The organism is Sphingomonas sp. SRS2, from assembly GCF_000971055.1.
Taxonomy (GTDB): Bacteria; Pseudomonadota; Alphaproteobacteria; order Sphingomonadales; family Sphingomonadaceae; genus Rhizorhabdus.
In genome coordinates this window covers 1-47839 of sequence record NZ_LARW01000053.1, presented here as the reverse complement: position 1 = coordinate 47839, position 47839 = coordinate 1, and the positions used below count along the sequence as shown (strand labels likewise).

Genomic DNA, 47839 nt, shown 5'->3' with positions numbered 1-47839 from the left:
GGGCTGGGTGGGGCCATGGCTTTGGAGCGCGGTGCGGCGCGACTTGGCCGTGGCGCTGCCCGCTCCGCTCCTGAAATCGCGCAGACGACGCCGCGCGAGGTGTTGATCGATACAGCGGGTGAACTGACCGAGGAAGGCCAGGAACTTGCGCTGCGCAATAAGATCGAGCCGCAGGAACTTCGGCAAGCCTATGACGCCCCGCCGAATGTCCGCCCGGCGAATGATGCCGCTGCGCCGGACGCTGCGGCGCGGGCAGTCAATGATGACTTGCCGACGCAGGCCGCGCCAGAAGCGCCCCCGCCACGAATCGAAGACGTTCCCCCGCCGCAGCCGGACGTTCCTCCACCGGCTGCGGCACCCGTTTCGCGTGCTGTCGATGACCTGACCGATATCCCCGCTGATGCTGCCGGGCGTGTTGCTCAGGCCTCCAGCGAAGACATCAGCTTGAGCCGTGGGCAGGCAACGCAGGATTTCGCAACGCAGGACGCCGAGCAGACACTCCGCGCGCAGGCGAGCGGTGAAGGCGAGCAGGCCCGCATATTCGCACAGCAACAGGCTGAGCAGGTCAAGGACGCTGCGACCCGCTTCCGTGCCACCTTCGATGATCCTGAGACAACGCCGCAGCAGCGCGGGGCGGTCGTCAAAGGGGCGCTGCGCGAACTTCGCGACCTCGGCAAGCAGGGCATCAGCACGCTTTATCGCGAAGCACGCGAACTTGGCTCTGATGCGGTCAAGATCGAGACAGCCGATATCGCCGACGCAGCCAAGCGGGCCTTGGTCGAGGCTGATATTCCCGACAGCGTGAAAGGCGTCATCCGGCAGGAAATGGCGCGCTATGGGCTGCTCGGCAAGGAGGCCGTTACGGCAGAGGATGGCCTCACCACCGTCAAGCTTAGTGATGGCCGCAAGGTGCAGTTCTATGGCCCGGTCGAGCAGCTGGGCCTCGATAATGCTGAAAACTTCCGGCAGGCGATTTCCGCGCAATACATGGCGGACGGCCCCCGCAAACTGTCGCAGCCGATCAAGTCGGCGATCGATGACGCGGTCGAGGCGGCTGTCGAGCGTGCTGCAACCACCGAAAAGGGCGATGTCGGCGCGAAGCTGAAAGAGGCTCGCGGGGCCGTCGTCGAGCAGAAGAAGAACTTCAACGCCAAAGATGTGGTTCAGAACCTCATCGATTGGAAGAAAGGCACTCGAACCGACGTCGTGATGGATGAAAACGCCATCAAGGCGATCTTCGCGGGCGACACAACCAACCTCTCCAAGGTCAAGGCAATCCTCCTGGCCAAGCCCACCACCGCGAGCAAAGCCGCATGGCGCGCGATCCAGGCACAGGGCGTTGCGCAGATCTTCGAAAAGGCGGTCCAGCGCAATGCTAATCTAGGCGGCGGCGCGATCGAAGCAATTTCAGGCGCTAAGTTGCGGACCGCGATCGAGCAGTTCGGCGGCTCTAAGAAGCTCCGCGTTCTGCTCGACGAGCCCGATTTCAATCGCCTGATGAAGCTCCAGCGCATCATTGGGGATGTCACGATCCCGATCAGCGGCACGACCAATCCCTCTGGCTCCGCGTTCAAGATGATGCGGTTCCTTGGTCCGGTCATGGCCAAGGTAGTGCCGTTCGGCGGCCAAGCCGCTGAGGCTGTTGCGGGCCTCGTTAAGCAGGGGCGCGAACTCGCACAATCGAAGGAAACACTGAAGGGTGTGACCGAATATAGCGCCGCAGAGGCCGCTCAGGACACCGCCAAGCAATTGCCCGGGCCGCCCGCAGCCAAGGCGGACGAGGCCGCGCGCCAGTTCATCGAAGACTTCATCAACATCGCCGGAAGTGAGCGACTGATCGCACCAATCATCGCCGCTGGAAACAGTGGGGACGATCAATGACCTTTTACTATTCCATGAGCAACCCGTACCCCCAGATCCTCAATCTGAATGGGACCGGTCTGAATGATGGCGATGTCTATATCGGTATGCCCGGTCAGGACCCGCAGGATTTTCCAAAAGATGTGTATTGGGATTATGCCCATACCGACCTTTCTGCTCAACCTCTAGAGACGAGCGGTGGTTATATCGTGCGCGAAGGCACGCCGGCCACCGTTTATCTGGACGGGCGCTATTCGATTCGCGTTCTCGACCGGAGCGGATCGGAGGTCTACTATCAGGCGGTAGTAAACGATCCAGTTTTCGAGATCGGCGAGCTTGTTGCCGAACTGGCAACCGACGCCGGAGCCGGCCTCATCGGCGCATCCCACGCCGAGCTCTACTCAACCTCCACCCTTGGCAACCGTTTCAAGCAGATGGTGTTCGTCACCGATCGCGTTGATCCTAACATAACCCCAGCCTCGACCACCCGCACTGCGGCGCAGAACACGGTCTCCATTCAGGCCGCGCTGGAATATGCCGAGAGCATTGGCGCGGATCTTGTTTTCTCGCCCGGCACATGGAAGCTGAAGCAGCTTTTCCGCACTGGCACGCTTCCAATAGCGATCAAGGGCTGGCAGGCCACGATCGAGCAATATCACGACGACGTGAACTCCATCACGGTCGGCGGCGCTGGCATGTACAAGGTATCTGCCGCATTCTTCATGAAGCGCGATTGCGGTCCGACCGAGATAACGGGCTTTACGTTCGCCACCAACGACGCATCTTTCCCTGCGCTTGATCCGAGTTTCAGCAGTTACTTCCCGTCGATCGGCGGCCAGTTCTGCGACGACCTCTATATCCACCACAACCGCTTTGAGGGCGGTAAGGACCGGGCACTGTTTGTCCAGGGCACGTCGAAGGGGTTGCGGTTTCACAGTAATGAGCTGGCTAACAACGGCTTCACGCTGCACGTCGGCTTCACGGGCAATGTCTATTTTTATGATGCGTCCAGCAACACGACGGACGTATATTCGCCACAAGCGCCGTCGATCTTCGATAATATTTTCGACGGCTATAGTTCGGCTCAAAGCCAGATATGCGCGCACCTGACCGGCTGCATCGATTTCTCGGTCGTCGGCAACCGCTTCTATAATATGTCGATAGGTGCGGCAGGCGCGTTGACCGTGCTTCAGTTCTACGCGAACGACTTCGGACCTCACGACGAAAATGGCACACCTCTCAGTGAGATTGTGGGGACCTGCTTCGACAACATCATTCGCGGCACGTTTACGATAGGGCTGAAGCTCGACGGCTATGGCCCCGGCTTGCAACCCGCCGCATGGACCGCGAACTACCGCTGGACCGTCCTTATCGATAAGGTGGATATCAGGGGCACCGGGCGCGGCTTCCACATTGAGCGCGCGCGCGGGTGGACGATGCGGAATGCTACCGTGATCACCTCCGATCACCCGTTTATCTACCAGCGCGAGCAGCATGATTATTTGGTTGATGGCTTCTACTTGGAGAATACCGGGGCTCCGACCTCATCGATCGCGATAAGCTTCAATCATTTTGCCGGATCGACGAATGGCGCGTGGGAAAACGGCAAGTTCGTCTCGTCGGCAAGCGCGCAGTACACGATCCGGGGCGACAATACATTCGCCGGACTGAAGATGAAAAACGTGACCATAGTCCATGGTGCCTCGGTTGCTGGTGCGCGCATGGTGCTACTCACCCTCAACGGTCCTGACAACGTGTTCGAGGATATCCGCTATGATATCCGAACCACCGTCGCCAGCGCGTTTCTTTGGGTACTCAACGGCAGTGCCCAGACGGCAGATCTGCTGTTTCGCGGTCATCAGATGGTCGGCAGCAGCGGGAGCGGGGCGACCACATTCCGCTACTGTAGCCTGGAGGGTTTTCGGACTGTGGCGATCGAATCGCCCAATCGTCTCGACGGAGCGGTCCTTGTGGAGGACGTGCTTGAAACCCGGATCTCTGGCCGGTTCGCGGCGGCTTCGGCTTCTGCGTCGAGCGCGATCAAGTGCGACAATACAGGGCTTGCCCAGCCAGCGGTTGTTTACCTGTCGGACGTGAACGCCTCGCAGGGTGCGCTCAATCTCCCCTGCGTCGATGTGGTCTCCAACAACGACGCGGCCAATAACACGCGGACGATCGCCAAGGGGATCATCGCCTCTGGTAACTCTACTGGTGTTCTGGTGCGCCAGCAGACGCAGGGCACGTTCAATTATCTCGGAGTTTTCATCACGAACGCAGGGGCGGGGGGCACGACGATCGGCGTGACCGGCTCGGTGGTAGCTACAAATATGGGGGTTTGACGCGATGTTGACCGAAATCGGCCTGGGTTTAGGGGTTCACCTTGGTTCACCCCCTCCTCCGCCACCGCCGCCACCGCCGGAGGAGTAGAGATGGCCGACTTGGGGGGTATCGATCTAACCGGCGCTGAAGGCGGCAAGCTGGCGGCGGCATTCGCGACAGGCTGCACCGCGACCTGGGTGTTTGTGCGCAATCTGGTGATGAGGCCGGCGATCAAGTCGTGCCATCAACGGATTGCCGATCTGGAGGCCGATCGAGAGCATGACAAGAAGCGGATTTCGGATCTCGAACTCGCCCTGTTCATGCATGGCAACGGTGCGATGCGCGCCGCGATGCAAGCGGCTGTGTCCGAGAACCATGTCGAGATTAATGCGCTGAAGCAGAAGGTGGGGGGCATATGATGCCTATTCGGTATTTGACTATCCACTGCGCCGCGACTCCCGAAGGCCGCGACGTAAAGCCCGACACGATTGCCCAATGGGACAGGGCGAAGTTCGGCCAAGAATCTTACCACCACATCGTCACGCTCGACGGGCACGACCATGTCCGCCTGCCCGACACAAAGCGCGGTGCACATACGGGCGGCGCTAACACCGGAAATATAGGTGTGTGCTACGTGGGAGGCATGTCGAAAGACATGAAAGCTCCCAAGGACACGCGCACCGAAGCGCAGAAGATCACGCTTCAGGCAATCGTTGCCGCCTATCGGGCTCGATACCCCGGCATCGTCATTCGCGGACACAATGAATGGCCGAAGGTCGCGAAGGCGTGCCCTTCCTTTTCCGTCAAGGCCGAGATCGCGAAGGGGCTGCTATGAACGGCTTGGTAAACATGCTGAAGGGCATCGGCGACGAGTTCGAGCTGGGCCGCATCTTGTGGGCAGTCGGCGTGCTGGCGATGATCATCTACCAGGGCGTCGCGATCTATCTCAACAAGCAGGCATTCAACGCCATCGAGTTCGGCGCGGGGTTCGGGTCGATCCTGATCGCTGGCGGGTTTGGCGTGGCAGCTAAGGATAAGGGCGTCGCCAAGGCGAAGGCCGAAACCCCATGATCCCGTTCGCCGCCCTCCCGCCGCTTCTAAGCCGCTATTGGCACTTCGCGGTCATTGGGGGCCTGTCCCTCGCGCTTGGCGTCCAGACGGCTCGCATAGCCTCTTTGAAGGCTGACATAGCCCAAGAGCGGGAAGCGGTCGCAAAGGAATATACCAAGGCGGCTGTCGGCGTCATCCTGAAGGAGCGCGCCGCCGCTCGCATCTCCGAAGAAAAGGCCCTGTCATATGAAAAGAGCATCGCTGATTTGCGGGCTGCTGCTGCTAAGCGCCTGCAAGCATACACCGGCAAGCCCACCGCTTTGCCCAGCGTTCCCGACGCCGCCTTCCGAGTTAATGAAAAAGCCTGCGGTGACGGATTTTCTATCACGTCTGCCAACGCCGTCGCCCTGATGCTGGCCGCCGACGAGAACACCCGTCAGCTCATGGATCTTCAGGATTGGCTTCGGGAGCAGGCGGCTGCGTCGAGGCTCTAACCCGCATCGCCTCCACGATCTTCTCCACGCCGGGCCTATGCTTCTCGCGCTTGTGGGCCTTACGATTGGCGTGGAAGATGCCGGCAATCAGCTCCTCCGGTCCTCTGGGGTCGTTGTCGTCTATCATGGGGCCTTTGGAGCGTAGGAAAGCCTACAGCGCAACCATCCATGATAAGCATCCATGGTAGCGCCGCTATCATGGATGGCAGCCCACAAACCTTGCGTGAATCCGGGGGAGGGGGTATAAGCGGGGTGTGATGCGGCGGCGTGGATGGACACGCACGGTTTAACGCCATGACCAAGCCGATAGATGTGATCAGTCGACAAGCACCGTAGTGAGAAGGTGTTTTGGCAGCCGGTATCAAGCCCGGCCCGCATCACTTTTATTTGCTGTCGCAGCTACGATGCTGCCACCCGTAATTGTGTCGAACCGGCTAGCGATCTTTACGGCTGTCTCAGCATCAGCGCCAGCAGCCATCGCCCCCATGGCGAACGATGCACCGGAGCCGATCGCAAAGGGAGCTTCAACGGCTGAAAAATAGCCGTCTCCCTCAACGACGAATACGGCACCATTCTCTAGAATGATCGCAGCGAAGTTGGCGCTGGTACGAAAAGCCTCGTCGCGATTGCCATTCATCCAAGCGCGAAAACGCTCACATGCGCTTGGATCTCCGGCGAACCCGAAGACACTTTCCCCTGCGCGGTGAACCTTGGTGTAGTTGAGCGATATCCTGACCTTCCCCTCGCCCATGCAGAGCAAGCCGTCACCCGCGAGAGTCGCGCCGTCAGTCGCTATGGTGGTCATAGAGCCCCTCTATCTCCCCTGCTCGGCGATGGCGTCGATCGCTGCACGCCATTCGTGTTCGAAATCCCGCCGTTCACGACCCCCATTGTCGCTGTAGTTCCATCTCTCCCCAGCAGCCTCGACCATCGCCTCACTCGGCTCACGCAGAGCCTTCACGACGGCCAGCACCTCGGGCACATAATCGCGCCACAGAGGCTTGCCGTCCATGGTCGCGTTGGGCGGGTTGCCGTCCAGTTCACATAGCGCCTTTGCCGCGCGCTCGATCGGTTCCTCAATCACCTACCATCTCCTTCGTCTCGGGGTGGGCTAGGGCTCTTAGGGCGGCGGCGGTTATTGCGTTCGGCCATGTTTTCGCGGCCACCGAGACTAGCCCGCTTTCCAGATACTCAGGGTTGTCCCGCAAGCTCAGCATGGCAAGAGCGTCACCGTTATCGGCGTCGCTCACCATTAGCATCCAGCCATCCAGCACAAGGGTCTTCGCCGCATCTATGCTGGCGGTGTAATCTGGGCAAAGGTCGTGATACAACTCCTTGGCGACATCTGCCGAGTAAAGGCCGTCGAGAGCGCTTTCTATAGCGGCGTCCAACTCCCGATCCGGCCCCGTCGCCTGCTCACACCTCTCAGCCAACGCCACCAGCTTCTCTCTATCCATGAGGGGTCTCCGGGGTTATGGCCGCTCGCACATCAGGCATGAGCCGGTCCGCAGCCGCAATAGCTTCAAGGCCACCGTAGCCCCTGCTGCGCAGATCTTGGATCAAGGTGTGCCGCGCCGAAGCCCATGCGCCGCATTCCGCCAGCGGCAACCTGCAATGATCGCAGATTTCGCGAGTGCCACTGTCTCTATCCATGTGGGGTCTCCTTGGGGGTGGGGGCAAGCTTCGCAGATCGGCGCTGCCTTCGTCTCTCAGCCTCAATGATGGCGGTCATATCGCCAGCCAGTGAGCCAGTCTTGCGCTTAGATCGCAGTTTGCCCCACGCCGTATAGACCTCTTCCATCGTGAGCGGCTTGCCAGCATCCGCGAATATGCCGAACAGGGTGTCGTCCAGATCGACCGGTCGTTTGCCGATACGGGGCGCGCGCCGCTTATCTGCCGCGCTCATTTCGAACAGATTCTTTCCCCAGGTGAAGTCCGAAGTTTTCAGGTTGCTGTCGCCAGAGGACCAGCAATTCTCCCGGCCACGGCGCGCCTTGGTGATAATACCTCGCTCTGCCATCTTGTTGAGCATTCGATTCATCGCCCCGTAAGTCCGGCATTCGCCGCAGAGATAATAGGGCGCAGCCTCTTGCCCGCATTGTGGGCACATGCCGTGGTCAACGCGATACTGTCGGCGATCGGCGGGGCGCATCGCCGCGACTGTGACCGCGTGGTTCTTTTCGATATCGGTTAGGGCGCTGTCCCTCATCCCCGATCCCCTAACTGGCCGGGGAGGGGGAGGGGGTCGAACCATGGGTGACGCACGACAACGCTGTCCGCGAACAGTCGATCGCGCAGCCGCATAAATGGTGCGCGTTTTTGCGGGCCTCGGAAGACGCGCACCATGACAAGACGGGCCCCGGCCTTGTTGCTGTTAATGGCGGTCATGCGTTCAGCCTTTCGATCTCTGCGAGAATATCGGGGTGGCGAGCAAACCATTCGCCAGCCAAGCGGTGCTCGGAAAACTGTCGGTGGTATTCGGCCTCTCGAGACTGCCCGCCATCGGTGGTTCAGGCAAATGCTCAATCCGACCAAGGCCGAAATAATCCATGAGCTCGTTCAGCATCGCTCGAGCTTCATCAGCGGATAGATGGCTGACTGGCCCTTCATAATTCGGCCAAGGCTCGAGTTTCTGCACGGTATGGTGGCGAGCATCTTCCATCAGAACACCCCGCGAACAGAATGTGCCACCCGACGTGACACGGCTAACCGCTGCGCACCGCGCGTTTCGCGTTTACCGGGTTGACGCCTAAGCCCAGCGTTACTAGGGAAAGCGCCGCCGGAGACGTGGGTGAGTGGCTGAAACCAGCGGTTTGCTAAACCGCCGAGCGGGGTTTACTCGCTCCGAGGGTTCGAATCCCTCCGTCTCCGCCAGAACGTCCGCCAGAGCGGTGCGTATACGGGCACCAACCCTTGATTTTCCGGCGTTTTTGAGGCTTATGGCTCCAGCGGGCCTGAAAGTCTGTTCTCGGGTTGTTCACAGGCGTTCACTCTCCCGCATGGTATAACTCATGGTATCGGCCTCGCCGATCCATGGTATCGAGGAGGGCCCGCCGCTGTGCTGACCGATGCGAAGATCAAGGCCGCGAAGAAGCGCGAGAAGAAATATCGGTTGAGCGACGCCGGGCAGCTTTATCTTGAGGTGTCGACGGCTGGTGGGAAAAGCTGGCGCATGAATTATACCTTCGGCGTCAACCCGAAGGGCAAGCCGATCCAGAAGACGCTGACCTTCGGACCATACCCGGCGCTGTCGCTGCTCGACGCCCGCGCCCGCCGCGACGAGGCCAAGGCGCTGCTCCGCGAGGGCCGCGACCCGTCAGTCGAAAGGCGGCTGGCTGTGAAGGCGCAGACGATCGCCCACCTCAACACCTTCGAATCGGTCATGGGGACTTGGTTTGAGCTCAACAGCGGCTGGTCGATCGAGAAGCTGCGCGCCTGGATGAAAACGCACGACGGTAAGTTCTCGCCCGTCCATTGCGCTAACTGGACGATCGACCCGAACGGGCGCTGGTCGGCGCAGCACGCTTCCGACGTCATCACCTCGCTCTGGCGGGATATCACCCCGGCGATCGGCGAACTGCCAATCACCAGCATCAAGGCCCCGAAGGTGCTGGAGGTGTTGCAGGCGATCGAGCGACGCGGCGCGATCGAGACGGCGCACCGCCTGCGGCAACGGATCTCCGGCGTCTTCACCTATGGCATCGCGGCCGGCGTCTGCGACGAGAACCCGGCGGCTGGCATCGGCAAGGCCCTCAAGGATATCCCCAAGGCCAAGCCGCAGCCGTCGATCATCGACGGGATGGAGACGCAAGAGGAGCGCGTCGCGGCGGTAAAGAAGATGCTGACCGATTGCACGGCCGAGCGGTGCCGGGCCGAAACCAAGCTGGCCCTGCTGCTGCTCGCCCTGACGCACGTCCGGCCGGGCGAACTGGCGGGCGCGCGGTGGGAGGAGTTCAACCTCGACGCCGATCAGCCGTTCTGGCGGCTCCCGGCCGCACGCATGAAGGGTGACAAGGAGCGCAAGGGCGAAAGCGGCGGCGACCATATCGTTGCCCTGTCGACGCATGCCGTCCGCGTCCTTCATGTGCTGCGCCGCCTGACCGGCAAGTTCGGGCTTTGCTTTCCCAGCGAGCGGCATGTTCATCAGCCGATATCGGAGAACACCTTGCGGGCGCTGCTCATCCGGGCGGGCTATTATCAGCGCCATGTCCCGCATGGCTTCCGCGCCGCCTTCTCCACGATCATGAACGAGCGGCCCGCGTCAGATCGCATGGAGGGCGACCGCGACGTCATCGACCTGATGCTGGCGCATCTGCCCGAGCAGAAATCAGGATCGGAGAGCGCCTATAACCGGGCGGCGCATATGCCGCGCCGTCACCAGCTGGCGCAGGAATGGGGCGATCTCATCGTCGGCGAGATGCCTGACCCGGAAACCTATATCGGCCAGCCGATCAGGTACGCGGCGACCGGGCCGGGGCGGCTGGCGGCTTAGTACGGCTCCTCGGGCGGTTCCGCGTACTTATCCCACCGAGCGCTGTCCTCGGGCGTGGCGGTGCGGATGCGACGGATTTCGTACATACCGCCTGCGAGCGGGAAGCCTTCGGGCACGCGAAAGCGAGCGCACATACTGGGCATGTGGGCATCAAAGATCAGGCACTCAAACGCCTGATCACGGTCGGCGGTGGCGCTCATGCGGCCCTCCCTTGGCGCTGCTCGTCCTTCCACGCGCGAACCTCGCGCTCGCTCCACCGGCTGGACCAGCCGCCCGGCTTGTAGCGCGGGGGAAACTTCCCCTGACGCTCCAGCCGGTAGACCATCGTCTTGCCAAGGCCGATGATCTCCATGACCTTCTTGATATCGATCAGGTTGTCGTTGTCGGTTACGTCAGTCATCTCGCGCACTTCCTGTTGCCCGGCCGGACGATCGCCGGGCCGAATTGTAGGATCACGCCCGCGCCGCCGCATGGAGCACAGGGCCAAAATTGAAGGCCATACCTGAAGGTGACGGCGTTCCCTGCACCCCGGCAGACCGGGCAGATCATTGCGCGGCGCTCACTCGCCGCCGCTGGGCATGGGCCCGAACCGCGAAGCCTCGGTCACCGGCAACTGCGCCTCGGTCGGCACATAGATCATGTTTGCCTTGGTCTCCTTCATGGCCTCGATCTTCAGGAATTGAAGGTAGCCCTCTGGCCCGCCGAGCGAGTTCTGCAGGATCTTGTTCGCCCGCGCCTGCCCGGTGGCGCGGGTGATGTCCGCGTCCGCGAGATATTGTGCCGACTCCTTCGCGGCTTTGGCCTCAAGGGTCTTAATCTGGCGGTTGCTCTGCGCCTCGGCGAGTTGCGCCCGCCCGGCAGTGTCGGCGTTCCAGACGCGAACGCTGTTATAGGCGGAGCAGCCGCCGATACCGCCACCGACGACGACCGTTATCAGGACGCCGACAGCCAGGCTGACGCCGAGAATGTTCTTTGCGGGTTCGTTCATGCCAATGCTTCCTTCTTGGTGATGGGGACGCCCGAGGGCGATTGTTTCCTGATCGGCTGGAGGGCTCCGACGCGCTGGGCTGCAAGGTGGAGCTTCTGGACGGCCATCGAGGGCGGCTTGCCCGAGCTGCATTCGTCGGGCGTCCGGTTGTCATATTGGTCGGCCATGTCGTGCAGCTCGCGCCGGGCGGGGCTGATCGCCGATCGAAAACCGTGGGCGTAGCGGTCAGCCATGCGGCACCTCCGCGTCGACGATTGCCTGGAGCGCGGCTATGATCGCTCGCGTCCTTTCGACCGGCCATGTGATCGACTGCAGATCCCTATATGGGCTGGACTGCATCAGGTGGATGATGCGCTCGCGAGGGTAATAGGCGATAGACACCGCCTCGCGATCGACGCGCTCGACCTCGGCGACGGTTTCGATCTCGATGTCCTGCTTTGCTCCATCAGCCATGACGCCGCCCCTCTCCCAGTTCGTGCATCCTGTCCGCGATCTCGCTGACGTCGCGGGCGATCACGGCGACGAGGATCAGGAGCCCAACCGCTACCGCGCCGAAGAAGATTTCGACGCCGCTCATGCTGCCTCCTCCCGCGTCACGTCTGCATATGCCTCGAGCAGCATCTCGCGGAGATGTCTGTTGCGATCCGTCCCGCCTCGGCTTTTCGTAAGGAAGCTGGACCAGCCCTCCATGTCGAAGGTCGTTAGCGCTCGCATCAGGCGCTCGCTGTCAAAGTCGGGCGGCGGCGAGACGAGCACGGCGCAGATCGCAGTGAATACCGACGACCCGGCAACCAGGCGCTGCCCTGAGAAAGCCTCCGCCATCATTGCGAGAGCGCGCTCGGCGGTGAACTCCCCATGTCGTTTCCGAACCTTGGTAATCGCCGACGTGAAGGCGACCTCGCCCGGCGCCCAAGATGCAGATCCTGTCCGGCGCGAGACGCTGAACCCGACACGAGTGATGAGAGCCGCCACTGCGATCGCGTCCTCGTCGCCGCCAGCCTGTGCGGCGTGGAAGTCATCGAGCCGATTGATTGCCCGACGAGCCCGGTTCGCTGCCACGAACATTGCTGCCTCGTCGGCTGGCCCGCCATAGGTCGATACGCAGCAGGGCAGCTGCGGGATATCGTTGCGCATGCCAGCGGCGGCGCGCCGATGTTGGCCGTCGATCACGTACAGGCCATCCGGGCGCCGTGACACCATGAGCGGGACGCAAAGCCGCCAATCCCATTCGGTTGCAATTCGGCGGATCAACGCCCGGCTGGGCCCCGTCTCAATGGACCGCTGATAGCTGTCGTCGACAAGCAGACGGTCGATCTGAACCCACTCGATCGAAGGCATGGAGCCGCGGGCCGGGCCATGCCGCACACGCTCGGAAGATGCAGTGTTCGCGGCTAAAATCGGGTCGAGGCGCTTAGGCGTGGATTCGCTTGGTTTTGGCGCTGAAATCTGGGGCTTTCGAGCGATTTCTTCAGCAAGCATCGGCCGACCGACACGCTCGGCTTTCTGCGCCTGAATGCGGCGGCTGATTTCGTCGCTATCATCCGACCGATCGGGAAAAACCTCAATCGATCGCTGCTCGCCGCGACGGCTGATCCTGATCCGCCTCGCGTCGGAAAGGTCGGCGAGCATTATGCGTACAGCAGCCTCAGTGAGCCCGCCGACAACGGTCATTATCTCCAAATCGGATGGGCCCTTGCCGCCGCGCTCTTCGCGGTTCCGCAAGAAGGTCAGGGCGCTATCGCGCTGGCCCTCGCTGTAAGGCTTGCCCGCGATCATGCTGCGCCCCCGGTGATCATAGCGTCGGCTCGCGCAGCTTCGGCCCGGCAGACTGCTAGTACTTGGGCGACTCCGCCTAGCTGGGCATCGATCTCAGCTTGCAAGGCAAGCCGCGCAGAGGGGTCGCGGGCGTCCGAATAGAACGCCACCAGCTCGCCGGTCGCGTGATGCTGATGCACCGACCCGACGTGGCGGAACCAGCGCCGCCGCCAGTCAGCCGCCCAAGGTGTCGCCTGCGTCTCGGCTGGGGCGGGATAGCGCAGGGATGGCAAGCCGCTCATGCCCGCGGCTCCCGCGCTTCGAGCTGATCGAGGTCGAGCATGAAGCCCTCGCGGAAGGTCTGAAACCACCCGGCATGGTCGGCGCAGCGGCTTTCGATCAGGTTGAACTTGATCCGCAGCGAAGCGATGTCGGGCGCACGGACGTTCTCAATGAGATGGTCCATCGCGACGCAATAGGCGTCCATGGCCGCGTCGCACTGGGGGTCGTCGTCGGCCATCGCGTCCGAGAACGCCCGCAATTTCCGATACGCATCATAGGCGTGGTCGAAAGCGTTATGCTCGCGCTCGCCCTGCTCCTGTGCGGCGTTCATGCCGACACCGGCGTCAGGTACATCGGGAAATCCTTGCTCAAGATCGCGTCGACTTGGTCGGCGGCGTCGCTAAGGCCCTCGGGGTCGGCGGCGCGCAGCGCGTCGCGGAAGCCGGCGAGCTTTGCGGGATCCCTGCGGATCTGCTCGAACATCGAGAGGAATGCAGACGTCCGGATATGCTCCCGGATCTCGACTATGAAATCGGGCGATATTGGACCGACTAAACCCCGGTCGCGCAGCCATTTCACGACAAAGGCGTCTGGGATGTCATGCCGGTAAGGATCGGTTACGCTCATGCTGCGCTCCTGCCGAAAGTGAGGATGTTGTTCGTTACGGTCGGTTCGGAAACCGGCTCTTCTTCGCCGCCATCCCCGCCTTCGCCGGCTGGTTGCCATTCTCCGCAAAAGCGGGTGGCGCTGGTCAGCGGGAAGATGCCGACATGCCAGTACGGCCCGATCGGCTTCAGCTGCGGCGGATCGACGCAGCATGCGCCGAGGTCCGGCTGGGCCTGCGGGTCTATCGATCCCGCGGCGAGCGCCGCGCCAGCCTGATCCCACCAGAAGCAGGTTTCGCAGCTACGCTTTGACATCGGTCGCCTCAGCCCGATCGGCCAAATATGCCTCGACGCTGTCATATGTCTCAAGGTCGCCGATGATCACGCGGCCATCGGGCATGAGAACGCCGAATTGAAAATCGCCAGCTGGGGCGCCGTCGTTGACCCCTCCAGGCGTAACCGGCCGGACCTCCCCGTCGATGCAGATTGCCCACGCGATGACCGGCTTATTCCAGCCTCTCATCTCGCCATCATCCCCTCGGTACGGGAATATCATGGCGGTGCCCGGCGCGGCCGGCATCATCTGAACAGCGCGGATGCGGATGCGGTCGACCTCATGGCCGTGCAGGTCGAGCAATTCGTCGCCATCGAGCCGGACGCGGTGAACGGTGCGGTCGCCCGTTTTGGTCGGTTCACCGATCGAGAGGATCCGATCGAGATTGAGGAGCTGTTGCGGCCAGCCGCGATCGTGCAGCGCGATCATGCCGCCATCCCCTGCAGATGTTCGGACGCGGCGAGCATAGGAGCATAGATGCCGATGATTGGGCCGAGTAGCTTCTCGGTGAGGTGATATGTCCAGATCGGTCCGTCCGACATGCGCAGGGCCGCCCTCCCGTTATATATCCCGCCGACGGGCGAAAGCGGGTGGATCATCCAATGGTCGTCGAGATGCGGGTTGAGGTCGGGCCGGCGGTTTTCGTATCGCGCGATCCGCACGACGCTCCGGGTGACTTCAAATCGCACCGGCTCGCGGTCGGCAAATCGTCGCGCCACCATCTCGTAAGGCATACAGGACGGCGGGCGCTGATACTCGATCGCCCAAAGCCCCGGAGTAATCGGGTCTCGATAGAGCCAATCCGTCGAATAGACGGCGACGTCGCCGAGTTGCAGCAGGACATTATGGTCGTCGATGATCGGCACGACGCCGAGGCCGGGCCTGATGCGCGATACGATCGGCAAGCTATCGCCGGGGGGCAAGGTGGCGAGCGCGTTCATGCGGCGCACTCCCCACCATCGGGCGCATCGCGGCCAAGCAGCCGGCGGATATCGGCCAGTATCTGCGCTTCCTCGAAGTCGCCCTGTTCCGCGAGGAGATCGACCTTGTCGCCAAGCTCCTCGAGCGTCGACACGGGGTATGTCCAGATGCGGCCGAGGACTTCGCCACTGGCCCTCCCAATATCATCGTTGGCGCGGCAGGCGGCGTGAAGTTCTGTCCGGATGCCGCGTAGTTGGCGCTGACGCCAGAGGTGGGCAGCAAGCAGCTTCCGGGCGTTCTGGACCCATTCCTGGCCGCGAAATTCTGCCCGCTCGGCTGGGTCGCGCCGGACACCGCCGATTGTCGTTCGGGATATCTCGACGAGGCGCCGCGCCGAAGCGACATCGCGATCATCCTTCGAGGACATGCTGCGATAGCCGCCGTCGATGGTTTCATACCCCGTTTCGAAGGTAGGGATCAGGGCGTCGGCCGCAGCGAGCTTGAGCCGTAGCGGCTCGATCACCTCGTCGTCGTGCGTGCTGGTGTCGTCATCCCGAGCACGAAGTTCGGCGATCAGCTCCGCAAGCGATGGCCCCGGGCGGCTGTCGATGACACGCCCTTCGCGCTCCAACTTGCGAATGATCGCGGCGCGAGCGCCTTCATGGCTGTGCATATGGTCGCACAATGCGTCCATGCGCCGTCGCCGTTCGCGCTCCTGATCGTCGCAGGGAAGGCCAATACGCAGGCTGATCTCGCCGTCGGCTTCATAGAGGACTTCAGCGTGGCCGGCGAAGTCGCGAAACTCCTCGATCCAGATATCAGCATAGGGCTCCCAAGCGCGGGGCAGCCCGTCGTCATTGCATTGCGCTGCAATGTCGAGACGCTCGATGGCCTGCTCAAGAGTGCGCCCGATCGTCAGGTCTGGAAGATTGAGGAACAGGGCGCCCGCGATCGGCGGGTGGGTACCGATATCCCCCAGGACAGGGGGCTCGACATTCGGCGTCGGAGACAGCCGGGCGGCCATGCTGGCCGGGGATGCTGGTATTCTGGGTGGGGTACGCTCGACCATATCGGCCTCCTGCTCGAGGAGCAGGATCAGACCGGCGGCTTGTCGGCCGCTGCATCAGTCGTCGCGAGGCGCGCCGGTGCTAGTCCTGCATATCGGAGTCGGCCTTTGGGGACTCATCCGATGTGCAGGATGATGAATGTGATAATTCACATCGTCAAGCTACAATGTGATATTGCACATTCTCACTCGGGACGGTAGGATCCTACCACGATGCCAAGTATCCGAATTTCCAAAATGTCTTCGCCCGGCTCGCTCAAAGAAATGGGCCGCTGATGCGCGGGGTTATTCGACTTCGGCAGCAGCCAGCGCTTATTCGCGCCGTCCTCGAAGTATTCTTTGATAGTCGCCTCATACTCCCCGCCGACGCGCTGACGCAGAACGATTACACGCTTGCCCGAAACGATCTCGGTATTGCTGCTGATGGTCACATATTCCACGAAGCTCCCAGGTGGATAGAGTTGATCCATGCTGTCGCCGTCGATCCGCATTGCTGCCCGCTTCGACAGAGGGGCATCAATGTCAGATCGACCGGGAATGGTCAGCCATTCTTCTTCGGGCCACTCAACCGCTTCGCGCCAGACGCCTGCGGCGACAGCCGCTTTAACTTTCAGCATCGGTCCGACGCTCTGGCGGTCGACGCTCGCTGGCAGCAGATCAAGAACCGAGATGCCAAGCGCGTCCGCCAGTTTTTCCAGCGTACCAAGGCGAATATCGGTCGTTTCAGAGCGCTTCAGAATGTCCCGCACCGCCGTCTCCCCAAGACCCGCCTTCAGCGCCAGGGCCTTCTGCGTAAGTCCGCGGACTTCCATCCAGTAAGTGATCCGCTCGCGAATATTGGTGATCCGATCATCGCTCATCTTCAGTGTCCCATGATTGCCGCATCGTTTCGGATGGGTTTCATCACCCGCCCTATACAGAAATGTGCCGCATCACATAATGGAAATGGTGGTTAATGGACCCTCTCCTCGACGAAATAGAACGCTTCCTCGCATTGACGAAGATGAAGCCCACCCGATTTAGCTTGGACGCGGTCGGCGATGCCCATTTCGTGCGCCACCTTCGGATCGGTCGGCAGTATTACCCGCGGACCGCGCTCAAGGCTCGCCAGTACATGCGGGAATATGCCGAACAAGCCCGAGCCGGCCAAGCGGGGGGCCACGGGGTACCCGTGAGCGCAGCGGCCTAATTGCCGTGACGGGGGATTACGACAACCGCTTTGCTGAGGCGGGGGTGCTAGATCGCGCTCAGATGCAGCAGCTGATGAACGTCGAGGCCGAAGGCTTCGTCATCGGCTCGCTGCTCCGCAACAACGACGGCCTAGATGCCGTCATAGACTTCCTGACCCCGGATGACTTCTGCGACCCGCTCATGGGCGCGGCCTATACTCTGATCAGCCAGGAGGTCGCACAGGGCAGGGGGGCGAACCCCGTCACCATCGGTCCGCGCTTGCGGGAAGCGGGCCCTTTCGACGACCGAAACCCGGTTGTAGTGCTGGCCGAACTGACGACGAGCATATTTGCGGGCATGTCGCCAACGACGTCGGCGCGGACCGTGGCCGATCTTGCCAAGCGACGCCGGTTCGTCGACGGCATCGATACCTCGCTGCGCATGGCGCTCGATCTCAACACCGACCTACGCGACGTCGCTGTCGCCGCCGACCAGAACGTCGCGGCAGCTCTCCGGCTCGGAGTGGCTCGCTCGTCGATGCTGCTGTCCGAGGCGTGGCGCGCGGCCGTCGAGCGCATCCGGCAGATCCGGGCAGGCGAAATCCAGTCTTCGTTACGGCTGGTCGGCTTGTCGGACGTGGAGGACGTCACCGGCGGCATTCGGCCCGGCGATTTCATCCTGCTTGGCGGACGGCCCAGCATGGGAAAGACCGCGCTGTCGCTGGGTATCGCTCGCCGCGCTGCGGAGGCAGGGCAGGGCGTACTGTTCATCAGCCGGGAAATGAACACCCCGCAGCTCATGCCGCGGATGATCGCGGACTTGATGTTTGAATCGCACAGCCATGTGACATTCGATCGCATCTTGAAGGGCGAGGTCACCGACGATGATTTCGCGGTGATGGCTGAGATTGAGGCGCGCATTGCGGCTTGGCCGCTAGTGATCGACGATCCGACTGACTTGAATGCTGGGCAGATCGCCTCGCTTATTCGCCGGCATCAGCGCGCATTCGCCGCGCGGGGTCAGCAGCTCGACCTGGTCATCATCGATTATCTCGGGCTGGTCGATCCACCGCCCAACGGTCGCCAGAATCGCAACGAGGAAGTTTCGGCCATCAGTCGGGCGATCAAGGATGCCGCTCGTTCATGCGACGTCGCGATTATCACGTTGACGCAGCTGAACCGATCGGTGGAGCAGCGCGACGACAAGCGGCCGATGTTGTCAGATCTCCGCGACAGCGGCTCACTGGAGCAGGACGCCGACGTCGTCGTATTCGTATATCGCGACGAATATTATCTCGGTCGCGCCGAGCCTCCGGCTGGCGATAAGAAATATGAGCAGTGGCAATTGGACATGACCGCCGCTCGCGATCGGGTCGACATCTACAGCGCGAAGGTCCGCCAGGGCGCGATCACCGGCCGCAAGGGCTACTTCTTCGGCACGCGTCAGGCGATCCGCAACTCCGACTATTATCGGACCGGCTACTGATGGCCGGCGACGTCCCAGGAGCCCGGCAGGGCTTTGCCCGGGCATGGCGCGGCCGGTGGGATCACCCCCTGTTCAAATCGAAGCAGGAAGCCGCCGTCTGGGCATGGATGACGGACACGGCCCGTTTTCGCGCCCATGAGTTCCAGACCCGGTTCGGCATTGTACGGCTTGAGCGAGGGCAGCTTCTAGTCTCGCAGCGGACCATCGCCGACGAGTTCGGGCTGGGGCGCCAGCAGGTACGAAGGCTCATAGATAGCATGGTGATAGCTGGGATGATCACCGAAAAATCAACCCATAGCGCAAGCCGTGCAGGGACTATCGTCACCATCGTAAATTTCGAGCGATATCAAGGTGATGCAGAGGCGGGGGAGGTGGTAAAAATCCCTCTCCTACCCAAGAGACAACCCATAACCAACCCAAGACCAACCCAAGACCAACCCACAAGAGAAGAAGGTAAAGAAGGAAGAGAAGGTAAAGAAGAGAGTCCTTCGGACTCTGTCTGCGCGGGGGCGCTTCCCGCGGTCGACGACGTTCAGTCCGCCTTCGACGCTTTCCAGGCCCTACGCCGGGAAATTCGGCCCACGGGTGGCGCCATCTCGCTCACCGCGCCGCGCCGCGCCGCCCTTGGGCTCCGACTGCGCGAGATCGGCGGGATTGAGGCATGGGGCAACGTCCTCGCCCGCATCCGGGCCTCTCGCTTCCTGCGCGGCGACACGGACCGCTGGGGAGGGGCTGAGATCGACTGGATACTGAAACCGGCCAACCTGACTAAGATTATTGAGGGAAACTACGATGAACGACCTGACCGCCGCGGCCTCGGAAACGGATCTGGCGCCAGCCCCATCGATGCGCTTGCCTTTGCCAGAGCTGCAGGCGGTTTTGATTGACCCGTTCAGCGGCCATTGGGACGCGGAGCGCGCCCTCGACCATGCCGACCGTGCTGGGGTGGAGGGTTCGATCGACGCGGAGGTCGGTGGATTGCTCGCCAGCATCCAGCCCGCGCCCCGCAGCTGGTTCGGAAAGCGCCTATCGTCGCTCTGGACGCTGTTCATGGCGGCACGTCAGGCCGACCCGCGCGCTATGACGGCATGGATGATGGAGAACACCCGGCTGTTGTCCGACCTGCCGTTCGACATCGTCGGCTTCGCCATCGACGAGGCCGTGCGTACCGCTCGGCATAACTTCATCCCCACCCGTCACCACCAAGTAAGTCTCGCGCCCCTCCAGGCGTGAACCCGGGGCGGCGGCGTATCTGCCGCCCCAACCTATTCAGGGAGGCCGACATGCGCGTGATCGTCGTGACGCCCCCCGATCCCGTCGTGACCTTCGCCGAAGCGAAGGCGCGGCTGCGCCTCGGCAATTCCGAGCAGGCCGACGTCGAGAGCATGATCGCGGCCGCGACCGAAATGTTCGACGCCGGCACCGGCTGGCTCGGCCGCGCGATCGGCGAGCAAGTCCTCGAACTGCGCTGCGACCGTTTCACCGATGGCGACGGTGACCCGGTGAAGCTGCCCTATCCCCCTGTCGCCGCGATCGTCAGCGTCAAATATCTGGACAGCGCGGGTGTCGAAACGACCCTGCCGTCGTCCGATTATGACTTGATCGGCGAAGAGCTATGGCCGGCGCACGACGCGGTATTCCCGACGATGCTCGGGCGCCGCGAGGCGCTGCGCATCCGATACAGCGCTGGCTATGACGACGTCCCGGCCGCGATCAAAAACGCGATCCTTCTGGCCGTCGGCGATATCTACCGATTCCGCGAAACGCTGAGCATGACGACGGTCGACGAGTTGCCGTCGGCGGCAAGCATCGGGAACCTGCTCGCCAACATACGGATCTATGAGTGATGGCCGGGCTCGATCGCGGTTCGCTCGACAAGGAGATCGAGATCCAGGCCTTTACCAAGGCGGGCGGCGTGATGAAGGCCGGCAAGGGCACATGGGCGACGATCGACACGGTCTGGGCCAGCGTGAAAGACGTTCTGCCCAGCCGCGCGGAAAAGACCGGCGACACGATCGACATCGCCAAGCGCCCCGCGCGGGTCCGCATGGATTATCGGGAAGACATCACCAGCGCGCATCGCTTCAAGCTGGGCGCGCGCATCATGGAGATCGTCGCAGGGCCGGCCGAGATCGGCCACCGCGAAGGCATGGAATTCATGGTCGTCGAGTACACGACCAAGGGCGAAGCGCCATGAAGCAGCTGGAGATCAAGGGGCGTGCCGAGATGGACGCCTTTCTTCAGACGCTGGCGCCGAAGCTCGGGCGCAGCATCGTGCGCGGCGGCATGCGCGAGCTGGCCAAGGTCGTCGCCGAAGAGGCGAAGGTGCTGGTCAATTCGGATGCGGTGCGCGGCTCGATCGGCGTCTCGGGCCGGATGATGCCCGACGGTACGATCATCTCGAAGGTACGGACGAAGGGAAAGGGGGCGTTCATCGCGCCTTGGCTCGAGTTCGGCACCGCCGCCCATTTCATCTCGATCGACCTCGATGCGAGGCCGGAGAGCAAGACCCGCCGCGGCGTTCGCAAATGGAGCATCGGCCTGATCAACAAGGCCGCCAAGCGCGGCAGTCTGATCATCGGCAACCAGTTCGTCGGCGCCAGCGTCCATCACCCCGGCGCAGAGGCTAAGGCGTTCCTGCGGCCCGCAGCAGATAATGCCCTCGGGCGGGGCATGGAGGCGATGGGCCAATATATCCGCGCCCGCCTGACGAAGGAGGGCCTCGACGCGCCGGATCTGGGCGGGAGCGACGACGAATGAGCGGCGTCCCCATCCTTGGCGAGATCTTCGAGGCTGATGCCGACCTGGTCGCCTACGCCGCGAGCATCATCGGCGGGGCGCTGGGTCTGGGCGGCACCCTGCCGGCGATCGTGCTGGGGACGATCAGCGCGGTCGATCTGAAGACCTTGTCGGCGGGGCCGCGTCGCCGCGTCGCCGAGCGCGTCCAGGTCACCGTCATGGCGAACAACTATGCCGAGATGAAAGACGGCATCCGGCTGGTGCGCGCCGCTGGCGCGGGCCGGCTCGGCGATTTCGCAGGGGCGACCGAGGTGTCGGTCCAGCTCGACGGCACCGGCCCCGATTTCATTACCGACGATCCGACCATCTGGTGCGGGTCGCAGGATTTCATCGTCTCCTACAACGAGGCGTGACCCCCATTGCCTGACGGCAATATCACTGCCCGCATTCCGCGGGCTTTTTCTTATGAAAGGAATTGCCCATGTCCGTACGTACGGCAGCGGGAACGACTCTGCATATCGCGGTGGCAGCGCCGGCAACCTATGACGGCACCGGCTATGCGGCGCTGACGTGGATCAAGGTCGGCGAGATCACGTCGATCGGCGAATATGGCCGCGAATATACCGAGGTCACGCATCAGCCGCTCGACAGCCGCGGCGTCCAGAAGCTGAAGGGCGGATACAACGAGGGCACCTTGCCGATCGGCCTCGCGCTCGACACCGACGACGTTGGCCAGATCGCGATGAAAGCGGCCCGCAATTCCGACAACGCCATCAGCGCGAAGGTCACGCACCAGAACGGCGACGTCGATTACATGCGGACCATGGTCTTCAGCTTCAAGGTCAACCCGGGCGAGCTGAACAGCATCGTCAATGCCAGCGCCAGCCTTGGCATCACCACCAACTCCGCTGGTGTCGGCATCGTCGAGGTGCTGGCCGCCTAACCCCCAGTTTCCGACCGTACCCTTTCGGTCGGGAAAACCCGCGTCGGCTCGTCCTGTTCGCAGGACGGGGCGGGTCGGCGCATCCAATCCGCCTGCGAAGGATCCACCATGGATATCACCAAAAAAGCCGTTACCCCGACCTCCATCCTCCATCCTCCACGTCCGCTCGGCCGACGACACGCTGCTCTATGAAACGGGCACCGATGGCCGCGACGATCTGAACCAGCCGGTCACGATCGAGCTGTATGGCCCGGGCTCGAAGCCGTACATGGACAGCCAGGCCAAGGCGCAGAATCGCATCCTCGAACGCATGCAGCGCAAGGGCAAGACCACGCGCAGCGCCGAGGATATCCAGAACGAGCAGCTCGAGCAGCTGATCGCCTGCACGATCCGCTTCAATCATCTGGAGCATCCCGCAGTCCCCGGCGCCAACGGGGCCGAACTGTTCCGCGCGGTCTATGGCGATCCGACCCTCGGCTTCATCCGCGATCAGGTGCAGATCGCAATGGTGGCCATTGGATTCCCGTCAGCGGCCCCGCGCTGCACGAGATATTTGCCGACCACGCCCATTTTTCGTCTCGCATCGCGCAGGTGCCTCGCGAGCGGGGGCTGGCCTATAAATCGCGCCCGCAGACGATCGACCCGCCATTTCATCGCGGCTTCCGCGCGTTGCTCAACCCGTCCTTGTCGCCCAAGAGCGTGCATCGGATGCAGCCGCTCATTCGCAGCACGGCGATCGACCTGATCGAAGGGTTTCAGGCGGAGGGCCGTTGCGAATTCATGCAGGATTTCAGCTTCCAGCTGCCCATCCGGATGTTCATGTCGATCGTCGATCTGCCGATGCGCGACGCGCCGATGCTGAAAGCCCTGGCGGACGAGATACCTCGCCCTGCGAAGATGACCCTGGAGGAGGTGTACGCGGCGATCGAGGGCTATCTCGCGCCCTATCTGGCGGAACGAAAGCACAATCCCGGCCCCGACATGCTCAGCGAACTGGTGAACGGCAAGGTGGACGGCCAACCCGTTTCCGATGCGGAGGCACTCGACCTGTGCACGCAGGTTCTGTTCGGCGGGCTCGATACGGTCGCTGCGATGCTCGGCTTCGTCATGTACTTTCTCGCTCGAAATCCCGGCCACCGCCAGCAGCTGGTTGATGAGCCCGAACTGATTCCCGCTGCGATCGATGAGTTGATCCGGCGCTTCCCGATCGCGATCGCGGGCCGGGTCGTGAAGGAGGATTATCTTTTCCATGGCCAGTTGCTGAAGAAGGACGATATCATCTCGATGCCGACCATGGTGCACGGTCTCGACGAGCGCATCCTCGGCACTGCATTGGACGTCGACTTCCGCCGGGCAGGCGCGGGGCATTCGGCTTTCGGCAACGGTATTCATCAATGCCCGGGCCAGTTCCTGGCGAGAACGGAACTGCGCATTACACTAGAGGAATGGATGAAGCGCATCCCCGACTTCACGCTTGCTCCCGATGCCGGGATTGCGATGTTTGGCGGGGCCGTCGGGTTGATCAAGGCATTGCCGCTCCGATGGCCGGCGAACGCATAGATTAGGCCGGGCTGGATCAGCCAGCCCGGGAAAAAAGGAGCCCTTATGTTCAAGGCTGTCTGTCTGCTGAAGCGCCGCCCGGGGATGAGCTTTGAGGAGTTTGTCGAATATTACGAGACCAATCACCGCAAACTTGGCGAAAAATGGCTGAACGGTCCAACCCGCTACGTGCGTCGCTACCTGCACCCGGTGAACAATCCCGTGAGCGGCGAGACGCCCGAACTCGATTATGACGTTCTGACCGAAATGTGGTTCGAGACCCGCGAGGCTTTCGACGTGGCAATGGCGGCTCTGTCGCGACCGGAGGCGGCGCAGGAAATCCTCGAGGACGAGGTCAAGCTGTTCGATCGCAGCAAGATCAGCCTTTGCTGGATCGAGGAGCGTGAATCTGATCTCCGGTAACCATGCCTGAAGCCGTCTCCTCTGCCTCGATCAACCGCACGAGCCGGTCGCGTTCGACGCCCTTCACGACGCTGATTGCGGTCGCGAGAAAATTCATCCGATAGACGCGCGGCAGTTCCGCATCGGTCAGCTCGTCGCGCGTCCAGCGGTTCAGGATCGCGAAATCGGCATCGACATGGCGTCGTACGAAAAACTCCATGTCGAGGCCGGGGAGAAGATGGCCCTGCCGCTCAGCATAGGCGAACCAGCGGCGGATGCGGGCAACAGGCAGTTGATCAACTTCCCCACACAGCGCCGAGCGTGGCGCCTGCGTGAAGTAGAGGCCGACGAAGGCGCGCACCAGTTGGGGCTGTGCCAGCGTATCGATCATCGATCGATCGCATTCGGCCAGGATGGCCTCGGGCGTTTCGCCCAGGACCAGGTCGCCCCAGGCGACGCGCATCTGCTCCATGTAGGCGGCGATCGCATGTGCCATCACCCCCTCCTTGTCGCCGAAGGCATGGTAAATGGTGCGTGTTCCGACACCTGCGCGCTTGGTGAGCTGACCTACCGTCATGCCCGCCGGTCCGTATTCGATCAGCAGCGAAAGCGCTTCCGTCAGGATCCGCTGACGGCGTTCGCGGATGGCGGCGCTGGCATAGGCGCGTTGGCCATAGACAGTTGCGATCACGTCCTCCTGCCATTTCCAAAAGCGGATGCCGTTCCGCAATATGATGAATGTCTCAACGGGATGGCGGGGGAGACTGGCATCGTCAACCTCGATCTTATATTTTGTCTATACATTTATGAGGGGCTGCGGCAATGATGTTTTGCGGTTGTTGCTCGGTGGCGGCGGGTCCGACATTCTTTCACGATCGCAAGCTTTGTGCGGGGCTTGGTCGCCATGATTCCGCGCAGCGGTTCGATCCGTTAAATGTCGGCCTGTGGAGAGCGGTATGAGCGATTTGTCTGAACGATTTGCGCTCGACGGCGCGGTGGTGCTGCGAAACATCCTGGACGGCGATCAGGTGGCGATGCTTCGTAAGGGGATCGACGCCAATCTTGCCGCGCCGAGCCACCGGGTAAAAACCGCGAGCGGCCCCGAGGATCCGGGCCGCTTCGTCGAGGATTTTCGGAATTGGCAGCGCATTCCTGAATATCGGGAACTGATCTTCTCGTCGCGCCTTGCCGAGGCCGCTGCTGATCTGATGCAGAGCAGCACCGCGCGCCTCCATCATGATCATATGCTGACAAAGGAGGCCGGCACGCTTCAGCGCACCCCCTGGCATCAGGATCAGCCCTATTATAACATCGACGGACGCCAGAATGTCAGCTTTTGGATCCCGGCCGATCCGATCCCGCGTGAAGCGACACTGGAGTTCGTCGCTGAGTCGCATTTGGGGCCCTGGCTCATGCCGCGCTCCTTCATGGCCAAGCAAGCGAACTGGTTTCCCGAAGGAACCCTTGCCGATCTCCCCGACATCGAAGCGGATCGCGCCAGGCACAGGATTCTCGGCTGGGCGCTTGAGCCCGGGGATGCGGTCGCATTCCATATGCTGACCCTGCACAGCTCCGCTGGTTCCGCCCGGCGTCGGCGCGTATTCTCGGTGCGCTTCGTCGGCGACGACGCACGACATGCGCCGCGTGAATGGGCCACTTCTCCGGATTTCCCGGAGCTTGCGGAACGCCTGCCGGCAGGGGCTGCGTTCGATGACCCGTTGTTCCCCGTCGCATGGACCGAAGGCGGCATGCCGCAGGGCCAATGATTGATAGCGCCTGCGGTTGCGGGCCGTGCCAATGCCACACAAAAAGGGCCGCCCCGGTAACCGGGGCGGCCCTTTTTGTTCAAAGTTTGGTCAGACGCGGTTGATCACGCCTTTTACCTCGCCCTTTGCCTTTTGCAGGTCGCCCCGGGCTTCCTGGGCATCGCCTTCGGCGGTGATGTCCGGGCGATCGGTTGCGTCGCCGATCGCGCGCTTCGCCTTGCCGATGGCTTCGTTGGCATGACCCTTGGCCTTGTCGAGCATTTCACCCATGTAGATTTCCTTCACGGTTTCAGTTGAAGGAAGAACGGTCGGCGTTGTTAATATGTTCCAATAAACTATTGATACATAATGTTTCTATAGCGAAACGGACTTGATCAGGCAGGGATTGCCGCCCGTCCAAAAAACAGCGCCTGGCTGATCGCCGCCTTGATCGTCGACCGCTGGAAGGGCTTGGTGATGAGGAAGGCGGGCTCGGGCCGCTCGCCGGTCAGCAATCGCTCCGGAAAAGCGGTTATGAAGATCACCGGCACAGCGAAATCGCCCAGGATTTCCTGCACGGCTTCCAGCCCGCAGCTGTCGTCGGCCAGTTGGACATCGGCCAGCACCAGCCCGGGGCGCCGTGACCGCGCGCTGGCGACCGCCTCGGCATGGGTTACGGCGAGCCCGCTGATATCATGACCCAGCGCCCGCACCAGTTCTTCGAGATCCATGGCGATCATCGGCTCGTCTTCGATGATCAGGACGTCGGTACGGGGCTGCCGCTCTATTTCGGTCAGGGCGTCCTGCGCGAGTTCCTCCACCGAGGCGCGGCTGCAGCCCATCAGGTAGCCGGCATCCTCGGGCGTAAAACCCTCCATCGCGGTTAGCAGCAGCGCCTGACGCGAACGTGGCGTAACCCGGGTGAGGCGGCCTTGCTCATTCCCGGCGTCCTCGCCGGCGCGGACAGCGTCCCATTCGCGGTGCAGGGCCGCGTAGAGACCGAGGCGGGGGTCGAGATTGCGCGGGAAGCTGCCGGGGTCGGCAACGATCGACTGGAGCGCCGTCCGGACGAACGCGTCGCCTTCAGTCTGCGAGCCTGTCAGCGCCCGCGCGTAGCGCCGCAGAAAGGGAAGGTGGGGGGCAAGCTCCTGGCCAAGCGTCACTGTCATGTAATCCCTATCAATCTCGAAAAATGAACGCGGCGCCGGTGCGTTGGTTGCACCGCCGCCGCGCCGTCCAGCTTATGCTGGATTAGTTCTTGTCCGGCATCCTTGCCTCTGCATTCGCGCCAACGGCTGCTCTGCCGCCGACTGCTGCGCTATCGTTCACCGCGCTCGCGGTATCGCGTCTGGTCTTGCGCGTCGCACGCTTGATGTCGCTGGCGGCGCTGCGCGTGGTTTGCTGTGCGTTGTCGGCGGTGCTTGCAATCGCGCCCTGTGCGGCGCCGGCGCCAGGGGCCCGCGTGGCGACGCCGGCATTGGCCGATCCGCTTGCGGCGGACCCGACGGTGCCGCCGGCTGCCTGACTATTGCTGCCCAGAGCGCCGTTAACGCCCAGGCCGACCGAATTACTGCCGGTGCGCGGGTTGACGTGCGTGGTCGTGTCGAGTGTGCCGCTGCCGCCTAGCGATGGTCCCGCCGAACCGGCTGCGCCCCCGACTGTAGCGCCGACCGGGCCGCCAAGTTGCGCCGATGCAGACGCCGAAAACAGGCCGATTGCGATACTCGCGCTTGCTAAAAGCATCCTGTTCATTACCTGCTCCTCCAGAAGCGCTGGCGCATCGCCACTTCATCGAAGCAACGCGCCGCCTTGATCTTTGATCCGGAAATCGGGCTAAGCCGCTACGGAATCGGCCTCGCGCGGGTAGACTCCGGCCAGAATGGTGTCGAAATGATCGCGGATCCGATAGTTGCAGTCGCACGCGATTGCGTTGAGGCGATCGATATCGAGTATCAATATCCGCCGGCGGCGTGATCCGACGATTCCGCTCGATCCCAACTGACGCAGTGAACGGTTGATGAAACTGCGACCGACGCCGAGCATCTCGCCAAGCTGTTCCTGGGTTATGACGATCTCATCGCTGCCTATCCGGTCGCGGGTCGCGATCAGCCAGCGGGCCAGCCGCTGGGCGATGGTGTGCGATGCATTGCATGCAGCCGACTGGAACAACTGGGCGACGAGGCAGTCCGAATAGCGCGCCAGCCAATGCGATATCGTGGGCGATTGCGCCTTTGCCTGCGCCAGCGCGCTCAACGGAATGCGCAGGAAGCGGCCGCCGAACTGGACATGCGCGCGGGCATAAGCGGGGAGGCGGCCAGTCGAGACGATCCCGCCGACGGCGCCCTCGCGGCCGACCAGCGCGGCGTCGACCATATGATTGGCATCGGCTGCGACTACGAAGGATGCGGCGGCGGCGGCCAGCGGGAACCAGGCGAAGCGGACTTCACTTCCCGATTCCTGGAGGATCTTGCCGGCATGGCATTCATGGGTGGTGAAGGACGGCAGCAGAAGCGCCAGATCCTCGGGTTTCAACGCGGCAAGCAACCGGTTCTGCAAAGCGGTTTCAATGTCGACCATACTCAACTCCAAAAAGTCGAGTTCCAAACGTTTCACCTCCGAACATGTTCACTGGGAGACATAGCGGAGTGAAAAAATTTCCGGGTCGAAACGAAAATGACAGATTTTTCGATAGTTAGCGGCTCTGCCATCTGCCCGATGGTCAGGTCATGCCGATGACGCTGGACTTCAGCCAGTCGGCAACCGCTTCGATACGCGCCAGGCGACGGAGATCGCTGTGCGTGACCAGCCAGAAGCTGCGGCGAATGTTGACCAGATCGGGCAAAAGCGGACGGAGTGACGGATCGCGATCGCCGATGAACGCCGGCAACACGCCGATCCCTGTTCCGCTGGCGATCAGCCGGTGCTGGACATTGATGCTCGTGCTGCGCGCTGCCGCTGAGAGGCCGGCGCCGACCTCGCTTAGATAGTCCAGTTCGGGTGAGTAGATGAACTCGGGAACGTAGCCGATCAGGGGGTGACGCCGTAAATCCTCGATCCGATCCGGCGTATGGCGGGCGGCAAGGTAGGTCGCGGCGGCATAGAGGCGCAGACTGTAATTTCCCAGTTTCGACGCGACAAGCCGGCCACTCCGCGGACGCGCGAGCATCACCGCCATATCGGCTTCGCGCTTCGACGGATTGAGAAAACCCGAGGCTGTGACAAGATCGAGCCGGATTTCCGGGTGCCCCTGTTGAAAGGCGGGAAGGGCAGGTGCGAGCACCCAGGTCGCAAAGCCTTCGGCGACGCTCAGCCGCACATGCCCGGACAGGCTCGACGAGTCGCCGGACACATCGCCGATCGCGGCCAGCGTCGCGCTCTCGACCTCTTCGGCATGCGCGAACAATGTCTCGCCACGCTCGGTCAGGCGGCGTTCGCCGCCGATCGTCTCGAACAGGCTGGCGTTGAGGGCGCTCTGCAACCGGGTGATCCGCCGGCTCAGGGTGGTGACGTCGATTCCCAGCGCCTGGGCGGCGGGCGCGGCCTTTCTCATGCGGGCGAGCACGAGAAAAATTCGGAGATCATCCCAATCGAGCATTCCAAAACCATAGTGCAAAAATGCACGAAAGACATGCAAATATACCGGCTTGCATGCGCCAACTCATGGGTTCATCCAGCCGGTAAAGAAGGTGGCCCGCTATTTTGGAGCGGCGCTGTCTCTGTTTTTCCAGGAGTGGTTCGATGGCCCAGGCAGCAAATCTCAACATGGTTGAAGACGATTCGGCAGCGGCAGAGGTCGCGGAACTGGTTGCCCGTTCGCGCGCAGCCCAAGCGCAGATCGAAGATTATACGCAAGAACAGGTCGATAAGCTGATCACCGCGATGGTGTGGGCGGTGGCAAAGCCCGGCGTCGCCGAGAAGATCGCCCAGTTCACCGTCGATGAGACCCAGCTCGGCAATTATGACGGCAAATATCTCAAGATATTTCGCAAGACCCGGGCGACGCTGTACGACATCATCGACGACAAGTCGGTCGGCATCATCGAAGAAGATCCGGTTCGCAATATCGTCAAGATCGCAAAGCCGGTCGGTGTGATCGGCGCGCTCGCGCCAACCACCAACCCGGAAGCCACGCCGGTCATCAAGGCGATCTCCGCGGTCAAGGGCCGCAACTCGATCATCGTTGCGCCGCATCCGCGCGCCAAGCTCACCAACAAGATGATCGTCGATCTGATGCGGGAAGCGATCGTCAAGATGGGCGCGCCGGCCGATCTGGTAATCAGCATCGACACGCCGTCGCTCGAAAAGACCAACGAGCTGATGAAGCAGTGCGATCGTATTCTCGCGACCGGCGGCGGCGCCATGGTTACGGCAGCCTATTCAAGCGGCACGCCCGCGCTGGGCGTCGGCGCCGGCAATGCGGTCGTCACGGTCGATGAGACTGCCGATCTCGATGACGCTGCCGAGAAGATCCGGATTTCCAAGACGCTCGATCTGGCCGCCAGCTGCTCGTCGGACAACAGCGTGATCCTGGTCGACGCCATCCATGACGAGATGCTCGCCAAGCTGCAGGCCAAGGGCGGCTATATTCTCGACAACGACGCCAAGGCGAAGCTGCAGGCCGCGATCTGGGTCGACGGGCACATCAACGCCAAGGTCGTGGCGCAGACTCCGAAGTTCATCGCCGACTATGCCGGCTTCGACGTCCCGGAGGGCACGCAGTTCTTCATCGTACCGGAAAGCGGCTTCGGCCCCGATCATCCCTTCTCGGGCGAGAAGATGACCGTCACCATGGCGCTCTATCGTGCCAAGGACATCGACGATGCAATCCGCCTCACCAACGGCATTCAGGCCTATCAGGGCCAGGGCCATAGTTGCGGCATCTATTCGAACAGCGACGCGAATATCATGAAGCTGGCCAATGCGACGAAGACGTCGCGGGTGATGGTCAATCAGCCGCAGGCGGCGTCGAACAGCGGCAATCTGTGGAACGGCATGCGGCAGACCTTCTCGCTCGGCTGCGGTTCGTGGGGCGGCAATTCGACCAACAACAACATCACCTGGCGCGACCTGATCAACGAGACCTGGGTTTCCAAGCCGCTCGCCCAGCCCAAGGTCCTGCCGGCGGACGACGTGTTGTTCGCGTCCGTCATCGACGAACTCAAGTAAGACGGCGTCGCTGCCGTGCCGGTTTCCGTTGACGCTTCGGAAGCGGGTGGGCAGTGCCTTTTGCCATGAGCCAGTTCGAACTAACCGAAGAACAGCGCGCGATCCAGGAGATGGCGCAAAAGTTCACCGCGGATGCGATCACCCCTTTCGCCGCCGAATGGGACGAGCATCATATCTTCCCGCGCGATACGATCGAGGCCGCGGCGGCGCTCGGTTTCGGCGGCATCTATGTGTCTGAGGAATCGGGTGGAATCGGCCTCGGCCGGCTCGAATCGGCGCTGATCATGGAAGCGATGGCTTATGGCTGTCCTTCCACCTCGGCCTTCATCTCGATCCATAACATGGCGAGCTGGATGATCGACCGCTTCGGTTCCACCGATGTGAAGGAGCGCTATCTCCCCGCGCTCATCACCTGCGAAAAGATCGCATCCTACTGCCTGACCGAACCGGGCGCGGGCTCCGACGCCGCCGCGCTCAAGACCCGCGCGGTGCGCGATGGCGACGATTATGTCGTCAGCGGCTCGAAGGCGTTCATCTCGGGCGGCGGTCAGAACGAAGTCTATGTCGTTATGGTCCGCACCGGCGAGGACGGCCCAAAGGGCATTTCCTGCGTGGTGATCGACAAGGACATGCCGGGCGTCAGCTTCGGAGCGCAGGAGAAGAAGCTGGGCTGGCATTCGCAGCCTACCGCGCAGGTCAATTTCGACGACGTGCGCGTGCCCGTCGCGAATCGGGTCGGAGGCGAGGGTGAGGGCTTCCGGATCGCCATGGCCGGCCTCGACGGCGGGCGGCTCAATATCGGCGCCTGCTCGCTCGGTGGGGCGCAGCGCTGTCTCGACGAGTCAGTGCGGTATACGAAGGAACGCAAGCAGTTCGGCCAGGCTATCGCCGATTTCCAGTCGATCCAGTTTACGCTGGCCGACATGGAGACCGAACTTCAGGCCGCGCGAATGCTGCTCTACACGGCAGCGGCTAAGGTTACCGCCAATGCGCCGGACAAGACCCGCTTCGCTGCGATGGCCAAGCGCTTCGCCACCGACACCGGCTCGTCCGTGGTCGATCGCGCGCTTCAGCTCCATGGCGGCTATGGCTATCTGCAGGATTATCCGATCGAGCGCTTCTGGCGCGATCTGCGCGTCCATCGCATTCTCGAAGGCACCAACGAGGTCATGCGGATGATCACCAGCCGGGAGATGCTGCGCCAATGACCGATGACGTCCTCACATTCGTCGAAGGCCGCACGGGCCGTATCCGGCTGAACCGTCCCAAGGCGCTTCACGCGCTCACTCACGGGATGTGCACCGCGATGATCGCCGCGCTATCCGCCTGGGCGAACGACGATGCGGTCGATCTGGTGATGATCGATCATGCGGAGGGCAGGGGCTTCTGCGCTGGCGGCGACATCCGCGCGCTCGCGGAGAGCGCGGCTGTCGGCGGCGAGGCTGCGCGTGCCTTCTTCCACGAGGAATATCGCCTCAACCACCTCCTCTTCACCTATGCCAGGCCGACGATCGCTTTCATGGACGGCATTACCATGGGTGGCGGGGTCGGGATTTCGCAGCCCTGCTCGATCCGCGTCGTCACCGATCGCACGATGTACGCGATGCCGGAGACAGGCATCGGCCTGGTGACCGATGTCGGCGGCGGGCGCTATTTGTCGCGGATGCCGGGTCGTACCGGCCAATATGTCGGGCTTACCGGCGCGCGGCTGAATGGCGCCGAATGCCTCGCACTGGCGCTGGGCACTCATTATGTCGCGAGCGACGACGTCGAGACGCTCAAGGCGGCAATTCTCGGCAATCCCAAGGCGGCCGATGCGGCGCTACGCAGCGCGGTAAGCCCGATCCCACCCGCGCCGATCCTCGATCGCCGGGCCGATATCGACCGGCTGTTCGCGTCCGACCGTTATGAGGACATAATCGCCGCACTTGCGGCGGATGGCGGCGAATGGGCGCTGGCGACGCTCAAGACGCTGGAGAGCAAGTCGCCGCAAACGTGCAAGGTGGTGCTTCGCCTTCTCGCCGAAGCCGCGAAGATCGACGATTTCGCCGTTGAGCTGACTATGGAATATGCGCTAGCCGCCCATGTCATCGCGCGTCCTGATTTCGTCGAGGGCGTGCGTGCGCTGATCGTCGACAAGGATAATGCGCCCCGTTGGAATCCTCCGACGGCGGAGGCGGTCAGCGGAGCCGAAATCGACGCGATCTTCGCGCCGCTGCCATCGTCGGAGGCCTGGACGCCTCTGCCCAACGCCTGAAAGGTCCACCTGATGTCCTATGAAACCCTTCTCGTCGAAACGCAGGGCGCGGTGACGATCATCCGCCTGAACCGGCCGCAGGCGCTCAACGCCCTCAACACGCAGGTGCTTGCCGATCTGATAGCCGCGTTCGGGAAATATGACGCCGATCCATCGCAGCGTTGTGCGATCCTGACCGGCAGCGAGAAGGCGTTCGCGGCGGGCGCGGATATCAAGGAGATGCAGGCCAAGGGATTTTCCGCGATGTTCGCCGAAAATTTCTTCCAGGGTTTCGAGAAGGTGACGGGTACGCGCAAGCCTTGGATTTCGGCGGTTGCGGGCTTCGCGTTGGGCGGTGGTTGCGAATTGGCGATGATGGCGGACATCATGATTGCTGCCGATACCGCCAAGTTCGGCCAGCCGGAAATCAAGCTCGGAGTCGCGCCCGGCATGGGCGGTTCGCAGCGCCTGACCCGCGCGGTCGGCAAGTCCAAGGCGATGGATATGTGCCTGACCGGCCGGATGATGGACGCGGTCGAGGCTGAGCGCGCCAATCTGTGCAGCAAGGTCGTGCCCGCTACCGGACTGATGGAAGAGGCGATGAAGATGGCGAACGTCATCGCCGGCATGCCGCCGCTCGCCGCGATCGCAAACAAGGAAATGGTCAACGTAACTTTCGAAACTGGCCTGGCAATGGGCCTGGTTTTCGAACGCCGGCTTTTCAACGGCCTATGCGCCACCGAGGACAAGGCCGAGGGCATGACCGCCTTCGTCGAGAAGCGCCCCGGCAACTGGACAGGGAAATAATATGGCAACGGTTGGCTTCATCGGCCTGGGCAATATGGGTGGCGGCATGGCTGCCAACCTGGCCAGGAAAGGGCACGACGTGCGCGCTTTCGACTTGTCGAAGGATGCGTTGGACAAGGCGGTCGCGGCAGGATGCCGCGCCGTTGGATCGGCGGCCGAAGCGGTGGCCGACGCAGAGTTCGTCGTAACGATGCTGCCGGCCGGCCACCATGTCCGTTCGGTTTATGAGAATGAGATTTTCGGCGCCGTGCCGGCAGCGGCGCTGTTGCTCGACTGCTCGACGATCGATGTTGGTACGGCCAAGGCGGTAGGCGCTGCGGCCGGCGCCAAGGGGCTGGCGATGGTCGACGCGCCGGTCTCCGGCGGAATCGCCGCCGCCAATGGCGGCACGCTGACCTTCATGGTCGGCGGCAGCGCCGAACATTTCGCCCGCGCCGAGCCGGTCCTTGCCCTGATGGGCCAGGCGGTGATTCATGCTGGAGCGCAAGGGTCCGGACAGGCTGCGAAGATCGTCAACAACATGATCCTCGGCGCGACGATGGTCGCGACCTGTGAGGCTTTCGCGCTTGCGCAGAAGCTGGGCCTCGATGCGCAGACCTTCTTCGATATCTCATCGAAGGCGAGCGGACAGAGCTGGTCGATGACCAGCTACTGTCCGGTCCCCGGCGTCGGCCCAGAAACCGCCGCCGACCGCGACTATGAGGGCGGTTTCGCAGCTGGGTTGATGCTCAAGGACCTGAAGCTCGCGGTCGAAGCGGCGCAGGGCGTCGGCGCGAGCGTACCGATGGGTGGCGCGGCCGAGCATCTCTATCAGGCGTTCGCCAATCTCGGCGGCGCGGGCAAGGATTTCTCGGCGATCATCAAGCTGCTCGACGGCAGCTTTCGGGCGTAGGCGGCTCTACGCCGCCGCGTCGTTGAACTGAAGCCGCGCAAGGCGGGCGTAAAGTCCCTCCTGCGCGCTCAGGCTTTGGTGTGTGCCCTGTTCGACGATCCTGCCCTGATCCATCACGATGATCCGGTCGGCGGCGCGCACCGTGGCGAGCCGATGGGCGATCACGATCGTCGTACGGCCCTTCATCAGACGGTCGAGTGCGTCCTGGATCAATTTCTCGGACTCCGCATCGAGTGCGGAAGTGGCTTCGTCGAGCAGCAGGAGCGGGGCATCGCGCAGCAATGCGCGCGCGATGGCGATGCGCTGGCGCTGGCCGCCCGACAGACGCGCCCCCGCTTCGCCGAGAAAGCTGTCGAGCCCCTGGGGCAAGGCGCGCAGGAAGCTCGCCGCGTTGGCGGCTTCGGCGGCTGCCCAGATATCCTCGTCGTTGGCATCCCAGCGGCCATAGCGCAGATTGTCGCGCGCTGACGCGCCGAAGATCACGGTTTCCTGCGGCACGACAGCGAGACGTGCGCGGATATCCGCGGGATCGGCATCGGGCAGCGCGACACCATCGAGACGGATCACGCCCGTTTCGGGGTCGTAGAAGCGCTGAGCCAGCTGGAGGATCGTCGATTTGCCCGCGCCTGAGGGGCCGACTACGGCGACCATCTCGCCGGGCTGGACCGAGAAGCTGATGTCGTCGAGCGCGCTGACTTCCGGCCGCGTCGGATAGCGGAAGCCGACATGGTCGAATTCGAGCTTGCCCTGTGGCGGCATGGGTAGCGCGGTCGGCTTGGCCGGCGCGCGGATTTCCGGCTCCGCCGAGAGCAGTTCGGACAGGCGTGATGCCGCGCCGGCCGCGCGGACGATGTCGCCATAGACCTCTGCCAGCGCGCCGAACGCACCGGCGACGAGGCCACCGGTAAGAATGAAGGCGGCGATTGAGCCGCCCGACAGGCGGCCCGCCGCGACATCGACCGCGCCTTGCCACATCACCATCGTGATCGATCCGAAGATTATCGCGATGATGATCGCGGTCATCACCGCGCGGGTGCGAATGCGGCGGCGGGATGTCGAGAAGCCTTCCCCGACGACCTCGCCAAAGCGACCGGCTTCGCGGGCTTCCTGGCCGAAAGCCTGGACAATCTTCATCGCCCGCAGCGTTTCGGACACGGTTGCTCCGACGTCGGCGATTCTGTCCTGCGTGCTTTGCGATAATTTGCGCAGCCGCCGTCCCATGAGGATCATCGGCAGCATTACGAGGGGAATGCCGAGCAGGAGCATCGCTGCCAGCTTCGGCGCGATGGCGAAGAGATAGATGACGCCGCCGATGGCGAGAACGATGTTGCGCAACGCCACTGAGACGGTGGCGCCGACGACCTGCTCGATCACCGCGGTGTCGGCGGTCAGACGCGAGGCGATCTCGGAGGGACGGTTCTCCTCGAAGAAGCGCGGGGCAAGGCGGAGCAGGTTCTTTTGCACCGCGATACGAATGTCGGCGACGACGCGTTCGCCCAGCCACGAGACGAAATAGAACCGTAGCGCAGTGGCGAGCGCGAGGATCAGCACGATGATCAGCAAATAGCGAAAATAAGGACCGACATCGCCTCCGGAGGCGATGAAGCCCTTGTCGATCACCAGCCGGAATCCGCCCGGAATGGCGAGCGTAGCAGAAGCGGCAACGACCAGCGCCGCGCCTGCGGCGGCGATCCGGCCGGGATAGGCCCGGGCGAAGCGCCAGATCATCGCCAGTTCGCCGATCTTGCGGGCTGGGGTTTCGGAAGTCTCGCTTTTCTTCGCCATCGCGGCGCACTAGCAACCGTGGGCCAAACCCACAATCGCCGCCTTCACCTTATGGCAATTCGGCGATGCTATCCCCACATGCAGTCAGCACGCCGATTGCATCCTTCGCATTGCGCGATGCACCATTTTGCACGTAAAGTCGGGCAGCCGGTTTGGAGACGCGAATGCTGTATAATGCGTATGAGTTTCAGCGTTCGTGGATGTCCGCGGCTAGCGCCTGGGCCGATCTCAGCGGCCAGTGGCTGAAAAATCCCCTGAATCCGATGTCGTATAGCAATATGGCGCCGATCATGGCGTCCGGGCTCGATGTCTTCGCCCATGCCTCGGCTTCGCGCGGCAAGCCCGATTTCGGTTTTGCCGAGGTCGAGGTGGACGGCAGGAAGGTCGCCGTCACCGAGGAGATCATCCTCCGCAAGCCTTTCGGCCAGCTCAAGCGCTTTCGCCGCAAGGGTGTGACCGGTCAGCCCAAATTGCTGATCGTAGCCCCTATGTCCGGCCATTATGCGACGCTGCTGCGCGGTACGGTCGAGCGGATGATGGTCGGCCATGACGTCTACATCACCGATTGGCGCGACGCGAAGCTGGTGCCGGTCGAAGAGGGGCGTTTCGATCTCGATGATTATGTCGATTATCTGATCGAGTTTCTCGAGAAGATCGGCCCGGGCACCCACATGCTTGCGGTGTGTCAGCCCTCGGTGCCGGCCTATGCCGCGACTTCGGTCATGTCGGCGGACAAAAATCCGTGCCGCCCCGCGACGCTGACGATGATGGGTGGCCCGGTCGACACGCGAGAGGCGCCGACCGCCGTCAACACAGTCGCGACGCAGCGCCCGCTCGCCTGGTTCGAGCAGAATGTCATCCATATGGTGCCGGTCTTCTACCCGGGTTCGGGCCGAAAGGTGTATCCGGGCTTTCTTCAGCTTTCGGGTTTCATGGCGATGAACCTGGGCAACCATCTCGCCAGCCATTGGGGGATGTTCAAGCATCTGGTCGATGGCGACGAGGAAAGTGCCGATGCGACCAAGGCTTTCTATGACGAGTATCGTTCGGTCTGCGACATGACCGAGGAGTTCTATCTCCAGACGATCGATGCGGTGTTCCAGCGTCATTTGCTGCCCAAGGGCGAGCTGATGCATCGCGGCCGCAAGGTCGATCCGGCGGCGATCACCGATGTCGGTCTGCTCGCGATCGAGGGGGAGCGCGATGATATCTCAGGGCTTGGGCAGACCAAGGCCGCGCTGACTCTGGCGACGGCCTTGCCGGAGGCGAACAAGAAATATCTGATGGCCGAGCGGGTTGGCCATTATGGCATTTTCAACGGCCGCCGCTGGCGGGAGCAGATCGCCCCGGTGGTCGATGCGTGGATCGCGTCGCATGCACGCTAGGGCCACCGCCCTGGTCCCTTTGGTCGCGCTGGCGCTCGCGCTCGGTGCGCCGCTTCCGGCCCAGGCTGTCGATAACGCCGTCGACACACAGGCCGCGATCGGCAAGGCGCAGGAGGCTGCCGCGCGTGAGGATTGCGCAGGCGTGCTGGCCGCGCTCGATCCGCTCGTACCGGGCCTGGCCGAAGGAATTGAGCGCACCCTTGTGCAGCGTATGCGGCTCGTCTGCCTCGGCAGCGTAGGGCGCATGGCCGATCTATCCTCGGTCCAGAATGAACTTGCGAAGGCGATGCCGCGCGACGGATTGGTCCAGGCTTTCGGCGCACTGATCGCAGCCGACGAGAATCGCTTCACCGATGCCGCCGAGCAGATTGCGGTAATTGCCGACACCTCGCCGAAGGCGCTCAACATCCTGACCGGCGCATCGGTGCGCGCCATCTCGATACGCCTTGAAGAAGACCAGGCGCGCGAGGCGCGTGATCGGATGCTGATCGCGCTCGCGCGCGCGGACTGGGAGCCCTCCGACATCCCGGAACTGCGGATCGGCTTTGCCGAGGGCGCGATCGGGGCGTTGATCGACAAAGGTGAAGCGGCGGAGGCCGAAGGGCTTCTGGAGCGTATCGATCAGCCGGAAATGCTGTCGGCGATGGTCGTCGACCGCCATTATGCAAAGCTATGGCCCGCACTCGAAGCCCGGCTCGGTCCGGCGAGCGGAACGTCGATTGATCGCTTCGCGCGCGACAAACTGGCGGTTTACGGCAGTTCGCCGAGTTCGGAAGTGGCGTTGCGCGACGCGGTCAATGCGATGCTGCTGCTGGGCCGCTATCAGGACGTGCTCGATATGAGCAGGGATGTCCCCATCGCCGAGGGCATGAGCCGCGATGCTGTCCGCACCGTTCTCTATCGGGCGCGAGCTCTGGCGGCGTTGCGGAAGAACGATGAGGCCGACGCGCTGCTGGGCGCATTTCAGGCGCTCGATCTGCGCCGGTCCCCGGCCGCGTCGACGGCTCTGGTCAGCTACGCCGAATTTCTTGATGAGATCGGCCGCCCGGCCAAGGCGCTTATCGTCGCGCGGGGAACCCTTACCAAGGCGGGTGGGCTGCTCACCGATCTCGGCAAGCGATGGCTCGATCGTACCGAGGTCTGCTCGCTCGCGGCGCTTGGCCGGACGGCGGAGGCGAACAGCGCGATGGACGCGCTCAAGGCACATGCCGATCAGAACCAACCGGCGGCGATCGAGGCGTTGCTGTGCGCGCGGCGCACTGCCGAGGCATCGCAGATCGCGGTCAAGGCCTTCCAGGACGATGATATTGCGAGCAATCTTCTGCCGCAGTTTCAGCCGACGGGTTCGCTCTGGGCGCCAACGCCATCACGGCTGCGCGACTTGTGGACCGGTTTCATCGCGCGACCCGAGATCAAGGCGGCGTTCGAGCGCAAGGGCCGCATATTGCCGCGAAGCTTCTGGCCCGGATCGGCCCCACGCAATATTCCGCGCCAGCCGGGCAGCGGAGCATCCCTCACCTGATGGTGTTGCGGGGAAGACCGGTGCTGACGGCGCAGATCGAAACCTGGCCGGTGGCGGGCAGCTTCGTCATCGCCCGGGGCGCCAAGACCGATGTCGACGTCGTTACGGTAACGATAAACGATGGCTTGCACAGTGGGCGCGGCGAAGCGACCGCGATCTACTATCATGGCGAAAGCGCGCAGACGGTGCTGGCGCAGGTGCAGGCGATGGCGGGCGAGGTCGCGCGCGGTATCGAGCGCGCCGATCTTCTTCGGCGGATGCCGCGCGGCGCTGCGCGTAATGCGATCGACTGCGCTTTGTGGGATCTCGAAGCAAAGCGCGAAACGCGTCCGGTCTGGTCGCTCGCGGGCCTCTCGCCCCTGAAGCCGTTGCAGTCCGCCTTCACGATATCGCTCGGCCCGCCCGAACGGATGGAACAGGACGCGCTTAAGGCCGCGGCGCTTTACCCGTTGCTCAAACTCAAGCTGGCGGGGGAGGGCGATGTCGAACGGGTCGCGGCAGTGCGCCGCGGGGCTCCCGACGCCCGGCTGATCGTCGACGCCAATGAGAGCTGGACTGGCCGCGATGTCGCCCGCGAGGCTGCGGCGCTGCTTCCCTATGGGGTCGAGTTGATCGAACAGCCCGTCCGCGCGGGTGAGGACCATCTGCTCGACGGCGTCGTCTCGCCGATTCCGCTGTGCGCCGACGAAAGCTGCCAGGATCGGGCGGATCTGCCGAAATGTAGCGGCCGCTACAACGCGATCAACATCAAGCTCGACAAGGCCGGTGGTCTGACCGAGGGCCTGGCGCTTGCCGCGGCTGCGCGCGCGGCGGGCCTGGAGATCATGGTCGGCTGCATGTTATCGACTTCGCTGGGTATCGCGCCCGCGATATTGGTAGGGCAGGGCGCCCGCTGGGTCGATATCGATGGCCCGCTGCTGCTCGGCGAGGATCGCCCTGATCCCGTGTGCTTCGAGCGCGGCGTGGCTCATCCCGCGCTTCCCGCTCTGTGGGGCTGATCCCATATTGCGCGTGACTGAGGCGGGCTGATAAGGTTCCACATCACGGAGCGGTTTTGGATCTCCGAGCCTGGCTCGCGGAACGAACGCGGCCATCACAAGTTGCCATACCAGCGCATTTGACGGGGGCGGCATGACATCGGACGACATATTTGATGATGGGAATGAGGGAATGACACGGCGTACCGTGCTGGCCGCCGGCGCGGCGACTGCGGCCAGCGTGGCTGCGGCCCCCGCAATTGGTTCGCCCGCTGTCGAACAGGCCGCGGGCGCGCCGCTGATGCCGGTCAGGCTCAAGGTCAATGGCAAGGATCGCGACCTGTCGGTCGATCCGCGTACCACGCTGCTCGACGCCCTCCGCGAGCATCTGCACCTGACCGGGACCAAGAAGGGCTGCGATCATGGCCAGTGCGGCGCGTGCACGGTGATCGTCGAGGGGCGGCGGATCAACAGCTGCCTGACCCTCGCGGTGATGCATGAGGGCGATGCGGTGACGACCATCGAAGGACTCGGGACGCCCGAGGACCTTCATCCGATGCAGAAGGCCTTTGTAGTCCATGACGGCTATCAGTGCGGCTATTGCACGCCAGGCCAGATCTGCTCGGCGGTGGCCGTTCTCGAGGAGATCGAGGCCGGGGTACCGAGCCACGCGAGCGCCGACCTGATGGACGTGAGCTTTTCCGACGCCGAAGTGCGCGAGCGGATGAGCGGCAATATCTGCCGCTGCGCCGCCTATCCAAATATCGTCGCGGCGATCCGCGACGTCGCGGGGAAGGACCGCGCATGAAGCCCTTCACCTATCAGCGCGCAGCCGATCCGGTCAGCGCGGCGCGAGCCGCCGCGGAACATCCCGGCGCGCGCTTCATCGCGGGCGGCACCAACCTGCTCGACCTCATGAAGGTGCAGGTGGAAACGCCCACCCACCTGATCGACGTCAACCATCTGGGGCTCGACCGGATCGAGAAGACCGATCAGGGCGGCTTGAGGATCGGCGCGCTGGTCCGCAACACCGATCTGGCGGCGGACAAGCGGGTGCGGCGGGACTATGCGGTGCTGTCGCGCGCGCTGGTAGCCGGCGCGTCGGGCCAGCTGCGCAACAAGGCGACGACCGCGGGAAACCTGCTGCAACGCACCCGCTGTCCTTATTTCTACGACATCAGCAAACCCTGCAACAAGCGCAAGCCGGGATCGGGCTGCGCGGCGCTGACGGGCGTCAACCGCGGCCTCGCGATCATCGGCGTCAGCGATCAGTGCATAGCGACCAACCCGTCCGACATGGCGGTGGCAATGCGTGTGCTGGACGCGGTGGTGGAGACCGTCAGCCCCGATGGCGCCACGCGCGCGATCCCTATCGCCGATTTTCATCGCCTGCCTGGTAATACCCCGCATATCGAAACGGCTCTGAAGCTGGGCGAACTGATCACAGGCGTCACGCTTCCCGCCCCACTGGGCGGAACTCATGTTTACCGCAAGGTACGCGACCGCGCCTCTTATGCCTTCGCGCTGGTATCGGTGGCGGCGGTGGTCGGGCCGCAGGGGCAGCGCTTCGCCTTTGGCGGCGTCGCCCACAAACCCTGGCGGGTGGAGGCTGCCGAGCGGCTTCAGGGAGCGGAGGCGGTGGCCGCATCGGTGACGCTCGGCGCGAAGACGACCGAGCAGAACGCGTTCAAGCTCCCGCTGCTGCGGCAGACGCTCGGTGCGGTGCTGGCGGAGGTGAAAGCATGAACATGAAGTTCGACACGCCTGCCGGCGATAACGTGATCGACCGTCAGCATGTGGTTGGCCATCCGGTCGACCGGATCGATGGTCCGCTAAAGGTCTGCGGCCTTGCCCCCTATGCCTATGAGCAGAATGAGGCTGCGCCCAATGCTGCTTATGGCTGGATCGTCGGTTCGGCGATCGCTACTGGCCGGATACGCTCAATAGACACACGCGATGCGGAGGCCGCTGCCGGCGTATTGGCGGTCGTGACGGGCGCGAATGCCGGCCCGCTCAAGACGTCGGGTTCGAACACGGCGGCGCTGCTCGCAAGTTCGAAGATCGAGCATTATGATCAGGCGGTCGCACTGGTCGTCGCTGAAACGCTCGAACAGGCGCGCGACGCCGCCAGACTGGTCCATATTGATTATGCGCCTGCCCGGGGACGGTACGACCTTGCCGCGGAGCGCGAGCATGCCCGCGCAGCGCCACGGGGCTTCGGAGGTCCCTCCGCCACCAGCGCAGGCGATTTCGACACAGCCTTTGCCACGGCAGCGGTCAAGCTGGACGAGGTCTATACCACGCCCGACCAGAGCCACATGATGATGGAGCCGCATGCCTCGATCGCGGCATGGGAGGGCGATCAGCTGACCCTGTGGACCGCCAACCAGATGATCGCCGGCAGCGTGAAGGACATGGCGACCACCCTCGGTATCCCTGCGGAAAAGGTTCGGCTGATATCACCCTATATTGGTGGTGGGTTCGGTGCGAAGCTGTGGATACGCGCCGACGCCGTCCTTGCGGCGTTAGCGGCGCGCAAGATCGGCCGGCCGGTCAAGGTCGCGATCGCCCGGCCGCAAATCGCGAACAACACGGTCCATCGTCCGGCGACGATACAGCGCATCCGCATCGGCGCCGACAAGAACGGCGTGATCGACGCGATTGCGCATGAAAGCTGGTCGGGCGATCTTCCTGGGGGCGGTCCGGAGTCGGCGGCGCAGCAGACCAGGCTGCTCTATCGCGGTGAGAACCGCATGACCGCGCATTATCTCGCGGAACTCGATCTGCCCGAGGGCAATGCGATGCGCGCTCCGGGCGAGGCGGTCGGGCTGCTCGCACTCGAAATCGCGATGGACGAGCTGGCCGAGAAATTGAGCCTCGATCCTGTCGAGCTGCGTATCCGCAACGATGTTCAATATGATCCCGAAAAGGGGCCGAGCCGCCCCTTCTCCAGTCGAAAATTCGTCGAATGCCTTCGCGTCGGCGCCGAGCGTTTTCACTGGTCGCGGCGCAACCCGAAGCCGGGTCAGGTGCGCGACGGACGCTGGCTGATCGGCACGGGCATGGCGTCGGCATTCCGCAACAATCTGGTCCAGGCGTCGGCGGCTCGCGCCATCGCGGATGCCGACGGCGTCATTACCATCGAAACCGACATGACCGACATCGGCACCGGCAGCTATACCGTCATCGCCCAGACTGCCGCCGAGGTGATGAGCGTACCGCTGGACAAGGTCCGCGTACGTCTGGGCGATAGCCTTTATCCGGTGTCGGCAGGGTCAGGCGGGCAGTGGGGGGCCAACAGCTCCACCTCCGGCGTCTACGCCGCCTGTATGGCGCTGCGGAGCGCTCTGGCCCAGAAGGCGGGCTTCAACACGGCGGACGCCGAGTTCGCGGATGGCTATGTGGTCAGTGGCAACCGGCGGGTGCGGATCGGCGAGGCGGCGGGCGCGGATGGCGTCACTGTCGATGGCAAGATGGACTTCGGCGATCTGACCAAGAAATATGCACAGGCTACGTTCGGCGCGCATTTCTGTGAAGTCGGCGTGGATGCGATGACGGGCGAGGTACGCATTCGCCGGCAGTCCGGCGCCTTCGCCGCGGGCCGCATCCTCAATCCGAAGTCGGCGCGCAGCCAGGTGATCGGCGCGATGACGATGGGCGTCGGTGCGGCGCTGATGGAGGAGCTGATCGTCGACAAGCGCTTCGGCTATTTCGCGACCCGCGATCTCGCCGAATATCATGTGCCGGTCCACGCTGACATTCCCGATCAGGACGTGTTCTTCGTCGATGAGCTCGACGACAAGAGCTCGCCAATGAAGGCGAAGGGCGTCGGCGAGCTCGGTATCTGCGGCGCCGGTGCGGCGGTCGCCAATGCGATCTACAACGCCACCGGTATTCGCCTGCGAGATTATCCGATGACGGTAGACAAGCTGATCGACAAGCTTCCCCGGGTTTAGGCGACAGGCCGTTTGCGCTGAAGCCCGGACCGCTTGCAGTGGGCGACGAGATCCCCGTGCTGGTTGTAGGCGCGGTGCAGGAAGGTGACGATTCCTTGGTCCGGTCGCGACTTCGATTCGCGCAATTCGACCACCTCGGTTTCGACCCGGACCGTATCGCCATGGAACAGCGGCTTGGGAAAGCGCACCTCATCCCAGCCGAGATTGGCGACCGCGGTGCCGAGCGTGGTGTCGCCGACCGAGATGCCGACCATCAGGCCCAGCGTGAAGCAACTATTGACGATGCGCTGGCCGAACTCAGTCTGCGTCCGGCAATATTCCTCGTCGAGATGGAGCAGCGCCGGATTATGCGTCATGGAGGTGAACAGCACATTGTCTGTCTCCGTGACCGTCCGCGAGATGGGGTGCTTGAACAGCTGACCTACTTCGAGTTCGTCGAACCAGACTCCGGGCATGACGGAGAGACCTTTCCTCATGACGTGGCGGCGATCGATGCCGCCGGGATCAAGCGCGCTCTTAGGCCCGCCAGATGCTGTTGAAAATAGTCGGGAGCGCCCTCAGCCGACCTGCACGCCAAACAGGTCGTGATCGTCGGCGTCCTCGATCTCGACCCGGATGATGTCTCCGGGCGACAGGTTATCGGCATCGCGCAGATGGACTTCGCCGTCGATCTCAGGGGCATCGGCCTTGGAGCGGCCGGTCGCGCCGCCTTCACCGTCCGCAACATCGATGATCACGTCGAGCGTGCGGCCGATCTTCGCCTGGAGCTTCGCGGCGGAGATCGCGGCGGTCTTCTCCATTATGCGGGCGTAGCGCTCTTCCTTGACCTCCTCGGGGACTGGGTCGGGCAGGTCATTGGCCGCTGCGCCCGCGACGGGTTCGAAGCGGAAGGCGCCGACCCGGTCGAGTTGCGCTTCATCGAGCCAGTCGAGCAGATATTGGAAATCTTCCTCGGTCTCGCCGGGGAAACCGACGACGAAGGACGAGCGCACCGCGATGTCGGGGCAAATGGCGCGCCAGCCGGCAAGCCGTTCGAGCACCTTGGCGTCATTCGCCGGGCGTTTCATCGCCTTCAGTACGCGCGGAGATGCGTGCTGGAACGGAATATCCAGATAAGGCGTGATCAACCCTTCCGCCATGAGCGGGATGACCTGATCCACATGCGGATAGGGATAGACATAATGGAGCCGCACCCAGGCGCCGAGCTTGCCTAGTTCGCGGGCGAGATCGGTCATGTGCGCGCGCACCTCACCGCCGCCCTTCAACGGGAAGCTCTTATGCTTGAGATCGAGGCCGTAGGCGGATGTATCCTGACTGATGACCAGCAGCTCCCGCGTGCCCGCCGCGACCAGCTTCTCGGCCTCGCGCAGGATCGCGTCGGGTCGCCGGCTGACCAGATCGCCCCGGATCGATGGGATGATGCAGAAGCTGCAGCGGTGATTGCAGCCCTCTGAGATCTTCAGATAGCTATAGTGCCGCGGGGTAAGCTTCAGCCCGGCTTCCGGCACCAGATCGATATAAGGCGACGGGGACACCGGCGCCGCTTCGTGCACCGCGCCGACGACATCGTCATATTGATGCGCGCCGGTGATCGCGAGGACGTTCGGGAAGCGGGCGCGGATTCTATCGGCCTCGTCGCCCATGCAGCCCGTGACGATGACGCGCCCGTTCTCCGCGATCGCCTCGCCGATCGCCTCGAGGCTCTCCTCCTTGGCGCTGTCGAGGAAGCCGCAGGTGTTGACCAGCACGACATCCGCCCCTGCATAATCGGGTGACAGGCCATAGCCATCCGACCGCAGCTTGGTGAGTATGCGCTCGCTGTCGACCAGATTCTTGGGACAGCCGAGCGAGACCATGCCGATCTTCGGCGGGGAGGGGAGTTCAATTGCCATGGAGCGCGGGCACATAAGCGCTTTCGGCGTAAATTGCGAGGGGTCGCCTGCGGCTAGCTGCGCGAGGGCAGCATGCTCAGCGGATCGACCGGCTTGCGGCCGTTGCGGATCTCGAAATGCAGCTGCGGTTCGGCATTATAGGGGCTGCTCCCGCTTTTCGCGATCGTCTGCCCGCGCACGACCTTTTGGCCGCGCGTCACGGTGATGCTGTCGGCATAGCCATAAGCGCTCAGCCAGCCATCGCCGTGCCGCAACAGGATCAGCGTGCCATAGGCCGGAATATCCTGCCCCACATAAGCGACTACGCCATCGGCGGCGGCGGTGATCGAGGTACCGCGCGGCGTGCCGATGTTGACGCCGTCATTCTGCTGACCGCTGGCATGGCGGCCGAAACGGCGCAGGATCGGGCCGCGCACCGGCCAGTCGAAACGTCCGGCGAAACGCGGCGGTTCGGCGACGGTTACGGTGGGGGAGACGACCTTCGGCGTTACGACCGGCGGCTTTGGGCTTCCGCGAGTCGCAAGCGCGGGCTCGGAGCCGGTGATGAGGTCCTCGATGTCGAGCCGGAAGGCGGCCTCGCGCTGATCGGAGGTCATGTTCGCAACCTCGCGCTGGCTCGGCAGGATCAGCCGCTGGCCCTCGCGCAGGACATAGGGTTCCGCCAGCTCGTTGAGCTGCGCGATCCGGCCCCATTCGACCCCGTAGGCGCGCGAGATGGCGATGCCGGTCTCGCCCTTGCCGACGCGGTGATAGCGGCCGCCGGGAATCTTCAGCCTCTGGCCGACGATGATCTTGAATGGCGCGTCAATATGGTTGGCCCGCGCGATCGTCTCGGAACCCGCGCCGGTCTTGTTGGAGATCGCGCGCAGCGTGTCGCCCGACTTCACCACATAGGTCGATGCAGCCACCTCGGCCGCCGAGGGAGTGACCGTTCTGACCTGCCAGGCGGGTGGCGGCGATATCGGGACATTCTCCGAAACCGGCGGCGGCGGCGGGCCCGGCGCGATGACGGGTTGTTCGACGGCCCGGGGG

At 63.2% G+C, this 47839-nt stretch carries 59 protein-coding genes, 1 tRNA gene and 1 pseudogene; 30 read left to right on the top strand and 31 right to left on the bottom strand.

Annotated elements, in window-relative coordinates:
- From WP12_RS04100 to WP12_RS04075, 6 genes and pseudogenes are all read left to right on the top strand, one after another.
- A pseudogene (locus WP12_RS04100) lies at positions 1-1881 on the top strand (hypothetical protein); the annotation flags it as partial.
- Positions 1878-4199 carry a hypothetical protein gene (locus tag WP12_RS04095; RefSeq protein ID WP_046192492.1) on the top strand — a complete coding sequence of 774 codons (2322 nt, stop codon included), beginning with the start codon at positions 1878-1880 and terminating at the stop codon, positions 4197-4199. The pseudogene WP12_RS04100 and the gene WP12_RS04095, both read left to right, overlap by 4 nt.
- Positions 4200-4289: 90 nt before the next feature.
- Positions 4290-4598 carry a hypothetical protein gene (locus tag WP12_RS04090; protein ID WP_046192491.1) on the top strand — a complete coding sequence of 103 codons (309 nt, stop codon included), beginning with the start codon at positions 4290-4292 and terminating at the stop codon, positions 4596-4598.
- Positions 4595-5014: an N-acetylmuramoyl-L-alanine amidase gene (locus WP12_RS04085; RefSeq protein ID WP_046192490.1), complete on the top strand. Its 420-nt coding sequence runs from the start codon at positions 4595-4597 to the stop codon at positions 5012-5014. Before WP12_RS04090 ends, WP12_RS04085 begins: the two co-directional genes overlap by 4 nt.
- Positions 5011-5250, top strand: a complete 240-nt coding sequence (locus WP12_RS04080) for a hypothetical protein (protein ID WP_046192489.1) — start codon at positions 5011-5013, stop codon at positions 5248-5250. The genes WP12_RS04085 and WP12_RS04080 overlap by 4 nt, the downstream gene beginning before the upstream one ends.
- A complete protein-coding gene (locus WP12_RS04075; protein ID WP_046192488.1) occupies positions 5247-5723 on the top strand; it encodes a hypothetical protein in 477 nt (158 codons plus the stop codon). The genes WP12_RS04080 and WP12_RS04075 overlap by 4 nt, the downstream gene beginning before the upstream one ends.
- Positions 5724-6084: 361 nt before the next feature.
- On the opposite strand, the gene WP12_RS04070 is transcribed toward WP12_RS04075, so the two are convergent.
- From WP12_RS04070 to WP12_RS04050, 5 genes are all read right to left on the bottom strand, one after another.
- Positions 6085-6528 (bottom strand): hypothetical protein, encoded by a 444-nt coding sequence (locus WP12_RS04070; protein WP_046192487.1) that lies wholly within the window; start codon positions 6526-6528, stop codon positions 6085-6087.
- Positions 6529-6537: 9 nt separating this feature from the next.
- On the bottom strand, positions 6538-6807 hold the full coding sequence (locus WP12_RS04065; RefSeq protein WP_052730198.1) for a hypothetical protein: 270 nt from the start codon (positions 6805-6807) through the stop codon (positions 6538-6540).
- On the bottom strand, positions 6800-7180 hold the full coding sequence (locus WP12_RS04060; RefSeq protein ID WP_046192486.1) for a hypothetical protein: 381 nt from the start codon (positions 7178-7180) through the stop codon (positions 6800-6802). Before WP12_RS04060 ends, WP12_RS04065 begins: the two co-directional genes overlap by 8 nt.
- 188 nt (positions 7181-7368) lie before the next feature.
- Positions 7369-7755, bottom strand: coding sequence for a hypothetical protein (locus WP12_RS04055; protein ID WP_152663882.1), 387 nt, complete (start codon positions 7753-7755; stop codon positions 7369-7371).
- 360 nt (positions 7756-8115) lie between these two features.
- Positions 8116-8385 (bottom strand): hypothetical protein, encoded by a 270-nt coding sequence (locus WP12_RS04050; protein ID WP_046192484.1) that lies wholly within the window; start codon positions 8383-8385, stop codon positions 8116-8118.
- 119 nt (positions 8386-8504) lie between these two features.
- Between WP12_RS04050 and WP12_RS04045 the strand changes: the two genes are divergently transcribed.
- Positions 8505-8597 (top strand) — tRNA-Ser (locus tag WP12_RS04045).
- 184 nt (positions 8598-8781) lie between these two features.
- Complete coding sequence (locus tag WP12_RS04040; protein ID WP_046192483.1) at positions 8782-10215, top strand: tyrosine-type recombinase/integrase; 1434 nt, start codon at positions 8782-8784, stop codon at positions 10213-10215.
- Here the strand turns inward: WP12_RS04040 and WP12_RS04035 are convergent.
- The 15 genes from WP12_RS04035 to WP12_RS03970 all read right to left on the bottom strand — a co-directional run bounded on the left by WP12_RS04035 (position 10212) and on the right by WP12_RS03970 (position 17026).
- The gene (locus WP12_RS04035) at positions 10212-10415 is read right to left on the bottom strand and encodes a hypothetical protein (protein ID WP_046192482.1); all 204 of its coding nucleotides are present in this window, start codon (positions 10413-10415) and stop codon (positions 10212-10214) included. The genes WP12_RS04040 and WP12_RS04035 overlap by 4 nt on opposite strands.
- Complete coding sequence (locus tag WP12_RS04030; RefSeq protein ID WP_046192481.1) at positions 10412-10615, bottom strand: helix-turn-helix transcriptional regulator; 204 nt, start codon at positions 10613-10615, stop codon at positions 10412-10414. Before WP12_RS04030 ends, WP12_RS04035 begins: the two co-directional genes overlap by 4 nt.
- A gap of 159 nt (positions 10616-10774) precedes the next feature.
- Complete coding sequence (locus WP12_RS04025) at positions 10775-11203, bottom strand: hypothetical protein (RefSeq protein ID WP_046192480.1); 429 nt, start codon at positions 11201-11203, stop codon at positions 10775-10777.
- Positions 11200-11436: a hypothetical protein gene (locus WP12_RS04020; protein WP_046192479.1), complete on the bottom strand. Its 237-nt coding sequence runs from the start codon at positions 11434-11436 to the stop codon at positions 11200-11202. Before WP12_RS04020 ends, WP12_RS04025 begins: the two co-directional genes overlap by 4 nt.
- Positions 11429-11656, bottom strand: coding sequence for a hypothetical protein (locus WP12_RS04015; RefSeq protein WP_046192478.1), 228 nt, complete (start codon positions 11654-11656; stop codon positions 11429-11431). The genes WP12_RS04020 and WP12_RS04015 overlap by 8 nt, the downstream gene beginning before the upstream one ends.
- The gene (locus tag WP12_RS26195) at positions 11649-11780 is read right to left on the bottom strand and encodes a hypothetical protein (RefSeq protein ID WP_268794721.1); all 132 of its coding nucleotides are present in this window, start codon (positions 11778-11780) and stop codon (positions 11649-11651) included. The genes WP12_RS04015 and WP12_RS26195 overlap by 8 nt, the downstream gene beginning before the upstream one ends.
- Positions 11777-12979, bottom strand: a complete 1203-nt coding sequence (locus WP12_RS04010; protein WP_052730197.1) for a DUF6551 family protein — start codon at positions 12977-12979, stop codon at positions 11777-11779. Before WP12_RS04010 ends, WP12_RS26195 begins: the two co-directional genes overlap by 4 nt.
- On the bottom strand, positions 12976-13260 hold the full coding sequence (locus tag WP12_RS04005; protein WP_046192477.1) for a hypothetical protein: 285 nt from the start codon (positions 13258-13260) through the stop codon (positions 12976-12978). Before WP12_RS04005 ends, WP12_RS04010 begins: the two co-directional genes overlap by 4 nt.
- Positions 13257-13571 (bottom strand): hypothetical protein, encoded by a 315-nt coding sequence (locus WP12_RS04000; RefSeq protein ID WP_046192476.1) that lies wholly within the window; start codon positions 13569-13571, stop codon positions 13257-13259. Before WP12_RS04000 ends, WP12_RS04005 begins: the two co-directional genes overlap by 4 nt.
- The gene (locus WP12_RS03995; RefSeq protein ID WP_046192475.1) at positions 13568-13867 is read right to left on the bottom strand and encodes a hypothetical protein; all 300 of its coding nucleotides are present in this window, start codon (positions 13865-13867) and stop codon (positions 13568-13570) included. Before WP12_RS03995 ends, WP12_RS04000 begins: the two co-directional genes overlap by 4 nt.
- Positions 13864-14160 carry a hypothetical protein gene (locus WP12_RS03990; RefSeq protein ID WP_046192474.1) on the bottom strand — a complete coding sequence of 99 codons (297 nt, stop codon included), beginning with the start codon at positions 14158-14160 and terminating at the stop codon, positions 13864-13866. The genes WP12_RS03995 and WP12_RS03990 overlap by 4 nt, the downstream gene beginning before the upstream one ends.
- Positions 14147-14608, bottom strand: coding sequence for a hypothetical protein (locus WP12_RS03985; protein WP_046192473.1), 462 nt, complete (start codon positions 14606-14608; stop codon positions 14147-14149). The genes WP12_RS03990 and WP12_RS03985 overlap by 14 nt, the downstream gene beginning before the upstream one ends.
- On the bottom strand, positions 14605-15120 hold the full coding sequence (locus WP12_RS03980; RefSeq protein WP_046192472.1) for a hypothetical protein: 516 nt from the start codon (positions 15118-15120) through the stop codon (positions 14605-14607). Before WP12_RS03980 ends, WP12_RS03985 begins: the two co-directional genes overlap by 4 nt.
- The gene (locus WP12_RS03975) at positions 15117-16169 is read right to left on the bottom strand and encodes a hypothetical protein (protein WP_152663881.1); all 1053 of its coding nucleotides are present in this window, start codon (positions 16167-16169) and stop codon (positions 15117-15119) included. Before WP12_RS03975 ends, WP12_RS03980 begins: the two co-directional genes overlap by 4 nt.
- Positions 16170-16351: 182 nt before the next feature.
- The gene (locus WP12_RS03970) at positions 16352-17026 is read right to left on the bottom strand and encodes a LexA family protein (protein WP_046192470.1); all 675 of its coding nucleotides are present in this window, start codon (positions 17024-17026) and stop codon (positions 16352-16354) included.
- Between the two features lie 334 nt (positions 17027-17360).
- Between WP12_RS03970 and WP12_RS03960 the strand changes: the two genes are divergently transcribed.
- From WP12_RS03960 to WP12_RS03925, 8 genes are all read left to right on the top strand, one after another.
- Positions 17361-18821 (top strand): replicative DNA helicase, encoded by a 1461-nt coding sequence (locus WP12_RS03960; RefSeq protein ID WP_152663880.1) that lies wholly within the window; start codon positions 17361-17363, stop codon positions 18819-18821.
- Complete coding sequence (locus WP12_RS03955; protein WP_046192467.1) at positions 18821-19708, top strand: hypothetical protein; 888 nt, start codon at positions 18821-18823, stop codon at positions 19706-19708. The genes WP12_RS03960 and WP12_RS03955 overlap by 1 nt, the downstream gene beginning before the upstream one ends.
- On the top strand, positions 19701-20054 hold the full coding sequence (locus WP12_RS03950) for a hypothetical protein (protein WP_046192466.1): 354 nt from the start codon (positions 19701-19703) through the stop codon (positions 20052-20054). The genes WP12_RS03955 and WP12_RS03950 overlap by 8 nt, the downstream gene beginning before the upstream one ends.
- 50 nt (positions 20055-20104) lie before the next feature.
- Entirely contained in the window at positions 20105-20668 is a 564-nt protein-coding gene (locus tag WP12_RS03945) for a head-tail connector protein (protein ID WP_046192465.1), read from the top strand.
- On the top strand, positions 20668-21018 hold the full coding sequence (locus WP12_RS03940) for a head-tail adaptor protein (RefSeq protein WP_052730196.1): 351 nt from the start codon (positions 20668-20670) through the stop codon (positions 21016-21018). The genes WP12_RS03945 and WP12_RS03940 overlap by 1 nt, the downstream gene beginning before the upstream one ends.
- Positions 21015-21581, top strand: a complete 567-nt coding sequence (locus WP12_RS03935) for a hypothetical protein (RefSeq protein WP_046192464.1) — start codon at positions 21015-21017, stop codon at positions 21579-21581. Before WP12_RS03940 ends, WP12_RS03935 begins: the two co-directional genes overlap by 4 nt.
- Positions 21578-21973 carry a DUF3168 domain-containing protein gene (locus tag WP12_RS03930; RefSeq protein ID WP_046192463.1) on the top strand — a complete coding sequence of 132 codons (396 nt, stop codon included), beginning with the start codon at positions 21578-21580 and terminating at the stop codon, positions 21971-21973. Before WP12_RS03935 ends, WP12_RS03930 begins: the two co-directional genes overlap by 4 nt.
- 68 nt (positions 21974-22041) lie before the next feature.
- Positions 22042-22503 carry a hypothetical protein gene (locus WP12_RS03925; protein ID WP_046192462.1) on the top strand — a complete coding sequence of 154 codons (462 nt, stop codon included), beginning with the start codon at positions 22042-22044 and terminating at the stop codon, positions 22501-22503.
- A 130-nt stretch (positions 22504-22633) separates the two neighbouring features.
- Here the strand turns inward: WP12_RS03925 and WP12_RS03920 are convergent, their stop codons facing one another.
- Positions 22634-22915 carry a hypothetical protein gene (locus tag WP12_RS03920; RefSeq protein WP_046192461.1) on the bottom strand — a complete coding sequence of 94 codons (282 nt, stop codon included), beginning with the start codon at positions 22913-22915 and terminating at the stop codon, positions 22634-22636.
- Positions 22916-23094: 179 nt separating this feature from the next.
- Between WP12_RS03920 and WP12_RS03915 the strand changes: the two genes are divergently transcribed.
- The gene (locus tag WP12_RS03915; RefSeq protein WP_052730195.1) at positions 23095-24063 is read left to right on the top strand and encodes a cytochrome P450; all 969 of its coding nucleotides are present in this window, start codon (positions 23095-23097) and stop codon (positions 24061-24063) included.
- 45 nt (positions 24064-24108) lie between these two features.
- The gene (locus WP12_RS03910; RefSeq protein WP_046192460.1) at positions 24109-24465 is read left to right on the top strand and encodes an EthD domain-containing protein; all 357 of its coding nucleotides are present in this window, start codon (positions 24109-24111) and stop codon (positions 24463-24465) included.
- Here WP12_RS03910 and WP12_RS03905 read toward each other — a convergent pair.
- Positions 24422-25135 carry a TetR/AcrR family transcriptional regulator gene (locus tag WP12_RS03905; protein WP_160299142.1) on the bottom strand — a complete coding sequence of 238 codons (714 nt, stop codon included), beginning with the start codon at positions 25133-25135 and terminating at the stop codon, positions 24422-24424. The two genes, WP12_RS03910 and WP12_RS03905, sit on opposite strands and share 44 nt — an antisense overlap.
- Before the next feature lie 265 nt (positions 25136-25400).
- Here WP12_RS03905 and WP12_RS03900 point away from each other — a divergent pair, with 265 nt between their 5' ends.
- Positions 25401-26210 (top strand): phytanoyl-CoA dioxygenase family protein, encoded by an 810-nt coding sequence (locus tag WP12_RS03900; protein WP_046192458.1) that lies wholly within the window; start codon positions 25401-25403, stop codon positions 26208-26210.
- 90 nt (positions 26211-26300) lie between these two features.
- Here WP12_RS03900 and WP12_RS03895 read toward each other — a convergent pair whose 3' ends face one another.
- The 5 genes from WP12_RS03895 to WP12_RS03875 all read right to left on the bottom strand — a co-directional run bounded on the left by WP12_RS03895 (position 26301) and on the right by WP12_RS03875 (position 29784).
- On the bottom strand, positions 26301-26480 hold the full coding sequence (locus tag WP12_RS03895) for a CsbD family protein (RefSeq protein WP_046192496.1): 180 nt from the start codon (positions 26478-26480) through the stop codon (positions 26301-26303).
- Positions 26481-26584: 104 nt separating this feature from the next.
- Positions 26585-27352 (bottom strand): response regulator, encoded by a 768-nt coding sequence (locus WP12_RS03890; protein WP_046192495.1) that lies wholly within the window; start codon positions 27350-27352, stop codon positions 26585-26587.
- A gap of 88 nt (positions 27353-27440) precedes the next feature.
- Positions 27441-27941 carry a hypothetical protein gene (locus WP12_RS03885; protein ID WP_046192457.1) on the bottom strand — a complete coding sequence of 167 codons (501 nt, stop codon included), beginning with the start codon at positions 27939-27941 and terminating at the stop codon, positions 27441-27443.
- A gap of 81 nt (positions 27942-28022) precedes the next feature.
- Positions 28023-28766 (bottom strand): Crp/Fnr family transcriptional regulator, encoded by a 744-nt coding sequence (locus WP12_RS03880; protein WP_046192456.1) that lies wholly within the window; start codon positions 28764-28766, stop codon positions 28023-28025.
- 142 nt (positions 28767-28908) lie between these two features.
- Positions 28909-29784: a LysR family transcriptional regulator gene (locus WP12_RS03875; protein WP_046192455.1), complete on the bottom strand. Its 876-nt coding sequence runs from the start codon at positions 29782-29784 to the stop codon at positions 28909-28911.
- 143 nt (positions 29785-29927) lie between these two features.
- Here WP12_RS03875 and WP12_RS03870 point away from each other — a divergent pair, with 143 nt between their 5' ends.
- From WP12_RS03870 to mmsB, 5 genes are all read left to right on the top strand, one after another.
- Complete coding sequence (locus WP12_RS03870; RefSeq protein WP_046192454.1) at positions 29928-31355, top strand: aldehyde dehydrogenase family protein; 1428 nt, start codon at positions 29928-29930, stop codon at positions 31353-31355.
- Between the two features lie 65 nt (positions 31356-31420).
- A complete protein-coding gene (locus WP12_RS03865) occupies positions 31421-32563 on the top strand; it encodes an acyl-CoA dehydrogenase family protein (protein ID WP_046192453.1) in 1143 nt (380 codons plus the stop codon).
- Positions 32560-33612, top strand: coding sequence for an enoyl-CoA hydratase/isomerase family protein (locus tag WP12_RS03860; RefSeq protein WP_046192452.1), 1053 nt, complete (start codon positions 32560-32562; stop codon positions 33610-33612). The genes WP12_RS03865 and WP12_RS03860 overlap by 4 nt, the downstream gene beginning before the upstream one ends.
- 12 nt (positions 33613-33624) lie before the next feature.
- Positions 33625-34398: an enoyl-CoA hydratase-related protein gene (locus WP12_RS03855; protein ID WP_046192451.1), complete on the top strand. Its 774-nt coding sequence runs from the start codon at positions 33625-33627 to the stop codon at positions 34396-34398.
- Between the two features lies 1 nt (position 34399).
- Positions 34400-35290, top strand: a complete 891-nt coding sequence (gene mmsB / locus WP12_RS03850; protein ID WP_046192450.1) for a 3-hydroxyisobutyrate dehydrogenase — start codon at positions 34400-34402, stop codon at positions 35288-35290.
- 6 nt (positions 35291-35296) lie between these two features.
- Here mmsB and WP12_RS03845 read toward each other — a convergent pair whose 3' ends face one another.
- Positions 35297-37075: an ABC transporter transmembrane domain-containing protein gene (locus WP12_RS03845; RefSeq protein ID WP_046192449.1), complete on the bottom strand. Its 1779-nt coding sequence runs from the start codon at positions 37073-37075 to the stop codon at positions 35297-35299.
- Positions 37076-37239: 164 nt separating this feature from the next.
- On the opposite strand from WP12_RS03845, the gene WP12_RS03840 reads away from it, so the two are divergent.
- The 6 genes from WP12_RS03840 to paoC all read left to right on the top strand — a co-directional run bounded on the left by WP12_RS03840 (position 37240) and on the right by paoC (position 44915).
- Entirely contained in the window at positions 37240-38460 is a 1221-nt protein-coding gene (locus tag WP12_RS03840) for a polyhydroxyalkanoate depolymerase (RefSeq protein ID WP_046192448.1), read from the top strand.
- Positions 38450-39982, top strand: a complete 1533-nt coding sequence (locus WP12_RS03835) for a hypothetical protein (protein ID WP_046192447.1) — start codon at positions 38450-38452, stop codon at positions 39980-39982. The genes WP12_RS03840 and WP12_RS03835 overlap by 11 nt, the downstream gene beginning before the upstream one ends.
- A complete protein-coding gene (gene dgcA, locus WP12_RS03830; protein WP_046192446.1) occupies positions 39982-40980 on the top strand; it encodes an N-acetyl-D-Glu racemase DgcA in 999 nt (332 codons plus the stop codon). Before WP12_RS03835 ends, dgcA begins: the two co-directional genes overlap by 1 nt.
- A 172-nt stretch (positions 40981-41152) precedes the next feature.
- A complete protein-coding gene (paoA, locus tag WP12_RS03825; RefSeq protein ID WP_235398945.1) occupies positions 41153-41767 on the top strand; it encodes an aldehyde dehydrogenase iron-sulfur subunit PaoA in 615 nt (204 codons plus the stop codon).
- Complete coding sequence (locus WP12_RS03820; protein ID WP_046192444.1) at positions 41764-42705, top strand: FAD binding domain-containing protein; 942 nt, start codon at positions 41764-41766, stop codon at positions 42703-42705. Before paoA ends, WP12_RS03820 begins: the two co-directional genes overlap by 4 nt.
- 2 nt (positions 42706-42707) lie before the next feature.
- Positions 42708-44915: an aldehyde oxidoreductase molybdenum-binding subunit PaoC gene (paoC, locus tag WP12_RS03815; RefSeq protein WP_046192443.1), complete on the top strand. Its 2208-nt coding sequence runs from the start codon at positions 42708-42710 to the stop codon at positions 44913-44915.
- On the opposite strand, the gene WP12_RS03810 is transcribed toward paoC, so the two are convergent.
- From WP12_RS03810 to WP12_RS03800, 3 genes are all read right to left on the bottom strand, one after another.
- Positions 44912-45370: a MaoC family dehydratase gene (locus WP12_RS03810; RefSeq protein ID WP_046192442.1), complete on the bottom strand. Its 459-nt coding sequence runs from the start codon at positions 45368-45370 to the stop codon at positions 44912-44914. The genes paoC and WP12_RS03810 overlap by 4 nt on opposite strands.
- A 102-nt stretch (positions 45371-45472) precedes the next feature.
- Entirely contained in the window at positions 45473-46807 is a 1335-nt protein-coding gene (rimO, locus tag WP12_RS03805; RefSeq protein ID WP_046192441.1) for a 30S ribosomal protein S12 methylthiotransferase RimO, read from the bottom strand.
- Between the two features lie 53 nt (positions 46808-46860).
- Positions 46861-47814, bottom strand: coding sequence for a M23 family metallopeptidase (locus WP12_RS03800; RefSeq protein ID WP_046192494.1), 954 nt, complete (start codon positions 47812-47814; stop codon positions 46861-46863).
- Positions 47815-47839 lie beyond the last annotated feature (25 nt).

What these genes read in the sequence shown, in the direction of transcription:
- WP12_RS04095 (WP_046192492.1), top strand. Translation starts at nt 1,878, where the DNA reads ATGACCTTTTACTATTCCATGAGCAACCCGTACCCCCAGATCCTCAAT.
- WP12_RS04090 (WP_046192491.1), top strand. Translation starts at nt 4,290, where the DNA reads ATGGCCGACTTGGGGGGTATCGATCTAACCGGCGCTGAAGGCGGCAAG.
- WP12_RS04085 (WP_046192490.1), top strand. Translation starts at nt 4,595, where the DNA reads ATGATGCCTATTCGGTATTTGACTATCCACTGCGCCGCGACTCCCGAA.
- WP12_RS04080 (WP_046192489.1), top strand. Translation starts at nt 5,011, where the DNA reads ATGAACGGCTTGGTAAACATGCTGAAGGGCATCGGCGACGAGTTCGAG.
- WP12_RS04075 (WP_046192488.1), top strand. Translation starts at nt 5,247, where the DNA reads ATGATCCCGTTCGCCGCCCTCCCGCCGCTTCTAAGCCGCTATTGGCAC.
- WP12_RS04070 (WP_046192487.1), bottom strand. Translation starts at nt 6,528, where the DNA reads ATGACCACCATAGCGACTGACGGCGCGACTCTCGCGGGTGACGGCTTG.
- WP12_RS04060 (WP_046192486.1), bottom strand. Translation starts at nt 7,180, where the DNA reads ATGGATAGAGAGAAGCTGGTGGCGTTGGCTGAGAGGTGTGAGCAGGCG.
- WP12_RS04055 (WP_152663882.1), bottom strand. Translation starts at nt 7,755, where the DNA reads ATGCTCAACAAGATGGCAGAGCGAGGTATTATCACCAAGGCGCGCCGT.
- WP12_RS04050 (WP_046192484.1), bottom strand. Translation starts at nt 8,385, where the DNA reads ATGGAAGATGCTCGCCACCATACCGTGCAGAAACTCGAGCCTTGGCCG.
- WP12_RS04035 (WP_046192482.1), bottom strand. Translation starts at nt 10,415, where the DNA reads ATGAGCGCCACCGCCGACCGTGATCAGGCGTTTGAGTGCCTGATCTTT.
- WP12_RS04030 (WP_046192481.1), bottom strand. Translation starts at nt 10,615, where the DNA reads ATGACTGACGTAACCGACAACGACAACCTGATCGATATCAAGAAGGTC.
- WP12_RS04025 (WP_046192480.1), bottom strand. Translation starts at nt 11,203, where the DNA reads ATGAACGAACCCGCAAAGAACATTCTCGGCGTCAGCCTGGCTGTCGGC.
- WP12_RS04020 (WP_046192479.1), bottom strand. Translation starts at nt 11,436, where the DNA reads ATGGCTGACCGCTACGCCCACGGTTTTCGATCGGCGATCAGCCCCGCC.
- WP12_RS04015 (WP_046192478.1), bottom strand. Translation starts at nt 11,656, where the DNA reads ATGGCTGATGGAGCAAAGCAGGACATCGAGATCGAAACCGTCGCCGAG.
- WP12_RS26195 (WP_268794721.1), bottom strand. Translation starts at nt 11,780, where the DNA reads ATGAGCGGCGTCGAAATCTTCTTCGGCGCGGTAGCGGTTGGGCTCCTG.
- WP12_RS04010 (WP_052730197.1), bottom strand. Translation starts at nt 12,979, where the DNA reads ATGATCGCGGGCAAGCCTTACAGCGAGGGCCAGCGCGATAGCGCCCTG.
- WP12_RS04005 (WP_046192477.1), bottom strand. Translation starts at nt 13,260, where the DNA reads ATGAGCGGCTTGCCATCCCTGCGCTATCCCGCCCCAGCCGAGACGCAG.
- WP12_RS04000 (WP_046192476.1), bottom strand. Translation starts at nt 13,571, where the DNA reads ATGAACGCCGCACAGGAGCAGGGCGAGCGCGAGCATAACGCTTTCGAC.
- WP12_RS03995 (WP_046192475.1), bottom strand. Translation starts at nt 13,867, where the DNA reads ATGAGCGTAACCGATCCTTACCGGCATGACATCCCAGACGCCTTTGTC.
- WP12_RS03990 (WP_046192474.1), bottom strand. Translation starts at nt 14,160, where the DNA reads ATGTCAAAGCGTAGCTGCGAAACCTGCTTCTGGTGGGATCAGGCTGGC.
- WP12_RS03985 (WP_046192473.1), bottom strand. Translation starts at nt 14,608, where the DNA reads ATGATCGCGCTGCACGATCGCGGCTGGCCGCAACAGCTCCTCAATCTC.
- WP12_RS03980 (WP_046192472.1), bottom strand. Translation starts at nt 15,120, where the DNA reads ATGAACGCGCTCGCCACCTTGCCCCCCGGCGATAGCTTGCCGATCGTA.
- WP12_RS03975 (WP_152663881.1), bottom strand. Translation starts at nt 16,169, where the DNA reads ATGGTCGAGCGTACCCCACCCAGAATACCAGCATCCCCGGCCAGCATG.
- WP12_RS03970 (WP_046192470.1), bottom strand. Translation starts at nt 17,026, where the DNA reads ATGAGCGATGATCGGATCACCAATATTCGCGAGCGGATCACTTACTGG.
- WP12_RS03955 (WP_046192467.1), top strand. Translation starts at nt 18,821, where the DNA reads ATGGCCGGCGACGTCCCAGGAGCCCGGCAGGGCTTTGCCCGGGCATGG.
- WP12_RS03945 (WP_046192465.1), top strand. Translation starts at nt 20,105, where the DNA reads ATGCGCGTGATCGTCGTGACGCCCCCCGATCCCGTCGTGACCTTCGCC.
- WP12_RS03940 (WP_052730196.1), top strand. Translation starts at nt 20,668, where the DNA reads ATGGCCGGGCTCGATCGCGGTTCGCTCGACAAGGAGATCGAGATCCAG.
- WP12_RS03935 (WP_046192464.1), top strand. Translation starts at nt 21,015, where the DNA reads ATGAAGCAGCTGGAGATCAAGGGGCGTGCCGAGATGGACGCCTTTCTT.
- WP12_RS03930 (WP_046192463.1), top strand. Translation starts at nt 21,578, where the DNA reads ATGAGCGGCGTCCCCATCCTTGGCGAGATCTTCGAGGCTGATGCCGAC.
- WP12_RS03925 (WP_046192462.1), top strand. Translation starts at nt 22,042, where the DNA reads ATGTCCGTACGTACGGCAGCGGGAACGACTCTGCATATCGCGGTGGCA.
- WP12_RS03920 (WP_046192461.1), bottom strand. Translation starts at nt 22,915, where the DNA reads ATGCTCCAGATGATTGAAGCGGATCGTGCAGGCGATCAGCTGCTCGAG.
- WP12_RS03910 (WP_046192460.1), top strand. Translation starts at nt 24,109, where the DNA reads ATGTTCAAGGCTGTCTGTCTGCTGAAGCGCCGCCCGGGGATGAGCTTT.
- WP12_RS03900 (WP_046192458.1), top strand. Translation starts at nt 25,401, where the DNA reads ATGAGCGATTTGTCTGAACGATTTGCGCTCGACGGCGCGGTGGTGCTG.
- WP12_RS03895 (WP_046192496.1), bottom strand. Translation starts at nt 26,480, where the DNA reads ATGGGTGAAATGCTCGACAAGGCCAAGGGTCATGCCAACGAAGCCATC.
- WP12_RS03885 (WP_046192457.1), bottom strand. Translation starts at nt 27,941, where the DNA reads ATGAACAGGATGCTTTTAGCAAGCGCGAGTATCGCAATCGGCCTGTTT.
- WP12_RS03880 (WP_046192456.1), bottom strand. Translation starts at nt 28,766, where the DNA reads ATGGTCGACATTGAAACCGCTTTGCAGAACCGGTTGCTTGCCGCGTTG.
- WP12_RS03875 (WP_046192455.1), bottom strand. Translation starts at nt 29,784, where the DNA reads ATGCTCGATTGGGATGATCTCCGAATTTTTCTCGTGCTCGCCCGCATG.
- WP12_RS03870 (WP_046192454.1), top strand. Translation starts at nt 29,928, where the DNA reads ATGGCCCAGGCAGCAAATCTCAACATGGTTGAAGACGATTCGGCAGCG.
- WP12_RS03865 (WP_046192453.1), top strand. Translation starts at nt 31,421, where the DNA reads ATGAGCCAGTTCGAACTAACCGAAGAACAGCGCGCGATCCAGGAGATG.
- WP12_RS03860 (WP_046192452.1), top strand. Translation starts at nt 32,560, where the DNA reads ATGACCGATGACGTCCTCACATTCGTCGAAGGCCGCACGGGCCGTATC.
- WP12_RS03855 (WP_046192451.1), top strand. Translation starts at nt 33,625, where the DNA reads ATGTCCTATGAAACCCTTCTCGTCGAAACGCAGGGCGCGGTGACGATC.
- mmsB (WP_046192450.1), top strand. Translation starts at nt 34,400, where the DNA reads ATGGCAACGGTTGGCTTCATCGGCCTGGGCAATATGGGTGGCGGCATG.
- WP12_RS03845 (WP_046192449.1), bottom strand. Translation starts at nt 37,075, where the DNA reads ATGGCGAAGAAAAGCGAGACTTCCGAAACCCCAGCCCGCAAGATCGGC.
- WP12_RS03840 (WP_046192448.1), top strand. Translation starts at nt 37,240, where the DNA reads ATGCTGTATAATGCGTATGAGTTTCAGCGTTCGTGGATGTCCGCGGCT.
- WP12_RS03835 (WP_046192447.1), top strand. Translation starts at nt 38,450, where the DNA reads ATGCACGCTAGGGCCACCGCCCTGGTCCCTTTGGTCGCGCTGGCGCTC.
- dgcA (WP_046192446.1), top strand. Translation starts at nt 39,982, where the DNA reads ATGGTGTTGCGGGGAAGACCGGTGCTGACGGCGCAGATCGAAACCTGG.
- paoA (WP_235398945.1), top strand. Translation starts at nt 41,153, where the DNA reads ATGACACGGCGTACCGTGCTGGCCGCCGGCGCGGCGACTGCGGCCAGC.
- WP12_RS03820 (WP_046192444.1), top strand. Translation starts at nt 41,764, where the DNA reads ATGAAGCCCTTCACCTATCAGCGCGCAGCCGATCCGGTCAGCGCGGCG.
- paoC (WP_046192443.1), top strand. Translation starts at nt 42,708, where the DNA reads ATGAAGTTCGACACGCCTGCCGGCGATAACGTGATCGACCGTCAGCAT.
- WP12_RS03810 (WP_046192442.1), bottom strand. Translation starts at nt 45,370, where the DNA reads ATGCCCGGAGTCTGGTTCGACGAACTCGAAGTAGGTCAGCTGTTCAAG.
- rimO (WP_046192441.1), bottom strand. Translation starts at nt 46,807, where the DNA reads ATGGCAATTGAACTCCCCTCCCCGCCGAAGATCGGCATGGTCTCGCTC.